Below are 50,495 nucleotides of genomic sequence, written 5' to 3'. Positions count from 1 at the left end.
GCGGCCAGGCGGACGACGGACTGGCAATCATTGACTATAAAGAAGTAGTACAAACACACTCTTGAGTTCTCAAACCACCACACACACCAAAACCAACCCCGAACCGGAAGAACCCCGGCCGGAACCGCTCGGCGGCAGCGAAAGAACAACTTACACGCAAACCCCAACCAACGCAACCCCACCCCACCACAACACCCCACAAACCCCCGGAAACACAACAAACCACCGGCGTGTCGAAAACACCAAAAACACGACACGGAAACCAGCCAACAAACCACATCGCCAACAAGCCACCCGGCGAAACAGCCAGACACCATCATGACGAACCCCAACACGGCAATCGGCCGGCGGCATCCACTGCCACCGGCCGATCCCATCAACAGCACGTCACCGCGCACCGCGACGCCTGAGCACCAGCGTCACGCCCGCGCCGGCACCGGCCAACAGCAGGGCCGTCCACGCGATGACCGCCACGTCGGCGCCAGTCGAGGCCAGACCGCCCTTGGCGGGCTTCCTGCCGGAAGCGGACGCGCCGCCCTTCCCAGCGCCGCCCTTCCCAGCGCCGCCCTTCCCGGCGTCGGCGCCACCGCCCTGACCGCCCTGACCCGGCTGACCGGAACCACCCGGCTGACCCGGCTGCGACGGCTGCGGCTTGGCGCCCACGTGCAGCGTGATCGTCCTGGTCTCCCCGTTGACGGTGAGCTTCAGCGTGACGTCGCCCGCCTTGACGGCGGTGAGCCGGCCGGTCCGCGCGTCCACGACGACCGCAGTGGAGCCGTTCGCCTGGTCCACGCCCTTGCCGATGCCGTCGTCGACGGTCACGCCCTTGCCTGACCACACGTAGCTGACCGGCCATTGCACCGGCACCGTGCGGGTGCCGTTCTCCTGCGTGAACGTGGCGGACAGGTCGACGGACGACCCTTCCTGCAGCGAGATCCCCTCGGCGACCGGCTTGCCGTCGGAGCCGAGCACCGTGAGCGAACCGGCGTCGATCTGCGGACGCGTCTCGGCGCGCATCCAGCCGAGACGGGCCAACGGCGACGCCGTGGCGACGGAACCCACCTCGCCGGAGGACGGGTTGACGCCGAGCATCGTCCAGCCGATGAAGCCGCCGTTGTCCGGCGTGCTCGCCGGACCTTTGCCGCTGTTGCCGTTGGTGATCTGGCTGACGCCGTTGAACGCGGTGGCGTTGAATCCGCCCACGTGACCGTTGACGATGGCGATCGACTTGCCGCTGTCGGCGCGGAAGTCGGAGAGCTCCTTGGCGAACCGGGCGGCTTCGGTGCGGTCGCCCAACTGGCTGTTCTTGGACGGCAGGTAGTCGTCGATCGGCATGTGCGTGAACACGAGCACGCCGGTGACGGCGGCGTCCTTCTTCGCCGCGGCGAGCTGCTCCTCGAGCATCTTCAGCTGGTCGACGCCCTGGCCGTGCAACGTGCCGGAGGACGAGTCGAGCGTGATGACCTTGGTGACCTTGCCGGAGCCTTTGGCCTTGACGTCGGTGTGGCTGCTGGCGGCGCCGATCACCTTCTCGAAGGTGGCGATGCTCCGGTCGCCCATCTGTTCGTGGTTGCCGGGCACGTACAGGTACGGCAGGTCCTTGGGGACCTCCTCGTCGAGGATCTGCTTGGCGAACGCGAGGTCCGCCTCGCTGCCTTCGTCGACGAAGTCGCCGTCGATGACCATGAGGTCCGGTTTCGCGGCGGCGATCTGGCGGATCGTCTCGCGGGCGTGCGCCACGTTGGCGCCGTCCGGATCGCGGGCCACGAACTGTGCGTCGCTCATGACCGCCACCTTGAGCGGGCGGGAGGTGACGTCGGACGTGCCGGTGGCGATGACCGGATCATGCACCGGCGTGGTCGCCGGCTCCTGCGCGTCCGGGGCGACGACCTCCTCGAGGTCGGAGAGGGTGATGTCGCCGTGGTAGGAGGCAGTGGAGCGGATCTCCATGATGCGGATGCGCTGGAGGGTCAGCGGGTAGGCGGTGCCGGCGGGCACGGGGAACGAGACCTGCTTCCAGCCGGTCCAGTCGATGTTCGGGCCGTTGAGGTTCGTGGTGACGCCGTCGCCGGTGACCACCTGGATGCGCGGCCAGGCGCCGGAGCCGTCGCCCTTGATCCACAGGATCAGCATCTGCGGCTGGCCGTCGAGCACCTTGTCCGCGGGCAGGACCGCGTAGTAGCCGCGGGTGGCGGTGCTTTGCGTGAAGTCGTATTGCAGGCGCAGGCCCTTGAGTCCGGCGGCGTGGCCGTCGGCCGGCTCGAGCGAGCCGGTGGCGCGCGCCTGGTCGGCCTTCCATTGGGGCGCGTCGACGAAGTCGAGCACGGGCACGCTCTTCAGGCCCACGGTGACGGCCTGCTGCACGGTGACGTCGGCGCCGTCCGCGCCGGCTTTGGCGATGGTGTAGGTGAGAGTGGCCGCGCCGGAGTCGACCAGCGGGGTGAGCAGGAACGTGCCGTCCGATTGCGGTTCGGCCTTGACGACGCCGTCGCCGCCGGAGACGGTGATGTCGCGCGGTTCGACGAGCGCGTCGTAGCCGTCGGCGTCGTAGCCGGTGATGGTGGTGGAGGCGGTGTCGGTCTTCTGCTGCAGCGACACGGTGGAGTCGGACGCGACGGCGTGGTCGAGCCTGCCGAGCACGGTCACGTCGCTGGTGGCGGTGGCGCCCTGCGTGGTGAACGAGACGGTGCCGGCGCCGTGCCTGGCGCCGCGCACGACGGCCGTCGAACCGGCGGCGGCGTCGGACGGCTGTTCGAGCGTGACGTCGCCGCGTGCGGCGAACGTGCCGTCGGAGTCGAGACGCACGCCGTTGGACGCGACGCCGGAGCCGGCGAACGTGCGGGTCAGGCCTGCGAACACGCGCGTCCCGGCCTTCGCGGCGGCGGGCTTGACCTGCGCGTCGGCGAGCGCGGTGGCGCTGGCGGAGCTGCGGAACACGAGCGCGTTGGCAACGGAGCGTTCGTTGCCGTCGGAGGGGCGGTTCACGATCCGCGGTGCGGTGGTGCCGGCCTTGCGGGCGATCATCGTGGCGGAGCCGCCGCCGTCGAGGTTGACGGCGTTCCAGGCGCCGAACGCCTGCAGCTGCCGTGCCATCTCGTACAGGGTCATGCCGGCGCTGTCCGCCTGGTTGCCGTCCACTTCGAGCAGGTACAGGCGGGTGCCGTCCTTGCTGATGCCGGCGGCCATGCGCGCGTGCTTGTAGTCGTTGTCCTGCTGCACGGTGATGGCGCCCGCGTTCATGAGTTCGGCGCCGCCGCCCGCGGCGACCTTGACGTTCTTGTCGAGTCCGACGGTGACCTGCACGGGTTCGGCCGGCGTGAGCGCGGCGACGGCGTCGCCCTGCGTTCCGGTGCCGACGAGGATCGCCTCGCCGTCGGCGAGCGCGGTGTCCGCGGCGAGGTCGTCGATGGCGCCGACGCGTTCGACCTTGCCGTCCTTGATCCATGCGGCGTGCACGTTGGCGGCGTTGGCTGCGGTGAACACGTTCTTCAGCGGCCACGTGCCCCAGGCGCGCGTGTAGTAGGCGAGGCCGTCGGCCTCAAGGGACGGCGAGTTGACGCTGGCGATCGGCTGCGGCTTGCCTTGCGCGCCGTCGGCGCCGAACGTGACGGTGGAGGCGCCGGTGAGCTGTTGGATGGCGGCTTTGCCGTTCGCGTCGACGGTCACGGCGTTCTGCGCGCCGGGTGAGATGGAGCGGATGCCGGAGGCGGCGGACGCATTCGTGTTGACGGGCGCGTTGGAGGCGTTCATGTCGAAGAAGTCGGAGTTGACGGCGGCCACGACCTTCGGGTCGTTCGCGATCTGTTGGGAGACGGGTGCGACGCCGGCGACCGAGCCGGTGTCGACGAGGTCCATGGACAGCGTGGGTTCGGTGGTGTCCGCCACCAGCACGTTGCCGGTCACCCAGCGGTTCGCGTCGCCGTTGAACGTGCTGAAGGAGGTGACGTCGAGTCCGGGGGCGACCTGCGCGGTGTCGCGCGTTTTGAGGACGCTGTTTCCCGTGCTGAAGTCAAGTGCAGAGCCGTTGGCCGCAGGGGTTTCCGGCGTGGCGGCGGCCGTCGCGGCGGTTGCGGCGCCGGCGGGTGCGACGGCAAGGATGCCGGCCGCGGCCAGTGCGGCGAGGCATGCCGTCAGGCGTGCGACGACGCCGCTGCGGTGCGGTGCCGGTTGTGGCGCGGTGCGCGTGTCTTGTGTGTCTTGTGCGATGCGTGCGGCCTGTTCGGTTCGCCCGGTCTGTTCGGTTCGTTCGGTTCGACTGGCTGGTGTGCGTGAACGCATGTGCGGTCCCTTCTCCGTGTTCCTCATGCAGGTCCCACACGTTCCGGCCGCATGTGTTCCGCCGTTCCGATCCGGGACGGAGGGACACGCGCGAAGGCGCGTCGGATGCACGATGCCGTCTTCAGGGTGCCGGCCGAAACCGAACGGCGGATGACGAACCGCCCATCGCCAGTTGAACTCCGGATGACCGTTGCGCAACCGGATGCACGCGCATCCTCCCGTTCCATGGCGGTTCCGGCGGGCGCACCGGGTACTCTTGGGAACCATGGAACTTCACGTTTTGAATCATCCGCTCGTCGAGCACAAGCTGACCGTGCTCCGCGACAAGAAGACCCCGTCCTCCACCTTCCGCGAGCTCGTCTCCGAACTCGTCATGCTCGAGGCGTACGAGGCCACGCGCGACCTGTCCGTCGTGGCCACGCCGATCGAGACCCCGGTGGCCCCGATGACCGGCAAGAAGCTGGCCGAGCCGCGCCCGATCATCGTGCCCGTGCTGCGCGCCGGCCTCGGCATGCTCGACGGCATGACCCGCCTGCTGCCCACCGCCGAAGTCGGATTCCTCGGCATGAAGCGCGACGAGGAGCACCCCACCCAGCAGATCACGTACGCGAACCGTCTCCCGGACGACCTGTCCGGACGCCAGTGCTTCCTCATCGACCCGATGCTCGCCACCGGCGGCACGCTCGTCGCCGCCACCCACTACCTGGCCGAACGCGGCGCCAAGGACGTCACGGCGATCAACATCATCGCCGCGCCGGAAGGCATCAAGTACGTCGAGGAGCACATCGATCCGTCCATCGACTTCAAGGTCGTGGTGTGCGCCGTCGACGAGAAGCTCAACGACAAGTGCTACATCGTGCCGGGTCTGGGCGACGCCGGCGACCGCCTGTACGGCGTCATCGACTGACGCCGTAGGCGAGGCATACGGGACGTCGGACGACGTCCCGAACCCATCGGAAAACGTACGCCAAGACGCGCTTGGCGTACGTTTTTCATATCGGCTTCCCTATCGGACGGACCATCGGACACCATCAAGGACGGACGGAACCACATGCAGATCGACATCATCGCGCCCGGACGCGTGAAGGAACGCTACCTGCGCGACGCCATCGACGAATACTCGAAACGCCTCTCACGCTACTGCCGGCTCAACATCATCGAAGTGGCCGACGAGAAGACGCCCGAACACGCCTCCGAAGGCGTCGAACGCCAGATCAAGGCGAAGGAGGGCGAACGCATCGCCAAACATCTCAAGGACAACGCGTTCGTCATCGCCCTCGCCATCGACGGCAGACAACTGTCCAGCGAGGAACTGGCCGCGAAGATGGCGGACTGGACGCTGCACGGCGTAAGCCACATCCAACTGGTCATCGGCGGATCCATCGGACTGGACGACGCGATCCTGCGCCGCGCCGATTTCAAGTTGAGCTTCTCGAAGATGACGTTCCCTCACCAGCTCATGCGCGTCATCCTGCTCGAACAGGTCTACCGGGCGTACAAGATCAACGCCGGCGAACCGTACCACAAGTAGGACGGACGGCATGACGGGACGATTCGCGCCGACCCCTTCCGGGCGCATGCACATCGGCAACATGACGGCGATGCTGGCCGCGTGGCTGGACTCCAGGGCGCACGGCGGACGCATGCTGCTGCGCATCGAGGACATCGACACCCCGCGCGTGCTGCCCGACGCCGACCGGTGGATCATGGACGACCTCGCCTGGCTCGGACTCGACTGGGACGGCGAGCCGGTCTACCAGTCGCGGCGACTCGACCTGTACGAACAGGCGCTGCGGCTGTTGGAACCGCAGACCGTCGACGGCGACCCGCTCGTCTACCCGTGCTTCTGCTCGCGCGCGGACATCCGCGCCGCGTCCGCCCCGCAGGAGGGCGACGGCTTCCAGATCTACCCCGGCACCTGCCGCCGGCTCATGCGCGACCATCCTGACGAGGTCGCCGCGCGTCTGGCGCGCGGCGACCGTCATTCGCTGCGCATCGCGATGCCGTGCGGCGGCGCGGCCTGCGTCGGAACCGGTGCGGATGGCGGGACCGACGGTGCCGTCACGGTCGACGACCGCGTATACGGGCCGCAGACGTTCGACCTCGCGCACGACATCGGCGATTCGGTGATCCGACGGTCCGACGGCCTGTTCGGCTACCAGTTCGTCGTCACCGTGGACGATCTCGCGATGGGCGTCGACTCCGTGGTGCGCGGACGGGACCTGCTGCGTTCCGCCGCACTGCAGTCGTTCATCCGCGGACGGCTCATCGCGGGAGGATTCCCCGCGGCAGCGTCGTCTGCCGGGAGCCTGTCCGATTCCGACTGCATCGCGTCGCCCGCCCATCCCGTGTACACGCATATCCCGCTCATCGACAACGCTGCCGGACGTCGCCTCGCCAAACGCGAACGGTCGCTGGACATGGGTGCGCTGCGCCGATGCGGCGTCACCGCCGAACAGGTGACGGGCGTATGCGCGTGGCTGCTGCGGCTCGTCGACCGGCCCGAACCATGCACGGCGCACGACCTGCTCGACACGTTCCGCGCGGATGGATGGGAGCCGCTGCGGGCGGATCACACGGACCGTCGGCTCGACCCGGACGATCCGCACATGCCCGCGTGGTTGGCCGGTGCATTGCGAAACGAGCCGGCATCGGCGTGACCGTCTGCTTCGCGGAAACCCCTCTCCGCGAAGCAAGTCGGTACGGGTCAACCCAACCGCTTCGCCAGACGCCATCCCGGCGAAACAAGTCGGAACAACCCAACCCAACCGCTTCGCATGAAGGCCACGAACCCGGCCGGCGAACACGCGCGGTGTAGGCTGGAGGCATCATCGGCAACACTTGGCTTATGGGAGGGATTGCCATGTCGAAAGCTTTGAGGAACGCCATCATCGGCGGCGCGGCGCTGGCCGGCGCGGCCGCATGGGCCATGGCCCCGCGCTCGTTCAACGACAAACGCCGCAACTTCGTGCCGGTCATCCCGGACGTCTGGTACGCGCACCGCGGCCTGCACGACGCCGGTTCCGGCCTGGTGGGCGTGGCCGATATCCCGGACTACACGGGCGACAACCCGCTGAGCGCCGCCGCGGACACCACCGAGGCGTCCATCGCGGAGAACGCGGACTACGTGGCGCTGGCGCGACGCATGGCCATGAAGGCCGGATACGGCACGCCGGACGAGACCGGCCCCATCGCGCCGGAGAACTCGCTGGCCGCGTTCGCCGCCGCCTGCGAAGCCGGATATGGCATCGAACTGGACCTGCAGCTCACGCTCGACGGCCAGGTCGTCGTCGTGCACGACGCGGACCTCCTGCGCGTGGCCGGCGACCCGCGGCTCGTCAAGGACCTCACCTACGACGAGCTCACGCGCATCCCCCTGTTCCCTGCCGTCCGCGCCGACGGCCACGGCTCCAAGCCGGGCGACCTCAAGGCGCATCCGCTGCCGGGCGCGGACGAGAAGCCGCCGCTCGTGGTGACGCCGTCGAGCGCGCCTGAAGGCTACTACCAGCATGTGCCTCTGTTCTCCGACGTGCTCAAGGTGGTGGCCGGCCGCGCGCCGCTCATCGTGGAGTACAAGTTCAGCGACAACAGCGCGTGGGGTGCCCGCGAGGAGGAGCTCATGGAGAAGGGCCACGCGCTGCTCGACGCCTACAGCGGCCCGTACGTCATCGAATCGTTCCATCCGGGCGCGGTGAACTGGTACAAGACGCATCATCCGGAGGTGTGCCGCGGCCAGTTGAGCTGGCCCGCGCCGTTCAAAGCCGGCAATCCGCTGGAATGGGCGGCCGGTCTGCTGGCGTTCGACTGGTTGTCCCGTCCTGATTTCGTGGCGTACGACTGGACCGGCGGCGCGTCGCCGCAGGTGCGTCTGGCGCGTGCGATGGGTGCGACGACGGTGTCGTGGACGGTGCGTTCCAGCGCCGAGCTGGCGGACTGCGATCAGTGGTTCGACCATCACATCTTCGAGGCGTTCGTTCCGGCGGAGCACGGAGCGTCTTCCGCGTTGTAGACGGCTCGACGTACCACACGTACGCCCATCGCCGTCTACGCCTTGAACCCGCACACGTGCCCGCCTGCACTTCGTTCCGGCGGAGCACTGAAGCCGAATAACGCAGATGGCCGGCTCCCTGTTTGAGGGAGCCGGCCATTGTTCATTCAGTCACGCGCAGTCACGCGTCACTTGGACGGCTTGTCGTCCTCGACGCTCACCTGCACGTCCGGATCGTCCGGGGCCGAACCGTGGCCGAGCGGGTCCTCCGGCATCGCGGTGAGTTCGAGGTGCTCGCCACCGGTCTGGTCGACGAGCACTGTGTCGCCGTCGTGGACCTTGCCGGCGAGCAGCATGCGGGCCAGCTGGTCGCCCACCTCAGTCTGGACGAGGCGGCGCAGCGGACGCGCGCCGTAGGCCGGGTCGTAGCCCATGTTGGCGAGCCATTCGCGGGCCGCGGTGGTCACGTCGAGCGTGATGCGGCGGTCGGTGAGGCGCTGGGCCACGCTCTTCACCTGGATGTCGACGATACCGCCGAGCTCCTCGCGCGTGAGCGGGTGGAACATCACGATGTCGTCGAGACGGTTCAGGAACTCCGGCTTGAAGTTCATGTGGACGGCGTCCATCACGGCCTTCTTCTTGGCGTCGGCGTCGAGCCCCTCGTTGACGAGGAACTGGGAGCCGAGGTTGGAGGTCATGATGAGGATCGTGTTCTTGAAGTCCACGGTCCTGCCTTGGCCATCGGTCAGACGGCCGTCGTCGAGCACCTGCAGCAGCACGTCGAAGATCTCCGGGTTGGCCTTCTCGACCTCGTCGAACAGCACGACGGAGTACGGGCGACGGCGCACGGCCTCGGTGAGCTGGCCGCCCTGCTCGTAGCCGACGTAGCCCGGCGCGGCGCCGATCAGACGGCTCACGCTCGCCTTCTCCATGTACTCGGACATGTCGATGCGCACCATGGCCTTCTCGTCGTCGAACAGGAAGTCCGCCAACGCCTTCGCAAGCTCGGTCTTGCCCACGCCGGTGGGGCCGAGGAACAGGAACGAGCCGGTCGGACGGTTCGGGTCGCTGATGCCGGCGCGCGAGCGGCGCACGGCGTCGGACACGGCCTGGATGGCTTCCTTCTGGCCGATGACGCGCTTGCCGAGGTAGTCCTCCATGTGGAGGAGCTTCTCGTTCTCGCCCTGCATCAGTCGGCCGACGGGGATGCCGGTCCATTCGGACACGATGCCGGCGACGGAGTCCGCGTCGACGTGGTCCGGGACCATCGGCTCGGGCTTGTTCGCGCCGTCCTCCCCGCCTTCGTGGGACTCGGCATCGGCCTTCTCGGCGGCGGCGAGCTCCTTCTGGATGGCCGGGATCTCGCCGTACAGGATGCGGCTCGCCTCGGCCAGGTTGCCCTCGCGCGTGAACTTGTCCGCCTGCACGCGCAGGTCGTCAAGCTTGGCTCGCAGGTCGCCCACCTTGTTGTGGCCGGCCTTCTCCGCGTCCCAACGGGCCTTGAGCCCCGCGAGCTTCTCGCGGGCGTCGGCCATTTCGGCCTGCAGCTTCTCGAGGCGCTCCTTGGAGGCCGGGTCCTCGGCCTTCTTGAGCTGCATCTCCTCCATCTCGTAGCGGGTCACCTTGCGCTGGAGCTCGTCGATCTCCTCCGGGGAGGAGTCAAGTTCCATGCGCAGGTGTGCGGCGGCCTCGTCGACCAGGTCGATGGCCTTGTCGGGCAGCTGGCGTCCGGAGATGTACCGGTTGGACAGGGTGGCGGCCGCGACGAGCGCGTCGTCGCCGATCGTCACCTTGTGGTGCGCCTCGTAGCGCTGCTTGAGGCCGCGCAGGATGGCGATGGTGTCCTCCACGGAGGGTTCGCCGACGAACACCTGCTGGAAACGACGCTCGAGCGCCGGGTCCTTCTCTATGTTCTCGCGGTACTCGTCGAGCGTGGTGGCGCCGATGAGGCGCAGTTCGCCGCGGGCGAGCATCGGCTTGAGCATGTTGCCGGCGTCCATCGAGCCTTCGGCCGCGCCGGCGCCCACGATGGTGTGGATCTCGTCGATGAACGTGATGATCTGGCCGTTCGCGTTCTTGATCTCGTTGAGGACGCTCTTGAGGCGTTCCTCGAACTCGCCACGGTACTTCGATCCGGCCACCATGGAGCCCAGGTCGAGCGAGATGAGCTTCTTGCCCTGCAGTGTGGTGGGCACGTCGCCGGCGACGATGCGCTGGGCGAGTCCTTCGACGACGGCGGTCTTGCCGACGCCTGGCTCGCCGATGAGCACCGGGTTGTTCTTCGTACGACGCGACAGGATCTGGATGACGCGGCGGATCTCCTGGTCGCGTCCGATGACCGGGTCGAGCTTGCCTTCCTTCGCGGCGGCGGTGAGGTCGGTGGAGTACTTCTCCAGCGCCTTGTAGCTGCCTTCCGCGTCCGGGCTGGTCACCTTGGCGCCGCCGCGCACGGACGGCACGGCCTTGCGCAGGGCGTCCGGCGTGACGCCGTACTGCTTGAGGATGTCGGCCGACTGGTTCGGCGTGCTTGCGGCGATGCCGATGAGCAGGTGTTCGGTGGAGACGTACTCGTCCCCCATTGCCTGCATCTCCTTCTCGGCCTGCGCGAGCGCGGCGGTCAGCTGGCGGCTTGCCTGCGGCTGCGACGTGGTGGAGCCGCTTGCGCTGGGCAATGCGACGAGCGCGTTCCTCACGGCCGCGCCGATGGCCTGCGGGTCGCCGCCGGCGGCCTGGATGAGGCCGCGCACGACGCCCTGCTCCTGACGCAGCAGCGCGTCCATCAGGTGCAGGGTGTCGATCTGCGCGTTGCCCGCGGCGGAAGCGCTCTGGATGGCGTCGCCGATGGCCTCCTGGGCCATGGTCGTGAACTTCTGTTCCATAAGTCTGTCCTCCAAGTCTCTTGGGCCCGGCGGGGTGCTGCCCGGACCGGATGGTCCGAAGCCGTGCCCCTTGCCGGGCGTTCATGTCATGTTCTGACATGTCCAACCGACCTGGAGGACATTCTATTCCCAAAACTTGAGCGTTCGTGACTCAAGTTTGCAATTCAAGCGGCTTGGAGCCGCGACTATTGCCGATTCCCGCCGCCCAACGCCTGCGCGGCCCGCCGCTCGTATACGGCCTCACGCCTCATGGCCCGTTCGCTCGGCACCAGAGGGAACCAGTCGAACCGTTCGCGGACGGACAGGTGGATGGCGTGACGACGGTAGAAGTCGCAGGCCGCCGGGAACCAGATGCCGATGGTCATGCCCAGCAGCGCCACGACCGTGCTCCATACGAACGTGCCGAAATCGGCCGGCATGCTCGTTACCCGGATCATCATGCCGATGATCGGGAACAGGTACGGCATCGACGTCACGCCCCAGACGATCATCGTCAGGAGAAACAGGAACAGCAGGTTCATCAGCGACAGCAGGAACGCCAGCGGTCCGGGGGCAGGGCTCCTCACGTATCCGCCGCCGTACTGGTTCCCCCAGCGACGTCCCGGATCCTCGGTGGCGTTGCTGGCGGCCATGACCACACCGGACATCGCGCCGCCCAGCAGGATCTTCGCCTTGTTCCTGAATATCCAACCGAACACCAGACGGATCAGCCACGTCCACAGGCGTCCGGGCAGGTTGACGAACACGGCGAACCGGCCAAGCAGCGACGGCCGCAACGAGCCGCCTTGGGCGCTCCTGCCGGCAAGCAGGGCGAGGACGAACGCGAGCACGGCGAACGGCACCCAGAGCATCACCATGAACAGCGCCATTCCCAGCGGTTGTTCGAACAGCGGATTCAGATCGTCCAACACGGCCGGCTTGGGGTTGCCGGTCACCGCCAGCGGCAGTCCCGCGGCCCACATCATGTACGCATGGATGGGATCCCAGATGGGCGAGGTACCATCATCCGGAACCGCCGCATCCAATCCCAGCACCGCGATGAGCAGGAACGCGATCAGGGTGAACACGGAATTGACCATGCATACCAGCGTGTAGATCACACCGCCCTGCGTCCTCGCCAGCATGGACTCGAATCCGGTCATCGCCGGCGGCGCGGGCTGCGGCCATACGAACGACGGTCCCGGCGCGCCCGCGGGCTTCGTGATGTTCGGCGTTGCACCACTCATGATGAAGACGTCCTTCTTTCTCTTTCTCTCTCTTCTCTCTTGTCGCTCTCACCGAGTCTCTCGTCTCGGCTCCGCTGCGCTCATCCTATGGCAACGGCATGGCGGTTGGACCGCCACCGCCGTCATTGCGATTGCCGGCCGTCGCTCCCGTTGTTCCCATTGCCTCCGTTGCCCTTGCTGGAAACCACCTTGCCGGCCACGATGAGGACGACGGCGAGGACCAGCATCCACAGCTTCGCACCGCCGAACAGCAGCAGGACCACCCACAGCACCGCCAGCACGATGCCGAGCACCGTCAGCACCCGTCCCAGGCCACTCTGTTTCGCCGGAGCATTCCCCTGCGAAGAGCTTGGAGCGGCCTGACCCGGCTGCGGCGTCTGGCCGGGTACCCACCGCTGGCCGGGCTGCCAGTTCGAAGGCTGCGTGGCCGACGCACCCGCGGGCGCGGCGGGCCGCGGCGGCATCGGCACGGATTGCTTCGCACTCGGATTCGCCGTCGACCCTCCGTGCGCGGACGAACCGCCGGAGGCGCCGCCGCCCTTCTTCCCGTAACGGTCCAGAACCGCCTGCTGCTCGTCATCCAACGGGTAGCCGTTGGCCTGGGCGCGGGCGTACATGGCGGCGGCGACGTGCATGTTGGGCTCGCCGTGATCCATGGTCCCCTGCGCGTTCAGGTCGCCGAGCAGCACGGCCGCGGTTCCGTGACCATGCTTGCTGGCGAGCGAAAGCCAGTGGGAGGCCGCGTATACGCCCGTCTTGATATCCAGGGACCGGAGACGCCGGACCTGATCCGCGGTAAAGGTCGCTCCCATAGCTTGGAGGCATCCCATGCCGAGAGCGTATTCCGCGCGAGCCACACCTTGCTCCGCAGGTTCCTGCAGCATGTGCAAGGAGGTCAGGAGCTGCTCCGGGTCGCCGCTTTCAACCATCCCCTCGGCCAGTCGGATGTCCTTCAGGTATGGGGTCGGATCCGTGCCGTACGACTTGGTCTCACCGGTTCCTCCCACGACCGTTTTGGGGCCGACCGCCTTGACATTGAGCTCGGCCTGCATCGCCTTCTCGGACCACTGTTGGGTTTCGGACGGAGACAGCGTGTGGTACATCCTCGGATCACCCAAATCCTCCATGGCGTCCAGGAACCCGTTCTCCGCGGACTTCCGGCACCAGAAGAGGGCCAGATCGTAGTTCTTCGGCACGCCGTCGCCGTCATGGAAGGCCCGGCTTATCTGCCATTGGGCGTACTTGTTGCCGTTCTGTGCGCGGCGCTGGATCATGTTCATATCATGGGGCCATTCGGCGGGACTGAGCATCATTCACCTTTCCTTTGTTGTTCTCTGTTGTTCTCTCATCGTTGATGTGAAACGATGTGAAGCATCGACCGAATCCGCAACGTCCCGGCCGACGTCACACCCGGCCGCCGCAGTTGGGGCATGCCGTCTGATGGTCGGCGGGCACCAGCCACGTCCTGCCGCAGGATCCGCACGTACGGTTGACGTACAGCAGTTCCTTGCGGATGTAGTCCAGGGTCTGCGTGGTGGCCGCGTCCGCCTCGCCTTTGAGCAGGTGGGTCATGTACCGGTCCGATTCGATGTACACGAACTTGCCGCGGCGGATCACGCGACGGATGAAATCGGCGAGGACCGTGATCATCGGCACCACGAGCAGTATGGCCAGCGCCACGGTGTACACCCATTTGACGCCGGTGATCATGTACCGGCCATAGTCGGTATACACGTCGTCGCCCACGATCGGCTGCAGGGCGCCCACCAGGGCGTCGCCCCACACGGCCTTGCGGAACACGACGACGGTCACGGCGGCCAGCGCCACGTACAGCACCGACAGCACGCCGTACGCGCGCAGGTACTTGCGGTCGCGTTGGCGCGCGGTCAGCTGCACGTCGTCCTCGGGACGGGCCTTGCGGATGGTCGGCGCCGGCCCGGCCGCGGGTCGCGGCCGCCGCACGGGCCCATTGGCGAAGGCGCTCATCGCATACCTCCTTCCATCGGCGGAACGCACCGCGGCACGTCGGACTCGCCGATGACGTGCCCGCACGTCGCGCACGTGTACGGACGGTTGAGCGGTCCGCTTCCCACGGCGCCGCATGTCGGACAGACGATCGTCACGCGGCCGCCGTCGGCGACCGCGGACGCCGCCGCGGCCCGCGCGGAGTCGACCTGCGCGGTGGCGCCGTACCGGTCGGCGACGATGTCGGACACCGTCAGCCGACGGCCGCAACGCGGACACGCCGGCGGCCGATCGGCGCGTCCTTGGACGGTCGCGGCGCACCGGCGGCAGCGGAACGTCACGTCGGCGGCGTCGCCCCAGATGGCACGGCCGTCCACGGCATGCACCTGACGCAACGTGCCCAGGTCACGTTCGGTCACGCCGACGCCGTCCCGCAGCAGCTCGTCGTCGTGTGCGACGCCGCGTCCGACGATGCTGGTGGCGGTGGCCGTCGCCTGCGCGGCGAACGAGATCGGGTTGCCGCAGGCGGCGCACAGGATGGCGTGCCCCATCGGCAGGAGGCATTCGCTGCCGCAGGACGGGCAGACGACCGCCTTGTCCATGTCCGAGGCGTTGACTCCGGCCGCACGGTGCATGTCCGTGGAGTACCGCGTCTCCTCGGCGATGCGACGGTCCACGCGCCGATCGAGTTCCCGGCGGGTGGCCAGCATGGCGGCCGCGTCACGCCACTCCTCGAACACGCAACGCAGGATCAGCACGATGCCGGCGCCCATACCGGCCAGACCTTTGGCGGTGTTCACGGTCCCGCCGTCCGTGAACGTGCCGTACCCCCACGACAGCAGGAATATGGCGCCGCAGGGCAGCAGGAAGTACCAGATCTTGAAGCGTGCGCCGGCGATGGCCGATGACCGCTTCACCAGCTTGACGATGAGGATGACGGCCACGACCGGCGCGACGATGGTGACCAGCAATAGCAGCACGATGGTGACGACCATCGATGATCCGGATACGGTCATGACGCCTCCCCGTTGCGTGACGGACGTGGCGGATACGGCGGAGCCGGCATGCCGGCGGGAGCGGACGGCGCCGGCCACACGGGTGCGCCGGTCGGAGCCGGCATGCCGTCTGCGGGCGCGCCGGCGGGAACCGAAGCCCCGGACGCCCCGGACGCGGCGGCCATGGTGCGGTCCAGCATCTCGCGCGTGCGGGCCATCGTCGGCTCATACCCCATGTTCGCGGCGATCTTGGCGGAGGTCAGCGTGTAGGTGCGATGGCTATAGGTGTCGCGGATGTCCTGCGACATGGTCATCGTGGAGGCCATGCCGAGCAGCGAGGTGACCGTCAGCAGCGCGAAGACCGGCAGCACGCCGTCGAAGAACGCGGACATGCCGCGGAACACCGCCACCGTCTGCGGATCGAACTGTTCGGCGACCCCCGGCTGGTTCACGAAGAACGTCATGCCCTGCAACGTGAGCACCCCGAACGACAAGAGCACCAGCCATGCCGCCACCACGATCCATACGCCCGTGGCCAGACGCACGAACAACCGCTTGGCGAACAACGCCTTCATCAGAAACCGCCCTGCTTGGGCGTGAACCGGTTGGCGGAATCCTGCGCGTAGTATGCGTTGGCCGCGTCATTGCGCCGTTCCGTGTAGGAGACGGCCAACGCGATGCCGCTGACGGCCAACAGCGCGAGCAGCTCGACGATCAGCGTGACGCGCCACCAGCCCGTGTTGGAGAAGAACGTGAGCACGATCTGCAGCACGTAATTCGCGCCGAGCGCCACGAACGCCGGCAGACGCGTGGTGTAGTCGGTGGCGGGCCGGACCAGCGCGGGGATGAGGAACGCCAGGCCGCTCAGGGTGAGCATGACGAACGCCAGCCAGAACGACAGCACGTTGGCATGCGGGATGATCAGCATGATGACGTCGACGACGATCGTGGCCAGCACGGCGAAGATGATGGGCTGCTTGTTGTTCATGGGTGTCTTCTCTTCCTTCTCTTGTTCTCTTGTGTTCCCGAATGATGCGGCCGGGCGGCCGATGCCTACATGCGCGCGAGAATCTCCTGCTGCTTGGCGGCGAACTGGTCGTCGCTGATCAGGCCCAGGTCGTGCGCCTTCTTCAACGTGGACAATGCCTCGATGGGGTCCGACACCGGTTGCGCCGGTTGCGCCGGTTGCGCCGGTTGTTCGGCTTGCGTGGGCCGGGCCGGCTGAGCCGGTTGCGCGGGCCCAGCGACGGAGGCGGCCTGCGCCGCGGCCGCGGCCGTCGCGGCCTGGACGTCCGAAGCCGCGGCGTCGGGGGTCAACGGCTGATGCGCCGGCGGCTGCCGCCGGCTCGCGTCCGCCGACCCCACGCCGGACGCGCCGGCACCGGACGCGGCCGTCGTGCCGGACGCGGCCGCGGGGGTGAAGTCCGTCACACCCAGCGAGGAGATGGCGGAGTTCAGTCCCTTGACGAGGGAGCCGCCCACGCCGAGGCCTACGCCCAGCCCGATGCCGCCGTTCATCAGATCGGAACCGGAACCGGTGTTGCCGGCCGCGGTCTGGAGCACGTCCAACGTGTGCTCCTGCTGGAAGGTGTATCCACGCTGGTTCTGGTCGTAGGCCTTGGCGTCGGTGTGGGCCATGCGGCCCATCGCGTCGAGACGCTCCCGCATGAGCTTCGTCTGGGCGTCCATGACGCCCGTGTACTGACGCGCCTCCGCCTCGCTGACCTGGTCCTCGAACGCCTGGGCGCGCTTGGCGTACTGCAGGTAGGCGCGGCTCGACTTGTCGATGACGATCGCGTTGAGCATGAAGTCGAAGACCCTGACGCCGTATTGCTGTTCCATACGGGCGAACGGTTCCTGGAGACGACGACGCATCTCGTCGGCGATCTCGGACTTCCTGGCGTCGATCATGTTGATCTGGATGCCGGAGCCGATGAGCACCTTGCCCAGCTCGTCGCCGATGATCTCGTTGATCTTCTGCCGCAGCACCGCCACCACGTCGTCCACGGAGGTGACTTCACGGTCCGAGACGAACTGGTGGAAGAACGCATCGATGTGCGCGGCGTTGGCCTGCTCGGTCTGCGGGCCCGGATACACGTCCGGATCGAAGTAGGACAGGGCGATCGAGTATTCGCCGTTGGCCCCCGCGGGCAGGGTCAGGCCGCCGCTGCGCGGCCCCACGTTGCCCACCACCGGAATGTTGATCGGCGAAGGGGTGCCCCACTTCACATTGGTCTTGTCGGTGAGATTGATGAAGTACACGCGCGCGTCGTTCGGGTTGACCCCACCGGTGAACATCTTGGTCACGCCCGTCAGCAACGGCGCGCTGTTGCCTTCGATGACGTGCGCACCCTCGCGGAACGTCTGCGCTATCCGGCCGTTCTTGACGAATACGGCGATCTGATGGGGCATCACCGTGAGCTTGGTGCCGGCCTTGAGCTCGGTGCCCGGATGCCTCCACGCGAAGATGTCCTTGGTATCGCCGCCGCCGTAGCGGACCACATCGATGAAATTGAATGGCATACGGTACCTTCTCCCTCATATCAAGCCCTCGATGGCTGAAAACCAGCATCCCCCCTCCGGTAGACACAACGGCGCGTTCGCCCCCTATCCGGCATCATCGCCGGCATCCGTCCGCAAGCCACCGGCATGCGAAAGGGCGCCTTCCCGGCCGGGAAGGCGCCCCCATCGTCGCAGGGACTTCGCCCGCCTACGCACGCACGATCACGTTGCGTAAGGAGCCCACGCCCTCGACGTGGACGATGGCCTCGTCGCCCGGATCGAGGTGACCGGAGGCGTTCGGCGTACCGGTCATGATGACGTCGCCGGGCAGCAGCGTCGAGAACGAGCTGATCGCGGCAATCTGCTCGGGGATGCCGTGGATGAGGTTCGCGGTGGTGCCGGACGCCATCTCGACGTCCTCGCCGTTCAGCGTGAACGAGATGTGCGCGTCACGCCAGTTCACGTCGTCGCGCGTGACAATCCATGGACCCAGCGGGCAGGACGTGTCGAAGCCCTTGGCGCGCGTCCACGTCGGGTCGAGGCCCTGCAGGTCGCGCAGCGTCACGTCGTTGACGCAGGTGAAGCCGAGCACGTAGTCCATCGCCTTCTCGACGGGCACGTTCTTCGCGACGCGCCCCATCACCACGGCGAGCTCAGGCTCGAAGTTCATGTCCTTCGAGCACGGCGGGTACACGATTGGATCGTCCGGACCGATCACGGACGTGGACGGCTTGGTGAAGATGACCATGTCCTCCGGCGCGTGCTTGATCTCGCTGTGGCCGGCCTCGTGCATGAACTGCGCGTGCGCCTCGTAGTTCTTGGCGAGTCCGTACACCTTGGAGGGCAGGACCGGCGCGAGCAGGCGGATGCCGTCCTGGTCGAGCGCGTAGCGCTTGCCGGTGGGGGCGACCTGTCCTCCGAGCAGCGGATGGCCGTCGAGTTCGACGAGGTAGTCCTTGCCGTCCGTCTCGTCCGTCTGGACGAAGGCGTAGCGCGGGGTGTCGTTCAGTGAAAAACGTGCGATTCTCATGGTGTTCAGTCTAGCCTTCCGTATCTGTTCCCGGCGTCGTTCCCTGTCAGCGTTCCCTGTCGGTGTTCCCGTCCGACGCCGCGTCAGCGCTGCGGGAGCGCCACGTAGGCGTCGGCGATGACGCGGCCGAGCGCGTCGCCGCGTGCGTTCGCCGCGTTGGCGGCCGTCACGAACGACGTGGTGTCGGTGGTGTCGCCGTAGTCGTATTCGTAGCCGTAGTCGGAATCGTCGTAGTCGCTGTAGTCGTCGTAGTCGTAGGAGTCGTACGAGCTGGCGGCGCCGATGCCGGCGACGATCATGATGATGACGAACAGCAGGCCCAGTATCATCTGCGCGGCGCTGATGATCACGCCGGCGAGCGCGAGGCCGTGGCCCTTCTCACCGGTCTCCTTCGTCTGCTTCATGCCGATGATGCTCAGGATGAGGCCGATCAGCGCGAAGAAGAACGAGCAGATGAAGCCGGCGATGGCCATGCCGTTCCACTTGGGCTCCTGATAGTACTGCGGCTGGCCGTAGTACGGGCCCTGCACCATGCCGGGGGCGCCGGGCGCAGGCTGACCGTATGCGCCGGGAACGCCGGGCGCACCGGCTCCGTAGGCCCCCACGGGCTGTCCGTACGCCGGCTGGCCGTACTGCGGTTGGCCGTAGGTGTCACCAGGCTGGCCGTACGGCACCTGTCCCGTTCCCTGTCCGTACGGCTGCTGGCCGTATGGCTGGCCGTATGCGTTCGGGTCGTTGGGATTGTTCGGATAGTTGTACGGATTGGTCATAGCGCCCTCCTCGCCGTGCGACGTCCCGCATCGCGCGCGTTCCTCGCCGCGCGCCGGTTCCACTGCTTCACGTCTGCCATGCGGCGCCTGCGATGGGGCCGGACCGCCGCCGTTCGCCTCCCAGCATACTCCCGCCGTGTCAACGCCCGTCAGTTCCGCCTGCGACCCGATACGGGAACCGGCTCCGACCGCCAACGTCGATTCCGCCCCTCAGTTCCGCACGCGGAAGCTGCTCTCGCCGCGTTCCACGCGGATGAGCTCCGCGTCGACGCCGTCCACGTGTCCCCATTTCGGGCCGACTTTGAGCCGTGAGACGAACGCGGCCACGGCCGCGCGCGTCCCCTGCGCCTCGGCCTCCACGTCGCCGCTCCACAGGTTGCGCACCCAGCCGGTCACGTCGGTCTCGATGGCCGATTGGTAGGCGAAGTACCGGTATCCGACGCCCTGCACCAGTCCGTGCACCGTCAGATGCACGCGGACGACGTCGCCTTGCGCGTCGCCACGCCCGCCATGCGCACCGCCGCCCATCAGATGAACGCCCTGGGTCCGAAGATGGCGGTGCCGACGCGCACGATGGTGGAACCCTCGGCGATGGCGAGCGCCATGTCGTTCGTCATGCCCATGGACAGTTCCCTGCAGCCGGCGGTGCCGTCCGCACCGGAGGCGAGGATCTGGTCACGCGTGCGGCGCAGGTGCGCGAAGCCTTCGCGGATCGTGCGCTCGTCGTCCACGTGCGCGCCGATGGTCATGAGGCCTTCGAGCCGCAGCCCGCCCATCGCGCCGATGCGTTTCGCGAGATCGATGGCGTGGCTCGGCGGGCATCCGCTCTTCGATTCCTCGCCGGATTCGTTGACCTCGAGGAGCACGCCGACGGTGATGTTCCGCATGACGGCGCGGCGGGAGATGCGTTCCGCGAGTTCGATGGAGTCGACCGATTCGATGGTGCCGACGACGGGCAGCACCTTGCCGATCTTGTTCGCCTGCAGCTGTCCGATGAGGTGGAACGGGATGTGCCGTGAGGCGTCCGCCCCCGCGGTTCCGTTCGATCCTGCAACCGCGGCTGCTCCGCCGGCCGCGCTGCCGTCGCCGATGGCGCCGAGCGTGTAGCCGCGCTCCTCGAGGCGTTTCGCCAGTCCCAGCGCCTTGGCCTGGACCTCCTGCGGACGGTTCTCGCCGATCATGCGCACGCCGGCGTCGATGGCGGTGAGGATCTCGCCCACGTCGCGCGTCTTGGTGGCGGCGAGGAGCTTCACGGAGCCGACCTCGCGGCCGGCGGCCTCCTCGGCGGAGGCGATTTCGTCGAGCGTGCGGCGCACGCCGTCCGCGATCTGCCGTGCGCGTTCCGGTTCGATGGTCTCGTTCGCCAGGTCCTTGTGGTCCATGTACGCCATATGCCGCTGCTCCCCTCTGGTCATGTGGCCGCTTGTATGCTGCCCTCCATGGTAATCGTTCCGCCGGCATACGGCCGCCGGCCGGACCGGTAATGCACCCATACCTCCTGTTTCGCGGATTTCGTTACTTGCATCATGACATTTCATCGTTTTCGCACGGCCGCGGGGGTGACGCTACAATGGGACGGACGCCGGGCGCCCGGAAGGAGGCCGCCCGCAACCCCGGACCACGGGCCCGCATCGCCCGGAACCGGAAGACACGCACGAGCACCATGCAGAAGGGACGCACACCGATGACTGCCGAAGCCTACGAGGGCACCGCACCGCGCAAAAGCACCCTGGCCGACGTGGCCGCGGCCGCGGGCGTATCGCTGGCCACCGCGTCCAAGGCCATCAACCACCAGCCGCGCGTGAGCGAGACCACGCGCGCCAAGGTGCTCGCCGCCGCCCGCAAGGTCGGCTACATCACCGAGACCGCGCCGGCGGCCGTACCGCCGGCCGAACGCTCCGACTCCATCGGCGTCATCACCTCCGACCTCATCGGGCGCTGGAGCATCCCGATCCTCATCGGCGCCGAGGACGAACTCGGCGGCACCTCCAACACCGTGCTGCTCAACAACGCGCGCGGCGACGCGCAGCTGGAACGCAACGGCCTCGACTTCTTCGTCTCGCGCAACGTGGACGGCGTGCTCATCGCCGGACAGGAGACCAACCCGCGCCCCTCGCTCAGAAACAACACGAACGTGCCACTCGTCTACGCGCTCGCCCCGAGCGAGGACCCGAACGAATGCTCCGTCACCTACGACAACGTTCAGGCCGGACGACTCGCCGTCGAACACCTCATCTCCTGCGGCAAAAGCAGGATCGCCATCATCGGCGGCAGCGAGACGTTCGACGCGGCCACCGACCGCCTCAAAGGCGCCATGGCCGCGCTGCATGACGCGGGCCTCGAACCGGTCGGCCCCGTGCGCTTCAACGAATGGTCGGAAAGCTGGGGCCGCGCGGCCACGCGTCTGCTCATCGACCAGCACGTCGACTTCGACGGCGTGGTCTGCCAGAACGACCAGATCGCCCGCGGATGTCTCACCGTGCTGCGGCAGGAGGGACTCGAGGTGCCGCGCGACGTGGCCGTCATCGGGCACGACGACTGGCAGGTCCTCACCCTCGACTCCATGCCGCCGCTCACCTCGATCGTGAACCCCATGGAGGAGATCGGGCACATCGCCGCACGTAAGCTGCTCGACGCCATCAACGGACATCCGCACCACGGCGTCGAATACGTGCCGTGCCGTCTGGTGCAGCGCGAGTCCACGCTGCCGCTGCGGTAGCACGGGCGTCGCGGCCGTACGCGTACGGCCGTACGCGTACGGCCGCCGCACGACCACCGGATCGGACGCAACGGACGCAACAGACACGACGGACGTATCGAACGCAACCGACGTATCGGACACAACGGATGCGAAAAGGCCCCGGAACCAAGCCGAATGACTTGGTTCCGGGGCCTTCCCTATGCCGCTACGAGGCCGCTACAGGCCTACGCGCCTCAGGCCTTGCGGCGGCGGGCCAGGACGAACGCGCCGGCGGCGAACAGGGCCGCGGCGGCCACGGCCAGCGCGGTCACGGCCGCACCGGTCTTGGACAGCACGCCCTTGCCGTCGTTCTTGTTCTGGTCGGTCACGCCGGGCTGCTGGGAGCCGGGCTTCTCCTCGGCCTTGGTGTTCCAGTAGGCGGCGTCGAGCGCATCCTGCGTGGCGTCGACGTCCTTCTGGGAGGCCTTGGCGTCGGCGAGCACCTTGCGGGCGGCTTCGAGCTGCTGCTGCAGCTTGGCCCACGCCTCGTCGGTGTACTTCGACTTGTCGGCCTTGGCCGCCTGGTCGATGGACGCCTGGAGGTCGTTGCGGTTCACCGTCTCGCCGGACGGCTTCTCGTCAAGGGCCTTGACGGCCTTGTCGAGTGCCGCGGAGGCGTCCTTGACGGCGGTCTGGGTGACCTCGCCCGCCTCGTCGCCCTTGAGCACGCCCTGCGCGGCCTCGATGGCCTTCTTCAGGGCCTCGACGGTCTTGTCGGTGTACTGGCCGGAATCGACCTTGGCCTGGGCGGCGTCGATGGCGTCCTGCAGCGTGGACTTCTCCACGTCGGTGGCGAGCGCGACGAGCGCCTTCTGGCCGTCCTCGAGCTTGGTCACCTGGGCGGCGACCTCCTCGGCGGTGGCGTCGGCCTTGTCGTACACGGCCTGGGCGGCGTCGATGACCTTCTGGAACTCGGCCTTGGAGGCGGCGGTGAAGTTGCCCTTCACCTGCTCCTTGGCGGCGGCGAGCGCGGACGCGAGGGCGGTCTTGTCGACCTGCTCGGGTTCGGGCTCGGTCTTGTCGGCGGCGTGCACGCCCCACTCGGCCACGGCGGTGCCGAAGGTGCCGGTGCCGGTGTGCGGGGTGAGCACGAGGCGCAGCGACTTGGTGGTCACGGGCTCGAAGGTCACGGTGCTCCAGCCGTCGTTCTCGGTGGCCAGGGCCGCCGGCGAGTTGCGCACGGTGGTGTAGTCGCCGTCCTTGGTGGGGGTGACGTCCTTCCACGTGCCGTCCTCGGCGAGGTACTGGATCTTCCAGGCGTCCGGGGTCTCGAGGCCGCCCTTCGCGTCGTCGGTGGCGGCGAAGTTGGCCCAGTACTGGACGCGGCTGGAGTCGACGGTCACGGCCTGGCCCCAGTCGTACTGGGCGTACATGCCGTCCTTCGCCTGTCCCCAGGTGCCCCAGACCTTGGCGTTGACGTCCTGGTCGTCCTCGGTGGGCCAGGAGTCGTCCACCACGACGCCGTCGTTGAGCTTGCCTTCGGCCTTGGACCAGCTGGCTTCGGCGGAGGCGGTGGTCTTGGTGGCCTTGCCTTCGATCCATCCGGTCAGCGGTTCGGGTTCGGGCTCGGGCGTGGTGGAGCCGTTCGGGTCGGCCACCACGTGGACGGTGAGCTTGGCCGCGGAGGAGGAGGAGCCGTCGTCGACGGTGCCGGACACCTCGTAGTCGCCGACCTTGGTCAGGTCGATGGCCTTGACGTCCGCGTCCTTCCACGTGACCTTGCGGTCGTCGTTGTAGCCGTTCGGGAACTTCACCGGGACGGTGGCGGGCAGGCTGACGGACTTGGAGCCCTGGTAGACGGTCTGCTCGACCGGCTGGGCGGCGCCCGTGGTCTGCGCGTTGGCGTCGAAGCGGGCCGCGATGTGCGCGACGGTGCCGCTCAGAGCGCCGGCGACGGTGCCCTTGACGTCGAAGGTGGCGTCGACGGCGAGCTGGTCGTCGGTCACCTTGCCCCACGTGACGGCGAGGTCACGACGGGAGCCGTCGGTGTAGGTGGCGCTCACGGTCTTCGGCAGGTTGAGGTCGGAGGCCTTGCTGCCCTTCTGGACCATGCGGTTGACCTCGTCCACGCTCACCGGCTCGATGGCGTACGCCTCGAACTCGGAGGCGCCGACGATCGCGCCCTTCGGGAAGACGATGCGCAGCTTGTCCGTCTCGACGGTCTCGGCGAACTTCACCTCGTTGCCTTCGTTCTGGTTGACGGTGTAGGACTGGCCGTCGGCCAGCTTGACGTCCTGCCAGTCGCCGTTCTCGCCCGCGTACTGGAGCTTCCAGCTGGTGGCCATCGGCACGCCGCCGCCGTCGGTCCAGAAGAAGACCTTGGCCTTCTTGAGCGGGACCTTGCCGGCCCACTTGAGCTGCAGCCACGGTTCGACGCCGGTGTTGTCGCCCCAGTTGTTCCAAGTCTCGTTCGGCGTGTTGGTGTAGACCACCTGGCCGTCGACGACCTTCTTGGCGTTGTCCTTCGGCTGGTAGCCGTTGGTGTAGCTGGCGCTGGCGGAGGACTGCGGGGCCACGTTCACGGTGCCGTCGGACGGGATGCCGTGGACGGTGATCTCCTTGGAGGATTCCTTCTCACCGTCGGACGCGGTGAGCTTGAGCACGTAGTCGCCTTCCTTGTTGAAAGTGACGGTGGTGCTGGCGGCGGTGGCGTCGGCGAACTTGGCGGTGCCGCCCTCGGGGCCGGAGACGAGCTCCCACTTGGTGGTGATGTCGCCGTCAGCGGGCAGGCCGTCGTCCTTCACGGTGCCAACGACCTTCGCGCCGGAGGAGGTGGAGGAGTCGACGTAGGCGTCGACCTCGGGCGCCTGGTTCTCGGAGGAGCCAGTGGCCTTGATGCCGGTGTTATACGCCTCGATCTCCTTGAGACCCACGGCCATGCCGGCCTGCGGGGTGAAGGTGGCGCGGATTGCCTTGGTGGTCACCGCGTCGAACTGGACGCGGTTGTAGTTGGCGCCCGCGTAGTTCGGGGTGCGCACCTGGTTGGCCAGCGGCTTCCAGGTGCCGTCGTCGGCGAGGTATTCCAGCTTGTAGTTGGCCGGCTCCGCGTAGCCGGAGATCGTCTGGCTGGACGAGCTCTGGTAGTAGTAGAGGCGGATGTCGTCGATGGTCTTCGCGCCGCCCTTGAAGGTGACGGTGATGCTGTCCTTCGCGTTGGACGAGCCCTTGGTGCCCCAGAACGATTCCATGACGGTACGGCCGTCCACGGCGTTCTTGGCGGGGTAGCTGGTGGTGTCCTTGGCGTAGGTGGCGTCCACGTCCGCGTCCTTGGCCACGTTCTCCTGGCTCTTGGAGGCGGAGTCGACGTTGGTGCCCGCCTTGGCGAGCAGGTCGGTCACGCGGTCGGTGGAGGAGAAGGCCACCTGGTTGGCTTCCTTGACCTCGGAGGTGGTGTTGCCGGTGATCGTCGCGCCGGACTTGGCCACGTCCTCCACGGCGCCGGTGGCCGGGTCGTAGATGAGGTGGGTGAGCTTGTTGGACGTGAAGGCGAGCTTGCCGCCCACGTACAGGCTGTAGCCGGCGGGGCCGCCGTAGTGGCTGCCGTCCTTGTCCCACACGATGGACACGTCCTGGCCGTGGTAGCTGAGGTTGTTGACGGTGAAGTAGTTCCAACCGGGGATCTCGATCGGGTTGAGCTCGATCTTGCTATCCTCGCGCGGGACCATGCCGGCCACGTCCTCGACCATCGTCCAGTTGGTGGTGCCGAGCTGGGTGTGGTGGATCCAGGAGCGGTAGGTGATCTTGCCGCCGTTCTGGGCCGCATCGAGGTTCTTGTCCTGGTTGTTGACCTTGCCGTCGCCGTTGAGGTCGCCGACGCTGTTGTTGTCCTCGTTCCAGAACTCGTTCTGGTCCGGGTAGTTGTTGTCGCCGCCCTGGTAGTGCGCGAACGCCACCCAGTACAGCAGCTTCTTGAACTGCTCGTTGGTGATGTAGCCGTTGGTGTTCGCGTCATAGTTGCGGATGCCGGCCGAGTAGACCTGCAGCAGCGGCTGCGCGTTGATGATGGAGAAGTTGTTCGAGCCCGGGAAGTTCAGGGCCGCCTTGTCCGCCTGGTTGGCGGTGAAGAACGGGAAGATCGGGAACTCGTCGGAGTCGGCGAACAGGCGCAGGGCCTTGTTGTAGTTCTCGTCGCCGGTGGGCATGAGGCCCTCGGAGTACGGGTAGTAGTTGTTGATCTCCTTGTACTTGGCGAAGGCGTTGTCCGAAAGCCACTTGTGCTTGATGAGGTTGTCGGACTTGTCCCACAGGTTGTCGAGCACGTCCTGCTTGATGTCGTCCGCGATCTTCTGCATCTTCTCGGCGTTGGCGGTGTCGCCGGCGGCCTTGTAGGCCTGGGCGGCGGCGTTGGCGTTCGCCCACATGTTGGCGGAGCCGTCGGCGCGGTCCATGCGCTGGCCGGAGCGTCCGGGCTCGGAGAAGGAGACGGCGTCCGCGTCGTTGCCGGTCATGGACCACCAGGACCAGTCGATGAGGCTGTTGCCGTTGTTGTTCTGGTTGTCGTTGTTGTCCGGCTCGCTCTTGGAGTTGAGCAGGCCCTGCACGTCCTCGGCGCCCTGGTCGGCGAGCTTCTCGGCCACGGTGGACGGGCCGCCGTGCACCTTGTAGGAGTCCCAGCCGGCGCGCGTGATGTACTGCGTGTAGGAGTGGTTCCAGTTGGCGGGGTCGCCCGGGTTGTCGTGGTAGTAGTAGTAGCCGCTCTTGCCCTTCTTGGCGGTGTCGCCGGCGGAGAGCCAGGTGCCGTAGGAGTATTCGGGGTTGCGGAACCACTTGGTGTCCATCATGAACATGCCGGAGGTGAGTACGATCTGGTTGTTGTAGCCGAGCACGCCTTCGATGGAGGTCGGATACTGGAACGTGTTGCCGGGCATGTTGGCGTCGAGCATGTTGAAGCGGGACAGCCACCAGCGGTAGACGACGGTCTTGTCGATGTTGTCCTCGGGGGTGTCCACGTAGGGGGCGTTGTCCACCCACCACTGGTTGTACGTGGTGACGGAGTCCTTGTAGGAGGCGGCCGGGTCCTTGAGGTCGCCGGTGTAGCGGGCCTCGTATTCGGTGGTGGAGTCCGGCAGCTCGTTGGCGATGAGGCCGAGCTGCAGCTTGGTGGTGACGGCCTTGTTCGCCTCGAGTTTGACGGTGCTGACGAGCTTGCCTCCCTTGACGGCGAAGCCGTTGCCGGAGAAGCGCGGGTAGATGGTGGTCAGGTTGTTCTTGACGTTGACGCGGCCCGTGAGCTCGGTGACGCCGTCCGCGCCGGTGGTGGCGAACGGGGACGCCGCGGTGAGCGTGACGTCGCCGCCCTTGGTGCCGGTGAGCGTGAGGTTAGCAACCATCACGTTGTTGTTGGTGATGTACTTGACCTCGGTAATGCTGAGCGTCTTGTCCTTGTTGGTGAAGACGGTCCTGAAGTAGCTCGGCGTCTGCTTGCGCTGGGAGCTGTCCTCGGTGAGGGTCTCGCCGTTCACGGTGACGGTGAAGCCGTTCTTGCCGGTCTGGTCCCAGTAGGCGGTGTCGCCCACGAAGCCGAGCTGGCCCGGCTTGTGGCTGTACATGTAGGCGGCACGGCCACGGGTGAACAGGTAGTTGTTGCCGTCGGAGCCTTCGTACGTGTAGTCGCCCTTCGCGTTGGAGCTCTTGCCGGTGGGCTGGGCTCCGGTGCGGGCGAGGATCTTGTCGATCCAGAAGTCGTGGTCGGTGTCGGTGCCGGCGCCGTTGGCCTGGTCCTTCTTGAAGGTCTCGGCCAGGTAGCTGGTGGCGGGGTTGTAGGCGGTGGTGTTCTCCGCGGTCTTCATCGGGTCCTTGGATCCGGTGAAGGTGGGGTACGCCACGTCGGCGTTCGGGTGGGCGATGCTGCCGGCGTCCGCCGCCTGCGCGCTGACGGCGCCGCCTGTGGCGAGCGTCGCCGCCGCGGCCAGCGCGCCGATGGACGCGAGCCACCGCTGCTTCGTTTTCTTGTGCATGTGCACGTGGACCTCTCCGTCCACTGCCGGCCTGCGCACATTTGTTGCGCCCGGTTCCGGTTCCTCGTGTGGACTTGTCGGGTGACGTACGGGCTTCTTCACCCCGATGTCACATTGCTTCGTTGTTATGCGGAACAAGTACGCGCCATCAGTCTGTAGGTTGGAGCCACCGATGCCAACGTGCCCCTTATCTTAATGGCGCGAATACGTTTTCTCAAGCTTTCACAAGGTTTGACAAGGGTTGCGGCAAGAACAAAGCTATGTAATTTCAAGCTTTCGCACATAGTTTTCGCACGCGTGAGCGTTCACACCGCGCGTGTCGCGTCATCGCGGACCGCACGGAACCGAACGTTTCCGTACGCAATCGCACGTCATCGGATGTTCGATTGCGCACAGGGACGCACGTACGAAGACGCACGCACGAAGACGACAAGACGCCGCAGGCGCCGCCCCGAGGTCGAGGGCGACGCCTGCGGCGTCCGGAAGTCCGAGGGGAGGCGAGGCGCCGGGCCGAGGAGGACCCGGCGCCTCATCCGATCGGACGGGGAGGACGGTGCGGGCCGTCGGACCGACGGCCCGTCCGCCCGTCAGTCGCGGCGGCGGCGACGGGCGACCACCGTGCCGGCTCCGGCCAGCAGGGCGATGACGGCCACGGCCGCCACTCCCCCGACCGTCGCGCCGGTGCGGCTCAGCTTGCCGCCGTTGCCGGCGGCACCGTTGCCCTGGCCGTTCAGGCCGCCCTGGGCGCCGGGCTGCTGGCTGTCCGGCAGCGGGACCAGCGCCTTGATGGCGTCGTCGACGGCGGCGGCCGCCTGGTTGAGCTCCTTCTGGCCCACGCTCTGGCCGGCCTTCACGGCGTCGCGCAGAGCCTTCGCGCGGCTCAGTGCGGTGCCGAGCGCCTTGGCGGAGTCGGGCGTGAACTTGCCGAGGTCCACGGCCTCGCCCTTGGCGATGGCGTCGTCGAGCTTGTCCAGCTTGGCGTCGGCGCCGGGCTGGTCCGGGTTCTCCGGACCGGGCTCGCCCTTCTCCTCCACGGTGACGTCCACGGAGGCGGAGACCTTGCTTCCGTCGTTCGCGGTGGCGGTGATCGTGGCGGTGCCGGCGGCCTTGGCGGTGATGACGCCGTTCTCGTCGACGGACACCACGTCGGGCTTGCCGGAGGTCCAGGTCACCGTCTTGTCGGCCGCGTCGTCGGGCTTGGCGACGGCGGTGAGCGTGGCGGTGTCGCCGACCTTGAGCGTGCCTTCCGGCGCGCCCTGGATGGCGAGCTCGGCGACCTTCACCGGCTGCTTCTTCAGCGCGGCGATGGCGTCGTCCAGCGCCTTCGCAGCGGCGTCCACGGCGGCCTGGTCGACCGTCTTGTCGCCGGCGGCGACCTTGGACTGCACGTCCTTGGCGGCCTTGAGCGCGGTCTGGAGCTCATCCCAGCCGGAGACGTAGTCCTCGGCCTTGAGCGACTCGGCCGTGGTGACGGCCTTGTCGAGCTCGGTGGTGACGAGCGTCTCGGGCGCGGCGTAGGCGGCGATCTCGCTCACGCCGATGGCGGCGTACTTGGTGCCGTCGGTGTTGGCGTTGACCGTCACACGCAGCTTGGCGGTGGTGACCGGCTTGAAGGACACGGTGCTGGCCTTGTCCTTGTTCACCGTGTACTGCTCGCCGTCCTCGAGGGTCACGTCCTTCCAGTCGTTCGCCTCGGCGTCGAAGTACTGGACGGACCAGCCCTTCGGCAGCGGCACGTTGGCGGACGTGTCGTCGGCGGTGTTGTCGTACCAGAAGTAGGTGGAGACCTTGTCCAGGCTCACCGGGTTCTCCCAGTCGTACTCGAGGGACTGCGTGGCCGGGTTGGTGGCCTGCCAGGTGCCCCAGACCTTCGGGTTGTCCGTGTCCGTGCTGCCGGTCGGGGTGAAGACCACCTCGCCGTCGTTGACGGCTTCGGCCTTGTTCCAGCTGGTCACGTAGGACGGGACCACCTTGGCGTCCTTGGCGATGTTGCGCGGCGCGTCGGCCAGCTTGTCGCCGAGGCCCTTGATGGCGTCGTCGATGGCCTTGACGGCGTTGTCGACGTCGGCCTGGGCGGCGTTGGCGTTGGCGAGCACGCGCTGGCCGTCGGCGAGCGCCTGGTCGAGCGCGTCGAGCTTGTCGGAGGCGTAGGCGGAGTGGTCGGTCTTGGAGGCCTTGTCGACCGCCTCGGTCAGCTTGCTCTCGTTCACGCCCTCCTTGAGGCCGTCACGGGCGGCGGTCAGCTTGGCGAGCGCATCGTCGACTTGGCTCTGGGTGGCATTGGCGTCGTCGTTCACCGTCTTGGCGGCGGCGAGCGCGTCGGCGTAGGCCTTCCAGGAATCCGCGGTGTACTTGGATTCGTCCAGCTTCTCGCCTTCCACTTCGGCGATCTTGGCGGCCAGCTTGGTCTTGTCGGCCGGGGTGGGCTGCGGGGTGTCGCCGCCCTTGCCTTCGATGACGTGGACGGTGAGTTTGGCCGCGGGCTTGTCGTTGGCGTTGATGTCGCTGGTGGCGGTGCCGTTGACGACGTAGTCGCCGACCTTGTTGAGGTCGATGGCCTTGACGTCGTCCGCGTTCCATTCGACCGGCAGCATGTGGTTGTCGCCGGAGTTGGACACGCCGATCACCTGCGTGGGCAGGGTGATGGACTTGGCGCCCACGTACACGGTCTGCTCGGCGTCGACGGTGGCGTTCATCGTCACGCCCGGCGAGGAGCGGACCCAGATGCGGGCTTCGGCGGGCAGCGAGGAGCCCTTGACGGTGCCGACGATGGTGAAGTCGCCGTCCTGCGCGAGCTTGGAGGCGTCGATCTTGTCCCAGGTGACGGGCAGCGACTGGCGGGTGCCGTCACCGTAGTAGACGCTCACCTCACCGGGCAGCTTCGGCTGTTCGCCGGTCTTGACGGAGACCTCGACGGGGTCCACGCCCAGCGGGTCCTCGGCGTAGGCCTCGAACTCGGAGACGGCGATGCCGTAGTAGCTGCCGCTGGCGTTGAAGACGGCGCGCAGCTTGCTGGTGACGATGGTGGAGGCGAACTCCACGTTGTTCATCTGGTCGCCCTTGGCCGGGTAGCCGGTGCCGGCCTTGAGCGGCACGTCCACCCACTCGCCCTTGTCGTTCTGGTACTGCAGCTTCCAGCTCTTCGGCACCATGGTGCCGCCGCCGTCGTACCAGAACGCGACCGCGGCCTTGGTGAGGCGCTGCGGGGTGTCCCAGTCGTACTGCAGCCATTCGCTGGCCTGGTTGTCCTGACGCAAGGTGCCCCAGGCGTTCGTGGAGTAGCCTTCGTTCTGGTTGTACACGATCTTGCCGTCGTTGACGGTCTTGATGTTGTACCAGCTGGTGGCGGTGTAGCTGGCGGACGGCGTGCCGTTCGGCGCGACGTTCACGGTGCCGTCGGAAACGGTGGCGTTGACGGTGAGGTCGAACGAGCTGGTCTTGTCGCCGTCGGAGGCGGTCAGACGCAGCACGTAGGCGCCTTCCTTGGAGAACTTGGCGGTGGTGGTCACCGACTTGGCGTTCTCGAAGGTCGCTTCGCCGCCTTCCGGCGCGGAGACGACGCTCCATTCGGTGGAGAGCGTGCCGTTCGGCAGGCCGTCGTCCTTCACGGTGCCGCTGATCTCGACGCGGCCCACGCGGGTGTCCTTGATGAAGGCGTCGACGCTCGGCGCGGTGTTGCCGGCCGCTTCGGCCTTCTCACCGGTGTTGTAGGCCTCGAACTCCTTGAGGGCCACGGCGTAGCCGGGCTGCGGGGTCACGGTGACGCGCAGCTTGGAGGTGGTCACGGGCGAGAACTGGACGCGGTTGAGATTGCCGGCGGGGATGGCCGGGGTGCGGGTCTGGTCGGGCACCGCCTTCCACGTGCCGTCCTTGTCGAGGTATTCGACGGTGTACATCTGCGGTTCGGCGAGACCGGCGTCCGTGGCGGACGTGGTGGTCTTGTAGAAGAAGAGGCGCACGTCGTCGACGGTCTGCTCCTTGCCGAGGTCCACGGTGAGCGTGTCGGTCTTGTTGGGCGAGCCCTTCGTGGACCAGTACTTGACGTTCGTGGTGGTGCCGTCGACGGCGTTCTTGGCCGCGCCGTTGTTCTTGTCCGCCTCGTAGGTGGCTTCGACGTCGGCGCCCTTGGCCAGGTTCTCCGTGCTCTTGTCGTCGTTCGCTGCGTCGACGCCGGCCTTGGCGAGCACCTGGGTGACGCGGTCGGTGGACTTGTAGACCACGCCCTTGGCGTCGGGCAGGTCGGCGGTGGCGGTGTTGGTCACCTTGGCGCCGGACTTGTCCTGCACGTCCACCTTGCCGGTGGTCGGGTCATAGACCACGTGGGCGAGCTTGTCGGAGGTGAAGACGAGCTTGTTGTCCACGTAGGCGCTGTAGCCCTTGGGCGCGTCGGTGTAGTGTCCGTCGTTGTTCCAGACCACCGTGAGGTTCTTGCCGTGGTAGCTGAGGTTGTTCACGATGAAGTGGTTCCATCCGGGGATGGCGATCGGGTACAGCTCGAGCTTGTTGTCCGTGCGGGTGCGCACGCCGGCCACGTCCTCGACCATCGTCCAGTTCGTGGTGCCGAGCTGGGTGTGGTGAATCCAGGAGCGGTACTGGACCTTGCCGCCGTTCTCGGTGGAGGCGTTGTTCCAGAACTCGTTCTGGTCGATGAGCTGGTTGTCGCCGCCCTGGTAGTGGGCGAAGGCGTTCCAGTAGAGCAGCTGCTTGAACTGCTCGGGGGTGACGTAGCCCTTGTCGGCCGCGTGGTACTTGCGAATCGCCTCGGAGTAGATGCGGAAGTACAGCGTGGAGTTGATGACGGAGAAGTTGTTCGTCGGCTTCTTGCCGAGTTCGCGCACGAGCTTGTCGTCCGCCTGGTTGGCGGTGGCGAACGGGAAGACCGGGTGCTGGTCGGCGTCGGCGAGCAGGCGCAGGGCGCTCTCGTAGTCGTCGTTGTAGTCCTTGTCCCCTTCGGCCGGCATGAGGTCGGTGAAGTACGGCGTGAAGTTGTTGATCTCCTTGTACTTCGCCTGCTGGTCCTTCTTGGCGCCGTTGGCGAACTGGTGGCGGATCAGCTTGTCCTTGGAGTCCCAGAGGTTGTCGATGACGCCGTTCTTGACCTTGGCGGCGTATTCGTCCATCTCCTTGGCCTTGGCCTCGTTCTCGGCGCCGCCCACCTCGCGGTAGGCCTCCGCCGCCGCCTTGGCGCCCGCGTACACGGTAGCGCTTTCGGCGCGGTCCAGACGTGCGCCGCTGACCTCGTCGAAGGAGACGGCGTCGGCGTCGTTGCCCGTCCAAGCGTTCCAGTTGGTGTCGAGCAGGCCGTCGCCGTCGGAGTCGAGCGCAGCGAGCTGGCCCTTGGTGTCGCCGTACGCGTAGTCGGCGAACTTCTGGGCGATGTCCGCGTCGCCGCCGTGGATCTGGTACGACTTCCACGCGGCTTCGCTGATCCATTGCGTGTGGCTGGCGCCCCAGTTCTGCGGGTCGGCCTGGTTGTCGCGGTACTGGCCGTTGCTGCGGGCGTTCTCACCCATGTTGAGCCACGGGCCGTAGGAGTATTCGGGGTTGCGCATCCACTTGAGGTCGTCGATGAACATGCCGACGGTCAGGTCGATGGCGTTGTTGTAGCCGAGCACGCCTTCGATGGAGGTCGGGAAGGCCATCGGGCCGCCGGGGATGTCCGCGTCGAGGTAGTTGAAGCGGGAGAGCCACCAGCGGTAGAACAGCGTCTTGTCGATGTTGTGCTCGGGCGTCTCCATGTAGGGGATGTTGTCCACCCACCACTGGTTGTATTCGGTGACGTGCGCGGTGTAGCTCGCGGCCGGGTCCTTGCGGTCGCCGGTGCGGGTGGCCTCGTATTCGGTGCGGGAGGCGGGGATCTCGTCGGTGACGAGGCCCAGCTGCACCTTGGTGCGCACGGGGTCCTTCGCGCCGGCGGTCACGTGCACGGTGCTCACGAGCTTGCCGTCCTGAGGCGTGAAGCCGTTGCCGGAGAAGCGCGGGTACACGGTGGTCAGGTTGTTCTTCGCGGCGAAGCGGCCGGTGAGCTCGTCGCCCTCGGCGGTGGTGGCGAGGGGCGCGTTGGCGGTGAGGGTCACGTCCTGCGTCTTCGTGCCGGTCAGCTGGAGTTCGGTGACGAGCACGTTGTTGTTGGTGATGTACTTGACGACGGTGACGGTGAGGGACTTGTCCGCGTTGGTGTAGACGCTGGTCCAGTAGCTCGGGGTCTGCTTGCGCTGCGCGCCGTCCTCGGTGAGGGCGACCTGCTGGCCGTCCACGGTGGCGGTGATGTCGTAGCCCTCCTGGTCGGTCACATCCCAGTAGGCGAGGTTGCCGCCGAAGCCGATGACGTCGGTCTTGTACGTGTACATGAAGGCGGCGCGGCCGCGGGTGAACAGGTAGCCGTTGCCGTCGGGGTTATTGTACGAGTACTTGTTCCCGTTGGCGTCCTCGCCTTGGGCGACCCAGTTCTCCGGGCCGTAGGGGCCTTGGAAGCCGGGGGCGCCGGAGACCTGCTGCGGGTCGGTGCCGGTGCGGGTGAGCATGCGGTCGATCCAGAAGTCGTGCTTGGTGTCGGTGCCGGCGCCGTTGGCCTTGTCCTTGTCGAAGATCTGCTGCAGGTAGCTGTTCGCCGGGCTGATGGTGTTCGTGGCGAGGCCGTCGACCGCCGGAATCGGATCCTTGGCGCCCTTGAACGTCGGGAACCCGAGCGAGGTGTTCGGCCGGCTGACGCCGTCCGCCGCGTAGGCGGATGTGGTGAATGGCATGACCATCCCCACGCTGAGCACGCCCGCGAGCAGTATCGTCGCCGATCTGCGCGCCACGTGGTGTGAACTGTGCGTAACCATAGGTGCTATGGCCCTTCCTTCCCTTGACGGGCGTGCGTCATCGCGCGGCAGGTCCCGGTTCCCGGCGCCCGCATCCCCGCCCGTCACGGCCGATTCGTGCCCGCAGTGGCGCGCATCCTCCGTATCAGGCGAAAGCCGATGCCGAAACTTCCTCCCCGGTCCTCTTGCGCATCCCGGCATCCCTGCCAAGGCGCACGTGTCCGTCAGTGTGTACCCTTTTGCGTGGAACAAGTCCCCCACCCGGTTCTATGACGTCATTGGAGCGAACCGGCCAAGATGGCTTCAGGATAACAATGCGAATGCGCTTTCTCAAGTTTTCTTCAGCAATCACAAGTAATCACAGCAGCAATAACTCAAATAACTCGCCGCTTTCGCAGACTATTTTCACATTCGGAAGTGGTGCCGCCGCGCGTGTCACCGCCCAAAACCAACAGTGAAACGAACATGAACACACGGAATGCGACATCTTCGTCGCATCGCGGCCCAAATGCTGATCGTTGTTGATTATTCGTCCGATTCTATAGAAACGGATGCCCCACCCAACAACCAGACCCCTGCCGCACCCAATCCTATAGAAACGGACGCTTCAGGCGGCAGACGGGTGGTGCAAACGCCCAATCCTATAGAAACGGACACTTCAGGCGGTAAACGGACGGCACACACGCCCGATCCTATAGAAACGGACACTTCAGGCGGTAAACGGACGGCACACACGCCCGATCCTATAGAAACGGACACTTCATCCAACAATCAGACCCCTGCCGCACCCAATCCTATAGAAACGGACGCTTCAGGCGGCAGACGGGTGGTGCAAACGCCCGATCCTATAGAAACGGACACTTCAGGCGACAAACGGGCAACACACACGCCCGATTCTATAGAAACGGACGTCCTAGCCGCGGATTTGACCCGCGCCGCGCCCCATCCCGAATGGAACCCGCGTTGCTTCGCCTACCCGCCTCTCCCCGCGACACCGTTGCGCGCATGAAAAAACCTCCCGCATGGGTTTGCAACCCCATGCGGGAGGCCTCGTTCCCCGGGCGGTTCGCGGCTCCAATCGCTCGCCGTCCGGCCCGCGGCTCCGGGAGACGTCGGCGTCGACACCCCGGCCTTCCAAAACCGCAAGAATAGTTGCCGTTCCGCCGGCGGACACCCCCGAGCGGAGGTATCGGCCGGCCGCGGAAGCCGTTCCGCCCGCACGGACGGGACGGCACGGACGCGCTATCGGCGCTGGAAGACGCGCATCTGGCCCAGCTCGCGGTTCGCCCACGAGTAGTACGGCACCAGCGTGAGCGTCGCCGCCTCGCCCTTGCGCGGCTCGTCGGCCGGAAGGTACAGCGGGGCGTCGTCGCCATCGGCCTCCTCGCGCACCGCCGGCAGCGCGATCGTGTCCACGCCGCCCAGCAGATCCGGCTTGAACGCCACATCGGCGGACACGCCGGTCACGCCGTCGGCCAGACGGTACGACCACAGATCGCCCTCGTTGTCGGCCTGCTCGGCGCAGTACACCAACGGGCCGCGCATCACGGCCACCTGGCCGGCGTCGGAGCGCACGTGCGAGTTGGCGCGCACGAACTTCACGGACATGTCCAGGTCGAGCGTGAGGGCGAACGCATCGCCCGGCGCGACGTCGAAGTACACGAAACCGTCCCTAACGGAGGCGGCGACGGGCTCGCCGTCCCGCTTCAGCGCGAACGCGGACGCGGACCATGCGGGGATGCGCACGCCGAACCGCACCGGGGCGGCGGCGTCCGCCGGCAGCGACACGTGGAAGGCCACGTAGCCGTCCCACGGGAAGTTCGACTCCTGCGTCACGGCGAGACCGTTGTCGAACGCGGCCTCGTTGGCGATGAACTGATGGCTGAGCACCGTGGCGCCGCCGTCGCGCACCGTGTAGATGTAGCGGTCCACCGAGGCGATGAGACGGGCGATGTTCGCCGGGCAGCAGGCGCAGCCGAACCAGTCGACGCGGTGCGAGAGCACGTGGTGGCGGTCCGGGTTGGCCAGGCCGTCGGGCGTGGTCTCCAGGGCGTTGACGTAGTAGTACTGCTTGCCGTCGAGGCTGATGCCGGCGATCGAGCCGTTGAACAGCTCCTTCTCCAGCACATCCGCATACTCGCCCTTCGGCTCGGCGAGCAGCATCTGCTGCGCGAACATGCTCATCGACACGGACGCGCACGTCTCGCCGTACATCGTGTCGTTCGGCAGGTCGTAGTCGTAGGTGAACGATTCGCCCACGTGCGTCGATCCGATGGCGCCGGTCACGTACATGCGCTTGGTAACGATGCTGCGCCAGAAGCGCTTCGCCGTCTCCATGAGGTCCTCGTCACCGGTCAGGCGGGCGACGTGGGCGATGCCGGTGCACAGGTATCCGACGCGCACCGCGTGGCCGTTGGCGTGCTGCTGCTTGCGCACCGGTTCGGCGGCCTGGAAGTATTCAGGCTTGTAGAAGCCGAGGTCCGGGAAGATGTTGTCCCCGTGCATGGCCTCGCGCTGCTTGTCGTAGAACTTCGGGTCCTGGCCGCGCACGTCGATGAGGTACTGGGCGAGCGTCAGGTAGCGCTGCTCGTGCGTGACGTCGTACAGCTTGGCGAGGGCCAGTTCGATCTCCGGGTGGCCGTCGGCGCCGTGGATCTTGCCGTCCTCGGGGCCGAAGTTGGCGTCCAGGCAGTCGGCCATCTTCCTGGCCACGTCGAGGGCCTGCTCGTTGCCGGTGACCTCGTGGTAGGCGACGGCCGCCTCGATGTAGTGGCCCATCACGTACATCTCGTGGCTCTGCTGGATGAGCGAGAAGCGCGGACGCTCCGCCCAGATGCCGGACTTGATCTGATAGGGGGTGTCCAGATAGCCGTCGGGCTGCTGGGCGCGGGCGATGAGGTCCACCGTCCTGTCGCACAGGGCCTTGAGCTCCGGGTCCGGATGGTAGGCCAGCGCGTACGCGGCCTCCTCCAGCCACTTGTAGACGTCCGAGTCCTGGAACACCATGCCATGGAACTCGTCGTCGAGTTCGCCCGCGGCCACCTTGAGGTTCGCCACCGCGTGGCTCTTGTTGTCGGAAAGCTGGTTGCCGGCGGGGTCGTCCGGAACGACGGTGTCGATCTCGTCGTTCATCACGCCCCACTGGTACGGGATTACCGACTCGACGATCTGGTCGCGGCGCTGCTTCCAGAACGGGGAGGTAATCGTTACCTTCATGATTGACCTTTCACGATGAACGGCTGTGGCGCGGCGTATCACGCGCCACAGCCGTGGTGATGGATTGAATTGGCCGGTGAGCCCACCGGGCTCCCCTGAAGGGCATCAGCCCTTCACGGCACCGGTCCTGCAATTGCGGACTCGCCTTCGGCGAGGCTCAGTGTTGGCCTCGCGACTGCCGTCGCTCGGCCTGGAGCGGTCGGGGAGCCCACCGGGCTCCCCTGAAGGGCATCAGCCCTTCACCGCTCCAGCCATGAAGCCCTTGACGTAGTACTTCTGGAGGGCGAGGAACAGGATGGCGCAGGGGATGAGGAGGACGACGACGCCGGCTTCGGTGGCGCCGTAGTCGATGACGCCCATCGTCTGCTGGCGCATGTTCACCATGGCGAGCGGCAGGGTGCTCTTCGCGGAGGAGCTCAAGTACAGCGGGATCATGAAGTTGTTCCACGCCTCGAGGAAGGCCAGCAGGCCGACGGTGACCATGGACGGCTTGACGACCGGCACCAGGATCTTGAACAGGGCCTGGAAGGAGTTGCAGCCGTCGACCATGGCGGCCTCCTCCATGTCCTTCGGGATGGCGTCGAACGCGTTGCGCATGATGAACGTCGACATAGGCAACTGGAACAGCGTGATGACGAGGCCGACGCCGAGCAGGGTGTCGTTGAGGCCGATGTCCTTGAACCAGACCATGAGCGGGATCAGCAGGGAGGCGTACGGGACCATGAGGATGGACAGGGTCACCATGAAGCCGAGGTTGCGGCCCGGGTAGTCGAAGCGGGAGAAGGAGTAGCCGGCGAGCGTGCAGACGACCACGGAGAAGACCACGGCCACGGCGCTGACGACGATGGAGTTGAACAGGTACTTGGGCAGGCCCTCCTGGTAACCGAACAGGGTCAGGTAGTTGGCCACGCCCCAGCCCTTGGACTGGGCGGAACCGGCCTGAGGGCTGAAGGAGCTGACCACGACCCAGATCAGCGGGGAGATGAAGATGAGGGCCAGCAGGCCTTCGAGGACGCGGGCGATGACGCGCTTCCACAGCGGGGTAGACATGATGTGTTACCTCCCCTTTCTCACTTGGTGTTATCGCGCATGCCGCGCATCTGGATGGAGTTGATGATGACGAGGGCGACGAGCACAATCAGCGACAGCGCCGCGGCCATGCCGAGGTCCTTCTTGGAGTCGAACGCGAAGTTGTAGATGAGCTGGACCACGGTCATCGTGGAGTTGTTCGGGCCGCCCTTGGTGAGGATGAAGAACTGGTCGAAGGCGAGGATGGAGCCGGTGACGCAGTACACGAGGCACATCACGATGGTGGGCTTCATGAGCGGCAGGGTGATGGAGCGGAAGATGCGCCAGGTGCCGGCGCCGTCCATGCGGGCCGCCTCGTAGAGGTCGCCCGGGATGGCCTGCAGGCCGATCATCATGAGCAGCATGTAGTAGCCGGAGAAACGCCAGACGATGACGACGATCGTGGCCCACAGCGCGGACTGTCCGGTGGCGAGCACGGAGCCGCCGTCCTGCATGAGGCCCAAGGCGCTCAGGATCTTGGTGAGCGGGCCGACCTGCGGGGAGTACAGCGCGTAGAACAGCAGGGACGCGGAGGCGAGACCGGTTGCGGAGGGGAGCAGGAAGCAGGTGCGCAGCACGTTGTTCCACTTGGTGCTCTCCTGCACGATGAGCGCCATGCCCAGACCCAGCGCCAGCAGGAAGATGGTGACGATCACCGTGTATTCGAGCGTGAACCAGATGGAGGGCCAGAACAGCTTGTTGTTGACGACCTCGACGAAGTTGTCCGGGAAGTTGAAGCCGCGGTTGCCGCCCAGCAGGGACCAACGCGAGCAGGCCATGATGACCAGCAGCACGATAGGCACGAAGAAGAGGACGACGATCATGGCCCAGTCCGGCAGCGCGTACAGGATGCCGCGCTTGAATGCCTGCGCCTTGGCCGTGGACTTGTGCTCGGGCACAGCCGCGGACTTGGAAACACTTGACATGCTTCTCTCCTTTGGGATGTGTGATCGAATGATCGAAAAATGGGATGACGGGATTGGGGATTGAAAGACAACCTTGGATGCAATCCGTTATCGGGGCCGGTTCCTGGAGGAGAAAGGAAGGAGAAATATCAACAGGAAGACGGAATCGGCCCCGGCAACAGAACACATGCATGGATGCGGTGAGGTGTTCTGAAGCCGTCTCCGGCCCGGTCCTGGGAGACGGACCGGAGGCGGGTGTTCAGTTATCTATGCGGCGTGGTCCGTGGACCTCGCCGGATGGCGATCAGTTGCCGGCGAGGACGTCGGTGACGGCCTGGTTGTCGGCCTTGAGGTCGCTCTTGCCCCAGACGGCGTTCTGGACGAGCAGCTGCCACGGGGAGCCGGCGGCGTTGAAGCCCTCGTTGAAGGCGGCGGACTTCGGGGTCTGGCCGTTGCCGTCGATGATCGTGGAGTTGATGGTCTGGATGCGCGGATCGGCGTCCTTGTAGGCGGTCTTCAGGGTCTCGATGTTGGAGGCGGTGTAGCCGTTGTCGGCGAAGACTTCCTTCTGGGTGTCGGACTGCATCAGCCAGTAGAGGAAGTTCCAGGCCTGCGCGACGTGCTTGGAGTCCTTGGAGATGCCCATGGCGTCGCCACCGAGGAACGTGGAGGTCTTGCCTTCCTTGGTGCCCGGGATCGGGGTCACGCCGACCTCGAAGCCGCCGTTCTTCTCAGCGTCGAAGATGTCGTTGAGGGAGGTGTTCGGGTAGGGCATGACGCCGATCTTGCCGTTCGCGAACGGGGCGGTCCAGGTGGCACCGGTCTCTTCCTTGGAGCCCGCGCCGAGGCCGTTCTTGGTGTTGGCCAGCTCCTTGTAGGCGTCCAGGACGGCCTTCATGGAGGAGTTGTTCAGGGTGGCGGCGGTGCCGTCCTCGTTCATGACGGACTCGCCGTCGGCCCACACGGACGGGAAGAGGTCGAACACCAGGGCGCCGCCGGACTGACCGGCGAGGTAGGAGCCCGCCACGCCATCCTTGTCGAGGGCGGCCACGGCCTTGGCCTGGGTGAGGAAGTCATCGATGGACTTCGGGCCCTGCTCCGGGTCCAGTCCGGCCTCCTTGTAGAGGTTCTTGTTCCAGACCATCACGGAGACGTCGGTGATGAACGGCAGGGTGTGCTTGGCGCCGTCCACGGTGCCGGCCTCGATGTGGCCCTGCTGCAGGTCCTTGAGGTTGTCGAGTCCGTCGATCTGCTTGGTGATGTCCGCGAAGATGCCTTCGGAGGCCCAGTAAGGAATACGCACGACGTCGCCGGCGAGGATGTCGGGCAGGGAGTCGGTCTGCGTGGCGCCGCCGACCTTGCCTTCCATATCGTCGTTCGGGATGATCTCCAGCTTCACCTGGTTCTTGTGGCTCTTGTTGTAGGCCTCGACGACGCCCTTGGCCTGACGCTCCAGCGGGGAACGGGTCCACATGGTGATGGTGGTGCCGTCATCGGTGCCCTTGGCCGGGATGTCCGAGGTGTCGGCAGCACCGTTGCTGCTGCCACCACCACAGGCGGCCAGCGGGATAAGCATCGCGGCGGCGGCGATGCCGGCAAGCGTGCGAGTGACCTTGTTGAAAGACATAATCACTTCTTTCTCTAGTATGTTTCCGCTCATCTCTGAGAGGCGGTGGCGGACCTTCCGCCTCCTGGCCTTTCGCGGTGTCCCGTTCGGTCCTCCTTCGACTGAACGAAACTCTGCGAAAGCCTTTTCACAATATAGCGCACCTCGCCAGAAAACGCAAAACCGCTTTCGCACTTTCGCGAAAGCACCCCCGACACGCCGTGAAATGTGCGCTTCAGACCTCAATCGAACCGGTTTGACACCGCAAAAACCAGCATAAAACGAGGCGTGTCGCCTCTTTTGAGGTACTTCACAGGAAAACCGAACACTTTCGCACTTTCTCATGTCGAAACGAACGCAATCTACCAAACACCTCACGCAACATGCCAAAATGCGAAAACTTTCGCATCGTGGCCTATAATAGGGGGAGCTTCGTCGCACAAGCGGTTCCATCGACGTCGTTGGCGCCTCGGCGTCAAAGCGCCAATCGCATACGTGCGCGACGCACGCCACCCACCGGCGCGCATCGCCTACAACCTAAGGACAGGACATGGCCGAAGACAGAAGACAGGCCGCACGACTGGAGGACGTGGCCGCCGCCGCGGGCGTATCGCTCGCCACCGCGTCGAAGGCGCTCCACAACAAGCCCCGCATCAGCGAGGAGACGCGCAAACGCGTGCTCGCCGCGGCCCAACAGCTCAACTACTCCCCCAACAAACTCGCCCAATCGCTCGCCCGCGGCACCTCCGGGCTCATCGGACTCATCACCTCCGACCTGCAGGGACGCTTCTCCACCCCGATCCTCATCGGCGCGGAGAACGAACTGCGCGCCCAATCCACCTCCATCCTCCTCGCAAACGCGCGCGGCGACGCACAGCTCGAACGCGCGCACATCGAAAAACTCCTCTCCCTCAAAGTGGACGGCATCATCCTCGTCCAACGCGGCACCAACTCACGCCCCTCCGTAGGCGACGACTGGGGCGTGCCCATCGTCTACGCCTACGGCCCCTCCACAAACCACGACGACTGCTCCGTCACCTGCGACAACGTCGAAGCCGGACGCATCGCCGTCAACCACCTCATCTCCTGCGGCCGCAAACGCATCGCCATCATCGCCGGCGACGAAACCTACCAGGCCGCCACCGACCGTTACAAAGGCGCCATGGAAGCCCTCGCCGAACTCGGCATGGAACCCGCCGGACCCGTACGCTTCGGCCCATGGAACGAAGACTGGGGACGTGCAGCCACACGCCTCCTGCTCGACCAGGGCGTGCAGCTCGACGCCATCATCTGCCAGAGCGACCAGCTCGCGCGCGGCTGCATCGACGCGCTCAAACAGCGCGGGCTGAGCATCCCGGACGATGTCGCCGTCATCGGCCACGACAACTGGGACATCCTCACCACCTACTCGCGCCCCGCCCTCACCTCCATCGACAACGAGACCGAGACCATCGGACGCGTGGCGGCCCGTTGCCTCATGGACGCCATCAACGGCAAACCGCACCACGGCACCACCTACGTGCACTGCCGGCTCGTCCAACGCGAATCGACGCTGCCGCTGGACTGAATGGGTCAGGCGGGCCGGGCGGCGTCAAGGTGGCGGGTCAGGCGGGCCGGACGGGTCAGGCGGATCAGGCGGACTGACGTCACGCGCGGAACCCGAACGTGCGCGAACTGTATCCGGTGCCGGATGGCACCGTCACCACGGCCTGCGCGGCGTCGGCATCCCAACGCACGGGCCAGTCGGCGAAACCTTCGCCGGCGGGCAGCAGAGTCGCGGCCACGACGTCGCGGCCATGGAGCCACGGCGCCACGGCAGGGCAATCCGCACCTCACGGCCTTCGCCGCGTTCGCCGCCTACGTCGCCTCGACGCCGTCCATGCGCACGGCGCACATCACCACGAAATCGTCGTCACCGTTGTCGAAGGTCAGGGCGATGCGCCCGGTATTCCAAGTGAAATATCGAGACATCGCCGTCGTGCCCTTTTCTCTTACGACGCCGCCGTGCATCGCTTTGCGTCTCTGCACCGATTGGGGCGATCGGGTTGATCGGGCACGGACTAATCGGGCCCGGTCAGACCTCTCCCCAGCGTATGGAACATCCGACGCCCACGCATGGATTAGGTCTCGACATGTCGGCGATGCTCTCATCGCCGTAACCATATCCACTGCAGCCACCGCATCCGTGGCGGCGGCCGAAAATCGCGGAAACCAAAGCCTCACCGCGGACATCGGCCTCCAAGAAGACACCAGCGGCCGAAAATCGCAGGAACCACAGCTCCACCGCGACTATCGGACGCACAGCACCAACCAGCGGCCGAAAATCGCAAAAACCAAAGCCTCACCGCGGGTATCGGCCTCCAAGAAGACGCCAGCGGCCGATAATCGCGGCGAGACCTCGGCTACCGCGACAAACGGACGTCCAACAACCCTCAAAGGCCGAAAACCGCAGAAGCCACAACCTCACCGCAACAAACGGACGTCCAACAACCCTCAAAGGCCGAAAACCGCAGGAACCACAGCTCCACCGCGACTATCGGACGCACAGCACCAACCAGCGGCCGATTGCCGCGACAACAAACCAGCCACCGCGACAAACGGCCACCCAACAACCCTCAGCGGCCGAAAACCGAGTTATCCACAATCAGCCCAGGCGAGGGGGCTCTATCCACATTGCCCGGTTCACGTTGACATGGAGGTCTCGGCCTCCTTACCGTCGAATCATGAGAACACACCACGGAGTCAAGGCACTGCTGCAGGACGCGGAGCACGCGCGACGATGCGCCATCGGCGAAGGCGACGCCATGCAAAAGGCGCTGCGGCGACGCTTCGCCGCCAAGGAACTGGTACGGCCATATCCCAACTGCTACGCGGACGCAGCCTACTGGGCGAACCTCAACGCGGAGGAACGCTCACTGCACATCATCCGGGCGTTGGCGACGAAGCACAAGACCTGGGTCTTCGCAGGAATCAGCGCCGCATGCCTGCACGGATACCAACACTCCTATACGCTTCACGACGGGTCAGTGACGATCGCCAGCAACGGAGGGCACAGCCCACGCGACCACGAGTCGCTGCGCCGCATACCCATGACCGACATCCCGAAGTGGCGAACCAGCCAAGGCATACTCATGACGTCGCCGGCACGCACGCTCATCGACTGCGCCGCATACCCATTCGTCCAAGCCCTGCCCATCTACGACTCCGCATTGCGCACCGGGAAGGTCACCGCCAAGGATGTCCGTTCCACGATGGCCAAGATCCGCCGACGCGATGATGACGCCGTAGCCACGCTGCTGCGCCACGCCGACCCGCGCAGCGAGAACGGCGGGGAATCGATGCTCCGTGCGCACATCCTGACCCTCAGCTACGCCGCACCGGAACTGCAGGCGGAATTCACGAATCCGGACAATCCGGCTGCCCCCTACCGGGTGGATTGCTGCTGGCGGCTCGCCGACGGCCAGATACTCGTCATGGAATACGACGGCATGGCCAAATACGCGGATACCAGCAATCCGAATCGCGCCAGTCTTCAGGCGAAGATGGACTACGCGCGCCGTCGGGACCAACATCTCTGGGAGCAAGGTGTCAGCGGCATCGTGCACGTGTTCTACGAGGACATCATGCAGCCGCAGCGATTGGAGCACAAGCTGATGGAGCTCGGAGTACCCCAGCCGACAGGCGGGAACGGCATTCCGCCGAAGGCATGATGGGTTACGGATGATGGGGCGATGGATGACGGGGAGACGAACGACGGGGAGACGAACGACATGTGATGGACCCCTTCCACGGCGAAGCACTGCATCATTGATTCATGCCGAAGGCCGGGAATCGCGGCAACACGATGGCGCCGCGGAAATCGGACGCACAGCACCCGTCCGAGGCCGATTGCCGCGACGGAACCCCAGCTACCGCGGAAATCGGACGCACAGCACCCGTCCGAGGCCGATTACCGCAGAAACCACAGCTCCACCGCGACTATCGGACGCCCAACAACTCTCAGAGGCCGAAAATCGCAAAAACCAAAGCCACACCGCGGGTATCGGCCTCCAAGAAGACACCAGCGGCCGATAATCGCGGCGAGACCTCGGCCATCGCGACAAACGGACCTTCAGCACCAGCCAGCGGCCGATAATCGCGGCGAGACCTCGGCTACCGCGACAAACGGACACTGAGCAACCCCCAGCGGCCGATTGCCGCGGAAGCCACAAACGCACCGCGACTATCGGCCGCGAGAGAACCGCACCGGCCCCTCCGGAGACCCCTAGAGACCCCGGAAACCCCAGAGACCCCCGGAGACCCCCAGAGAAGAGACCCCAGAGCCCCAACGCAAACCCGCTACCGCTTCCTGGACTTGCGGCCCTTGAGATAGATGTCCACGACGATCCAGCACCCGAGCACGAACGCCACCACATACCCCATGAAACCGACGATCGGGATGCCGAAGATGATCGGCTTCATGCCGGCGTAGTAGACGATCGACGAGCCGATGAACAGACCGACGACGATCAGCGCCATCGTGAGTCTGTTGACCATGTCGGAGAGCAGCTGGAACGGCTCCTGCGAGCCGACGAGCTCCATGTTCATGCGCAGCTGGCCGCGCGTGAGCATACGGGCGGCCACATTGAGCTCGCTCATCGCGTCGAGCGCGCTGTGCAGCGCCGCATGCCCCTCGACCCCCAACGATTTGAGCTCGCCTTCGACCATCTCCTTGGGGGTGCGCGACGTGGCGATGTGCCGGGAGATGATCTCGATCATGTTCACGTCGGGAATGAACTCGTCGAGCAGCCCTTCGAGCGTGACGAGCGCGCGACCCACCGTGGTGACCGTGCTCGGTACCTCGATGCCGTGGCGCTGCGCCAGCGAGGTCAGCGCCGTGATGAACGCGGCGATGTCGAGCTCCGCCAGCTCCACCGTGCCGTATTCCTTGACGATCACATCGAGGTCGGCGAGCAGCGAGGGGTAGTCGGCCGGGTCGGCCTCCGCGCCGGCGAACCGCAGCAGCCCGTCCGCCAGGGCCGGCGAATCGCGTTTGGCCACGGCGAAGATCATGTCCTTCATCACCGCGCGGGTCTTCGCGTCGAGCCGTCCGGTCATGCCGAGGTCGATGAGCACGATCTGCCCGCCGCGGATGATGATGTTGCCCGGGTGCGGGTCGGCGTGGAAGAACCCGTCGTCGAGGATCTGCGTGGCGTAGTTGTCGACGAGTTTGGTGCCGATGTCCTTGAGGTCGTAGCCGGCGGCGACGAGTTTGCCCGGGTGGGAGACGGAGATGCCGTCCACGTAGTCCATGACCACCACGTGTTCGGTGCACAGGTCCGGGTACGGCCGCGGGCAGTCCATGTAGGCGAAGCGCGAGGCGAACCGTTTGAATTCGGCGAGGTTGCGGGCCTCCACCAGGAAGTCGGTCTCCGATTCGAACGTGTCCCACAGCTCCTCGACCACGCCTTTGAGGTCGACGATCTGCGTGGAGCCGATCACCTTGGTCGCCGCCTTGGCGATGGAGCGCATGATGGATACGTCCTGCGCCATCGTCTCGCGCACGCCGGGGCGCTGCACCTTGACGGCCACGTCCTCGCCGGTCGTGAGCGTGGCGCGGTGGACCTGCGCGAGGGACGCGGATCCCAGCGGATTGGGGTCGATGTGTTCGAAGATCGTGTCGATCGGCCGGCCGTATTCGCCGGTCAGCACGTCGAGGACGGTCTGGTACGGCATAGGGTCGGCGTCGGCGCGCAGTTTGGCGAGTTCGTCGCAGAAGCTTTGCGGCAGGATCTCGGAGCGCATCGAGAGGATCTGGCCGACTTTGACGAACGTGGGTCCGAGCGCCTCGAACATGAGGCGCATCTTGACGGGCGTGAGTCCTTTGAGCGCGTCGAACTGGTTGACGATGCGCGTGATCTGGGCGAGGCGCTTGGCTTTGCCCCATCGGGTCAGGTGGTAGCGCTGGGAGAAGTCGTCGCGGCGCGGGCCAAACAGGCCGATGGTTTCGTCCCGGCCGGTGTCCCACACGGGCACGGGTACGGGGATGTCCGGGGAGATGGGCGGCGCGGCGATGTGCGACGCATCGGGTTCCGTTCCGTCCAGTGCCGGTGCCGACGTCCCCGTCGTCTTGTGCGGTGCGTCCGTCGCGGCGTGTGCCGTTCCCGGTTCGTTGGGGACGCGGGATTCGCGCGGCGCGCTCGATGCGTCCGATTCGTCGGCGGCGGGATGCCGCGGCGTCGCGTCTTCGGTCGTCATGCCCGTGACCTCCATCCTCTCGGGCCGTCCGTGTCAGGCCGTCCATCTCGGGCCGTCCGCGTCCTCGCCCTGCCGTGCGGGGCGTTCCACGGCATTACGCACGACGGGAGCGTCCCCTCGCCGACATTGCGGCTCGGGGTCCGCTCCCATATGATTCGTTCGATTCGCTGCACCGGTCCGTACCGGTACGGCGATCAGTCCTCGGACGGCTTGTCCTCGGCTTCGGCGGACGGTTCCGCCGATTCCGCCACAGCGGCGTCCGCCTTGGCGGCGGCACGCTTCTCGTCGTCCTTGTTCGCGTCGTTGACGAGCGATTCGCCCACCTTGCGCTTGAGTTCGGTGTTGAGGCTCTTGCCTTGTTCGACGGTCAGCTCGCCTTTCTTCACGAGGTCGTCGACGAGCTCGCTGCCCTTCTCGTATCCGGTGGCGAGGGCGCCGATGCCCGCCAGCACGACCTTGCGCAGACCGTCACCCAAATCGAAATCAGCCATGATGTCCCCTCCTTGTCGAGGCCGGTGCGCGGCCTGATGCCGCGCGCTCGTACCTTCCAGCGTACTCCATGGACCGGCGGGCCCGCCTTGGACGACACCCGCGCGGTCTGTCCGTATGACGGGCCGTCCGGACGCTCACCTCGGCCGGGCGGCGGCGACCTTGCGGGCCTGCGCCGCGACTTCGTCGAGGCGTGCAAGTTCGGCGGCCTGTTCCGGCGTCTGTTCGTCAGCGGCGAGGCGGCCGTCCGTGCCGTCGCCCGCCGTCGCGCCGTAACGGCGTTCCACGGCGGCGCGGATGAGGAAGTCGGAGACGGCGGGGTTCTTCGGCAGGAGCGAGCCGTGCATGTACGTGCCGATGACGTTGCCAACGCGCGCGCCCTCCGTATGGTCCTCGCCGTTGTTGCCGCGCCCTTCCGCATCCACGTGGCCGAACGGCTGGACGCCTTCGCGCAGGAACGTCTGGCCGGAGTGGTTCTCGTAGCCGATGACGTCGCCGAATTCGGCGGAATGCTCGACGAGGTTGCCGATCATGCGCACGTCCTGGCCTACGGTGTAGGCGCCGATCACGCCGATGCCGTCCAGACGCTTGCCTTCGGAGGTTTCGAAGTATTCGCCGAACAGCTGGTACATGCCGCAGATCATGAGCATGGGCATGCCGTCCGCGGCGAGCGAGCGCAGCAGGTCGGCACGGCGGAAGAAGTCGTCGATGATCTTGCTTTGGCCGCTGTCCTGCCCACCGCCGCCGAGGATCATGTCCACCTGTTCGGGCCAGGCGTCGCCCTGGTTGATCTCGTGGATGACCGGCCGGTAGCCGTACAGTTCGAGGCGACGGCGGATGGTGAGCACGTTGCCCGAGTCGCCGTAGATGTTCATGTCCTTCGGGTAGAGGGACACCACGTCGATCGTCTTGTCCATTGCTTCAGACCTCCTTACTTGCCCACGCCGGCGTCGGCGACGTTCGCGATGCGCCCAAGGGCGGCGCGCACCTTGAGCATCGCGGTGTACGTGCAGTAGATGTGCTTGCGGCCGCCCGGGTTGCGGGCGACGAACGCGGCGAGCGCGGCGTCGATGTCCGTGTCGACGGCAGTGACCGGCACCTGGTCGTAGCCGAGGCGCAGCGCCATGTCCCACGCGCGCACGCCGGAGACCTGCGCGACGCCGGTGCCACGCAGCGACGTGAAGTCGACGTCCCACAACCAGCTCATGTCGCGGCCGTCGGCGTATTCGTCGTTGATGACGATCATCGTGCCGGCGCCTTCAGGCGGGAAGCTGGCGAGGGACAGGCGGAAGCCCATCGGATTCTTGACGAGCAGCAGTTCGGTGGGGCTGCCGTTGACGTCGATGACCTCGCCGCGGCCGAATGCGGGCGTGACGCGGGAGACGGCGGCGATGAGCGCGTCGGCGTCCGACGCGGCGAACCGCTTGAGCCGCTCGCGGAACGCGTCGCCGCCCGCGGGCGCGGCGGCGGTGCGTGCGCGCGGCGCGTCGGCGACGACCGCGCGGACGACGGCGAGCGCGGCGGCCGCGTTGTACAGGTTGTAGACGCCTTCGAGACGGACGTCGGTGTGGTGTTCCGCGCCGTCCATCAGGAAGGTCGCGGCGTGGTCGCCGACGGCGGTCAACGTGACGTCGGCGTCGGGTTCCGTCGACGTGTCCGGCGTCGTGGCGTCCGACACCGGACGGTCCGACGCGTCGGCGCCGTCCGTCGCGTCGGCGTCGTGCGTCTCCGCGCTCACGGTGGTGGCCATGTCGTCGTCGGACGGGAAGAAGCGTTTGAGGTCGTCGGCGAGGCCGAAGTAGCTGATCTCCGTGCCGGCGGGCGCGAGCGCGGCGAGG

The 50,495-nt window shown here is 66.5% G+C and carries 31 protein-coding genes (1 of these 31 running past the window's edge); 7 read left to right on the top strand and 24 right to left on the bottom strand.

Annotated features, from left to right (window positions below; translation table 11 throughout):
* Positions 1–387: 387 nt before the first annotated feature.
* Positions 388–4,278 (bottom strand): phosphodiester glycosidase family protein, encoded by a 3,891-nt coding sequence (locus JS531_RS05775; RefSeq protein WP_214313901.1) that lies wholly within the window; start codon positions 4,276–4,278, stop codon positions 388–390.
* Positions 4,279–4,543: 265 nt separating this feature from the next.
* On the opposite strand from JS531_RS05775, the gene upp reads away from it, so the two are divergent.
* From upp to JS531_RS05755, 4 genes are all read left to right on the top strand, one after another.
* On the top strand, positions 4,544–5,185 hold the full coding sequence (gene upp / locus JS531_RS05770) for a uracil phosphoribosyltransferase (protein WP_214313899.1): 642 nt from the start codon (positions 4,544–4,546) through the stop codon (positions 5,183–5,185).
* A gap of 144 nt (positions 5,186–5,329) precedes the next feature.
* A complete protein-coding gene (gene rlmH, locus JS531_RS05765; RefSeq protein ID WP_214313897.1) occupies positions 5,330–5,809 on the top strand; it encodes a 23S rRNA (pseudouridine(1915)-N(3))-methyltransferase RlmH in 480 nt (159 codons plus the stop codon).
* 10 nt (positions 5,810–5,819) lie between these two features.
* On the top strand, positions 5,820–6,938 hold the full coding sequence (locus tag JS531_RS05760; RefSeq protein WP_214313895.1) for a glutamate--tRNA ligase family protein: 1,119 nt from the start codon (positions 5,820–5,822) through the stop codon (positions 6,936–6,938).
* A gap of 203 nt (positions 6,939–7,141) precedes the next feature.
* Entirely contained in the window at positions 7,142–8,287 is a 1,146-nt protein-coding gene (locus tag JS531_RS05755) for a glycerophosphodiester phosphodiesterase family protein (RefSeq protein WP_214313893.1), read from the top strand.
* 167 nt (positions 8,288–8,454) lie between these two features.
* Here the strand turns inward: JS531_RS05755 and clpB are convergent, their stop codons facing one another.
* The 12 genes from clpB to JS531_RS05695 all read right to left on the bottom strand — a co-directional run bounded on the left by clpB (position 8,455) and on the right by JS531_RS05695 (position 21,015).
* Entirely contained in the window at positions 8,455–11,145 is a 2,691-nt protein-coding gene (gene clpB, locus JS531_RS05750; RefSeq protein WP_214313891.1) for an ATP-dependent chaperone ClpB, read from the bottom strand.
* Between the two features lie 185 nt (positions 11,146–11,330).
* Positions 11,331–12,371, bottom strand: a complete 1,041-nt coding sequence (locus tag JS531_RS05745; RefSeq protein WP_214313878.1) for a hypothetical protein — start codon at positions 12,369–12,371, stop codon at positions 11,331–11,333.
* Positions 12,372–12,493: 122 nt separating this feature from the next.
* Positions 12,494–13,684 (bottom strand): hypothetical protein, encoded by a 1,191-nt coding sequence (locus JS531_RS05740; RefSeq protein WP_214313876.1) that lies wholly within the window; start codon positions 13,682–13,684, stop codon positions 12,494–12,496.
* 91 nt (positions 13,685–13,775) lie between these two features.
* The gene (locus JS531_RS05735; RefSeq protein WP_214313874.1) at positions 13,776–14,357 is read right to left on the bottom strand and encodes a hypothetical protein; all 582 of its coding nucleotides are present in this window, start codon (positions 14,355–14,357) and stop codon (positions 13,776–13,778) included.
* Positions 14,354–15,352, bottom strand: a complete 999-nt coding sequence (locus tag JS531_RS05730) for a hypothetical protein (protein WP_214313872.1) — start codon at positions 15,350–15,352, stop codon at positions 14,354–14,356. The genes JS531_RS05735 and JS531_RS05730 overlap by 4 nt, the downstream gene beginning before the upstream one ends.
* Positions 15,349–15,906, bottom strand: a complete 558-nt coding sequence (locus tag JS531_RS05725; protein WP_214313847.1) for a hypothetical protein — start codon at positions 15,904–15,906, stop codon at positions 15,349–15,351. The genes JS531_RS05730 and JS531_RS05725 overlap by 4 nt, the downstream gene beginning before the upstream one ends.
* Positions 15,906–16,319, bottom strand: coding sequence for a hypothetical protein (locus tag JS531_RS05720; protein WP_214313846.1), 414 nt, complete (start codon positions 16,317–16,319; stop codon positions 15,906–15,908). Before JS531_RS05720 ends, JS531_RS05725 begins: the two co-directional genes overlap by 1 nt.
* 65 nt (positions 16,320–16,384) lie before the next feature.
* On the bottom strand, positions 16,385–17,854 hold the full coding sequence (locus JS531_RS05715) for an SPFH domain-containing protein (RefSeq protein ID WP_214313845.1): 1,470 nt from the start codon (positions 17,852–17,854) through the stop codon (positions 16,385–16,387).
* Between the two features lie 187 nt (positions 17,855–18,041).
* The gene (locus JS531_RS05710; protein WP_214313843.1) at positions 18,042–18,863 is read right to left on the bottom strand and encodes a fumarylacetoacetate hydrolase family protein; all 822 of its coding nucleotides are present in this window, start codon (positions 18,861–18,863) and stop codon (positions 18,042–18,044) included.
* 83 nt (positions 18,864–18,946) lie between these two features.
* Positions 18,947–19,633 (bottom strand): DUF4190 domain-containing protein, encoded by a 687-nt coding sequence (locus JS531_RS05705; protein ID WP_214313842.1) that lies wholly within the window; start codon positions 19,631–19,633, stop codon positions 18,947–18,949.
* A gap of 210 nt (positions 19,634–19,843) precedes the next feature.
* On the bottom strand, positions 19,844–20,161 hold the full coding sequence (locus tag JS531_RS05700; RefSeq protein ID WP_214313840.1) for an acylphosphatase: 318 nt from the start codon (positions 20,159–20,161) through the stop codon (positions 19,844–19,846).
* Positions 20,161–21,015, bottom strand: coding sequence for a YggS family pyridoxal phosphate-dependent enzyme (locus tag JS531_RS05695; RefSeq protein ID WP_214313950.1), 855 nt, complete (start codon positions 21,013–21,015; stop codon positions 20,161–20,163). Before JS531_RS05695 ends, JS531_RS05700 begins: the two co-directional genes overlap by 1 nt.
* 302 nt (positions 21,016–21,317) lie before the next feature.
* Between JS531_RS05695 and JS531_RS05690 the strand changes: the two genes are divergently transcribed.
* Positions 21,318–22,352: a LacI family DNA-binding transcriptional regulator gene (locus tag JS531_RS05690; protein ID WP_214313838.1), complete on the top strand. Its 1,035-nt coding sequence runs from the start codon at positions 21,318–21,320 to the stop codon at positions 22,350–22,352.
* Positions 22,353–22,567: 215 nt separating this feature from the next.
* Here JS531_RS05690 and hypBA2 read toward each other — a convergent pair whose 3' ends face one another.
* The 6 genes from hypBA2 to JS531_RS05660 form a co-directional block, all read right to left on the bottom strand.
* Positions 22,568–28,330 carry a beta-L-arabinobiosidase HypBA2 gene (hypBA2, locus tag JS531_RS05685; protein ID WP_214313836.1) on the bottom strand — a complete coding sequence of 1,921 codons (5,763 nt, stop codon included), beginning with the start codon at positions 28,328–28,330 and terminating at the stop codon, positions 22,568–22,570.
* 587 nt (positions 28,331–28,917) lie between these two features.
* The gene (locus JS531_RS05680; RefSeq protein ID WP_214313834.1) at positions 28,918–35,157 is read right to left on the bottom strand and encodes an Ig-like domain-containing protein; all 6,240 of its coding nucleotides are present in this window, start codon (positions 35,155–35,157) and stop codon (positions 28,918–28,920) included.
* Between the two features lie 1,221 nt (positions 35,158–36,378).
* Entirely contained in the window at positions 36,379–38,352 is a 1,974-nt protein-coding gene (locus tag JS531_RS05675; RefSeq protein WP_214313832.1) for a glycoside hydrolase family 127 protein, read from the bottom strand.
* A gap of 231 nt (positions 38,353–38,583) precedes the next feature.
* On the bottom strand, positions 38,584–39,402 hold the full coding sequence (locus JS531_RS05670; RefSeq protein ID WP_214313830.1) for a carbohydrate ABC transporter permease: 819 nt from the start codon (positions 39,400–39,402) through the stop codon (positions 38,584–38,586).
* A gap of 20 nt (positions 39,403–39,422) precedes the next feature.
* Entirely contained in the window at positions 39,423–40,346 is a 924-nt protein-coding gene (locus tag JS531_RS05665; protein ID WP_214313828.1) for a sugar ABC transporter permease, read from the bottom strand.
* Between the two features lie 283 nt (positions 40,347–40,629).
* Positions 40,630–41,955, bottom strand: coding sequence for an extracellular solute-binding protein (locus JS531_RS05660; protein ID WP_214313948.1), 1,326 nt, complete (start codon positions 41,953–41,955; stop codon positions 40,630–40,632).
* Between the two features lie 526 nt (positions 41,956–42,481).
* Between JS531_RS05660 and JS531_RS05655 the strand changes: the two genes are divergently transcribed.
* On the top strand, positions 42,482–43,498 hold the full coding sequence (locus tag JS531_RS05655; protein WP_214313826.1) for a LacI family DNA-binding transcriptional regulator: 1,017 nt from the start codon (positions 42,482–42,484) through the stop codon (positions 43,496–43,498).
* Positions 43,499–43,577: 79 nt separating this feature from the next.
* On the opposite strand, the gene JS531_RS05650 is transcribed toward JS531_RS05655, so the two are convergent.
* The gene (locus JS531_RS05650; protein ID WP_214313824.1) at positions 43,578–43,715 is read right to left on the bottom strand and encodes a hypothetical protein; all 138 of its coding nucleotides are present in this window, start codon (positions 43,713–43,715) and stop codon (positions 43,578–43,580) included.
* A gap of 939 nt (positions 43,716–44,654) precedes the next feature.
* Here JS531_RS05650 and JS531_RS05645 point away from each other — a divergent pair.
* Complete coding sequence (locus tag JS531_RS05645) at positions 44,655–45,641, top strand: hypothetical protein (RefSeq protein WP_214313822.1); 987 nt, start codon at positions 44,655–44,657, stop codon at positions 45,639–45,641.
* Between the two features lie 628 nt (positions 45,642–46,269).
* Here the strand turns inward: JS531_RS05645 and JS531_RS05640 are convergent.
* From JS531_RS05640 to JS531_RS05625, 4 genes are all read right to left on the bottom strand, one after another.
* Positions 46,270–48,168, bottom strand: a complete 1,899-nt coding sequence (locus tag JS531_RS05640; RefSeq protein ID WP_240542059.1) for an AarF/UbiB family protein — start codon at positions 48,166–48,168, stop codon at positions 46,270–46,272.
* A gap of 194 nt (positions 48,169–48,362) precedes the next feature.
* The gene (locus JS531_RS05635; RefSeq protein ID WP_214313820.1) at positions 48,363–48,659 is read right to left on the bottom strand and encodes a phasin family protein; all 297 of its coding nucleotides are present in this window, start codon (positions 48,657–48,659) and stop codon (positions 48,363–48,365) included.
* Between the two features lie 135 nt (positions 48,660–48,794).
* Entirely contained in the window at positions 48,795–49,574 is a 780-nt protein-coding gene (locus JS531_RS05630) for a glutamine amidotransferase (RefSeq protein WP_214313818.1), read from the bottom strand.
* Positions 49,575–49,588: 14 nt separating this feature from the next.
* Positions 49,589–50,495, bottom strand: the 3' portion of a protein-coding gene (locus tag JS531_RS05625) for a Mur ligase family protein (protein WP_214313816.1). 560 nt of this gene lie beyond the right edge of the window; the window shows 907 of its 1,467 coding nt (coding positions 561–1,467); the start codon falls outside the window, past its right edge; it ends in the stop codon at positions 49,589–49,591.

The sequence above is a fragment of the Bifidobacterium sp. CP2 genome, assembly GCF_018555635.1.
GTDB lineage: Bacteria > Actinomycetota > Actinomycetes > Actinomycetales > Bifidobacteriaceae > Bifidobacterium > Bifidobacterium saguinibicoloris.
Note: the sequence above shows the minus strand (reverse complement) of the source record. Positions and strands in the feature narration are given on the sequence as shown.

Bases quoted from the DNA above. Each gene is read 5' to 3' on its own strand.
- JS531_RS05695 (WP_214313950.1), bottom strand. From the start codon at position 21,015: ATGGACCACAAGGACCTGGCGAACGAGACCATCGAACCGGAACGCGCA.
- JS531_RS05665 (WP_214313828.1), bottom strand. From the start codon at position 40,346: ATGTCAAGTGTTTCCAAGTCCGCGGCTGTGCCCGAGCACAAGTCCACG.
- JS531_RS05720 (WP_214313846.1), bottom strand. From the start codon at position 16,319: ATGAACAACAAGCAGCCCATCATCTTCGCCGTGCTGGCCACGATCGTC.
- JS531_RS05730 (WP_214313872.1), bottom strand. From the start codon at position 15,352: ATGACCGTATCCGGATCATCGATGGTCGTCACCATCGTGCTGCTATTG.
- JS531_RS05645 (WP_214313822.1), top strand. From the start codon at position 44,655: ATGAGAACACACCACGGAGTCAAGGCACTGCTGCAGGACGCGGAGCAC.
- JS531_RS05710 (WP_214313843.1), bottom strand. From the start codon at position 18,863: ATGAGAATCGCACGTTTTTCACTGAACGACACCCCGCGCTACGCCTTC.
- JS531_RS05640 (WP_240542059.1), bottom strand. From the start codon at position 48,168: ATGACGACCGAAGACGCGACGCCGCGGCATCCCGCCGCCGACGAATCG.
- rlmH (WP_214313897.1), top strand. From the start codon at position 5,330: ATGCAGATCGACATCATCGCGCCCGGACGCGTGAAGGAACGCTACCTG.
- JS531_RS05675 (WP_214313832.1), bottom strand. From the start codon at position 38,352: ATGAAGGTAACGATTACCTCCCCGTTCTGGAAGCAGCGCCGCGACCAG.
- clpB (WP_214313891.1), bottom strand. From the start codon at position 11,145: ATGGAACAGAAGTTCACGACCATGGCCCAGGAGGCCATCGGCGACGCC.
- JS531_RS05655 (WP_214313826.1), top strand. From the start codon at position 42,482: ATGGCCGAAGACAGAAGACAGGCCGCACGACTGGAGGACGTGGCCGCC.
- JS531_RS05725 (WP_214313847.1), bottom strand. From the start codon at position 15,906: ATGAAGGCGTTGTTCGCCAAGCGGTTGTTCGTGCGTCTGGCCACGGGC.
- JS531_RS05760 (WP_214313895.1), top strand. From the start codon at position 5,820: ATGACGGGACGATTCGCGCCGACCCCTTCCGGGCGCATGCACATCGGC.
- JS531_RS05745 (WP_214313878.1), bottom strand. From the start codon at position 12,371: ATGAGTGGTGCAACGCCGAACATCACGAAGCCCGCGGGCGCGCCGGGA.
- JS531_RS05690 (WP_214313838.1), top strand. From the start codon at position 21,318: ATGACTGCCGAAGCCTACGAGGGCACCGCACCGCGCAAAAGCACCCTG.
- JS531_RS05755 (WP_214313893.1), top strand. From the start codon at position 7,142: ATGTCGAAAGCTTTGAGGAACGCCATCATCGGCGGCGCGGCGCTGGCC.
- JS531_RS05630 (WP_214313818.1), bottom strand. From the start codon at position 49,574: ATGGACAAGACGATCGACGTGGTGTCCCTCTACCCGAAGGACATGAAC.
- JS531_RS05700 (WP_214313840.1), bottom strand. From the start codon at position 20,161: ATGGGCGGCGGTGCGCATGGCGGGCGTGGCGACGCGCAAGGCGACGTC.
- JS531_RS05705 (WP_214313842.1), bottom strand. From the start codon at position 19,633: ATGACCAATCCGTACAACTATCCGAACAATCCCAACGACCCGAACGCA.
- JS531_RS05635 (WP_214313820.1), bottom strand. From the start codon at position 48,659: ATGGCTGATTTCGATTTGGGTGACGGTCTGCGCAAGGTCGTGCTGGCG.
- upp (WP_214313899.1), top strand. From the start codon at position 4,544: ATGGAACTTCACGTTTTGAATCATCCGCTCGTCGAGCACAAGCTGACC.
- JS531_RS05775 (WP_214313901.1), bottom strand. From the start codon at position 4,278: ATGCGTTCACGCACACCAGCCAGTCGAACCGAACGAACCGAACAGACC.
- JS531_RS05670 (WP_214313830.1), bottom strand. From the start codon at position 39,402: ATGTCTACCCCGCTGTGGAAGCGCGTCATCGCCCGCGTCCTCGAAGGC.
- JS531_RS05740 (WP_214313876.1), bottom strand. From the start codon at position 13,684: ATGATGCTCAGTCCCGCCGAATGGCCCCATGATATGAACATGATCCAG.
- JS531_RS05680 (WP_214313834.1), bottom strand. From the start codon at position 35,157: ATGGTTACGCACAGTTCACACCACGTGGCGCGCAGATCGGCGACGATA.
- JS531_RS05715 (WP_214313845.1), bottom strand. From the start codon at position 17,854: ATGCCATTCAATTTCATCGATGTGGTCCGCTACGGCGGCGGCGATACC.
- hypBA2 (WP_214313836.1), bottom strand. From the start codon at position 28,330: ATGCACAAGAAAACGAAGCAGCGGTGGCTCGCGTCCATCGGCGCGCTG.
- JS531_RS05735 (WP_214313874.1), bottom strand. From the start codon at position 14,357: ATGAGCGCCTTCGCCAATGGGCCCGTGCGGCGGCCGCGACCCGCGGCC.